This window comes from Bacteroides sp. AF29-11, assembly GCF_003602895.1.
Classification (GTDB): Bacteria; Bacteroidota; Bacteroidia; order Bacteroidales; family Bacteroidaceae; genus Bacteroides; species Bacteroides uniformis.
This window is the reverse complement of sequence record NZ_QTLY01000001.1, coordinates 231,277-288,947: the sequence shown is the minus strand read 5'-3', so window position 1 is coordinate 288,947 and position 57,671 is coordinate 231,277. Positions and strand designations below refer to the sequence as shown.

The 57,671-nt window shown below is 47.7% G+C and carries 31 protein-coding genes and 1 tRNA gene (2 of these 32 only partly in view); 8 read left to right on the top strand and 24 right to left on the bottom strand.

What is annotated here, in order from left to right:
• The 21 genes from DWZ03_RS01060 to DWZ03_RS00960 form a co-directional block, all read right to left on the bottom strand.
• On the bottom strand, positions 1–1,544 hold the 5' portion of the coding sequence (locus DWZ03_RS01060; RefSeq protein ID WP_120128506.1) for a family 43 glycosylhydrolase. 556 nt of this gene lie to the left of the window's left edge; 1,544 of the gene's 2,100 nt are visible here — the first part of the coding sequence; the start codon lies at positions 1,542–1,544; the stop codon falls past the left edge of the window.
• A 12-nt stretch (positions 1,545–1,556) separates the two neighbouring features.
• Entirely contained in the window at positions 1,557–3,107 is a 1,551-nt protein-coding gene (locus DWZ03_RS01055) for a RagB/SusD family nutrient uptake outer membrane protein (RefSeq protein WP_005830324.1), read from the bottom strand.
• An 18-nt stretch (positions 3,108–3,125) separates the two neighbouring features.
• On the bottom strand, positions 3,126–6,149 hold the full coding sequence (locus DWZ03_RS01050) for a SusC/RagA family TonB-linked outer membrane protein (protein ID WP_120128503.1): 3,024 nt from the start codon (positions 6,147–6,149) through the stop codon (positions 3,126–3,128).
• A 178-nt stretch (positions 6,150–6,327) separates the two neighbouring features.
• Positions 6,328–9,192: a hypothetical protein gene (locus tag DWZ03_RS01045; protein WP_005830320.1), complete on the bottom strand. Its 2,865-nt coding sequence runs from the start codon at positions 9,190–9,192 to the stop codon at positions 6,328–6,330.
• Positions 9,193–9,360: 168 nt separating this feature from the next.
• Positions 9,361–9,442, bottom strand: a tRNA-Leu gene (locus DWZ03_RS01040).
• A 76-nt stretch (positions 9,443–9,518) separates the two neighbouring features.
• Positions 9,519–10,535 (bottom strand): S41 family peptidase, encoded by a 1,017-nt coding sequence (locus tag DWZ03_RS01035; protein ID WP_016272465.1) that lies wholly within the window; start codon positions 10,533–10,535, stop codon positions 9,519–9,521.
• A gap of 44 nt (positions 10,536–10,579) precedes the next feature.
• Positions 10,580–11,434 carry a DUF3316 domain-containing protein gene (locus DWZ03_RS01030; RefSeq protein ID WP_005830316.1) on the bottom strand — a complete coding sequence of 285 codons (855 nt, stop codon included), beginning with the start codon at positions 11,432–11,434 and terminating at the stop codon, positions 10,580–10,582.
• Between the two features lie 61 nt (positions 11,435–11,495).
• Complete coding sequence (locus DWZ03_RS01025) at positions 11,496–14,177, bottom strand: DNA gyrase/topoisomerase IV subunit A (RefSeq protein WP_057086967.1); 2,682 nt, start codon at positions 14,175–14,177, stop codon at positions 11,496–11,498.
• 137 nt (positions 14,178–14,314) lie between these two features.
• The gene (locus tag DWZ03_RS20095; RefSeq protein ID WP_195391434.1) at positions 14,315–14,599 is read right to left on the bottom strand and encodes a hypothetical protein; all 285 of its coding nucleotides are present in this window, start codon (positions 14,597–14,599) and stop codon (positions 14,315–14,317) included.
• A complete protein-coding gene (locus tag DWZ03_RS01015) occupies positions 14,599–17,439 on the bottom strand; it encodes a family 43 glycosylhydrolase (protein ID WP_229068139.1) in 2,841 nt (946 codons plus the stop codon). Before DWZ03_RS01015 ends, DWZ03_RS20095 begins: the two co-directional genes overlap by 1 nt.
• A 49-nt stretch (positions 17,440–17,488) precedes the next feature.
• Entirely contained in the window at positions 17,489–19,879 is a 2,391-nt protein-coding gene (locus tag DWZ03_RS01010; protein WP_120128495.1) for a TIM-barrel domain-containing protein, read from the bottom strand.
• 14 nt (positions 19,880–19,893) lie between these two features.
• Complete coding sequence (locus tag DWZ03_RS01005; RefSeq protein WP_057281390.1) at positions 19,894–21,510, bottom strand: alpha-L-fucosidase; 1,617 nt, start codon at positions 21,508–21,510, stop codon at positions 19,894–19,896.
• Positions 21,511–21,567: 57 nt separating this feature from the next.
• Positions 21,568–24,675 (bottom strand): glycoside hydrolase family 2 TIM barrel-domain containing protein, encoded by a 3,108-nt coding sequence (locus DWZ03_RS01000; RefSeq protein WP_057086968.1) that lies wholly within the window; start codon positions 24,673–24,675, stop codon positions 21,568–21,570.
• Positions 24,676–24,697: 22 nt separating this feature from the next.
• The gene (locus DWZ03_RS00995; RefSeq protein WP_057281388.1) at positions 24,698–26,758 is read right to left on the bottom strand and encodes a beta-galactosidase; all 2,061 of its coding nucleotides are present in this window, start codon (positions 26,756–26,758) and stop codon (positions 24,698–24,700) included.
• Between the two features lie 26 nt (positions 26,759–26,784).
• On the bottom strand, positions 26,785–30,516 hold the full coding sequence (locus tag DWZ03_RS00990) for a glycoside hydrolase family 2 TIM barrel-domain containing protein (RefSeq protein WP_229122346.1): 3,732 nt from the start codon (positions 30,514–30,516) through the stop codon (positions 26,785–26,787).
• Complete coding sequence (locus DWZ03_RS00985) at positions 30,513–32,585, bottom strand: glycoside hydrolase family 97 protein (RefSeq protein ID WP_005834638.1); 2,073 nt, start codon at positions 32,583–32,585, stop codon at positions 30,513–30,515. Before DWZ03_RS00985 ends, DWZ03_RS00990 begins: the two co-directional genes overlap by 4 nt.
• Before the next feature lie 31 nt (positions 32,586–32,616).
• Positions 32,617–34,050 (bottom strand): cellulase family glycosylhydrolase, encoded by a 1,434-nt coding sequence (locus DWZ03_RS00980; protein WP_005830286.1) that lies wholly within the window; start codon positions 34,048–34,050, stop codon positions 32,617–32,619.
• Between the two features lie 130 nt (positions 34,051–34,180).
• Positions 34,181–35,638, bottom strand: a complete 1,458-nt coding sequence (locus DWZ03_RS00975; protein ID WP_120128490.1) for a glycan-binding surface protein — start codon at positions 35,636–35,638, stop codon at positions 34,181–34,183.
• A gap of 40 nt (positions 35,639–35,678) precedes the next feature.
• Positions 35,679–37,301 (bottom strand): RagB/SusD family nutrient uptake outer membrane protein, encoded by a 1,623-nt coding sequence (locus DWZ03_RS00970; RefSeq protein ID WP_005830278.1) that lies wholly within the window; start codon positions 37,299–37,301, stop codon positions 35,679–35,681.
• A 43-nt stretch (positions 37,302–37,344) separates the two neighbouring features.
• On the bottom strand, positions 37,345–40,521 hold the full coding sequence (locus DWZ03_RS00965) for a SusC/RagA family TonB-linked outer membrane protein (RefSeq protein WP_120128487.1): 3,177 nt from the start codon (positions 40,519–40,521) through the stop codon (positions 37,345–37,347).
• A 119-nt stretch (positions 40,522–40,640) separates the two neighbouring features.
• Entirely contained in the window at positions 40,641–44,651 is a 4,011-nt protein-coding gene (locus tag DWZ03_RS00960; protein WP_120128485.1) for a hybrid sensor histidine kinase/response regulator transcription factor, read from the bottom strand.
• A 244-nt stretch (positions 44,652–44,895) separates the two neighbouring features.
• Between DWZ03_RS00960 and DWZ03_RS00955 the strand changes: the two genes are divergently transcribed.
• On the top strand, positions 44,896–46,893 hold the full coding sequence (locus DWZ03_RS00955) for a glycoside hydrolase family 2 protein (RefSeq protein WP_120128483.1): 1,998 nt from the start codon (positions 44,896–44,898) through the stop codon (positions 46,891–46,893).
• Between the two features lie 81 nt (positions 46,894–46,974).
• Here the strand turns inward: DWZ03_RS00955 and DWZ03_RS00950 are convergent, their stop codons facing one another.
• Positions 46,975–48,078 (bottom strand): glycoside hydrolase family 43 protein, encoded by a 1,104-nt coding sequence (locus DWZ03_RS00950; protein WP_044467387.1) that lies wholly within the window; start codon positions 48,076–48,078, stop codon positions 46,975–46,977.
• A gap of 138 nt (positions 48,079–48,216) precedes the next feature.
• On the opposite strand from DWZ03_RS00950, the gene DWZ03_RS00945 reads away from it, so the two are divergent.
• Positions 48,217–49,743 (top strand): MutS-related protein, encoded by a 1,527-nt coding sequence (locus DWZ03_RS00945; RefSeq protein ID WP_120128480.1) that lies wholly within the window; start codon positions 48,217–48,219, stop codon positions 49,741–49,743.
• Positions 49,744–49,822: 79 nt separating this feature from the next.
• Here the strand turns inward: DWZ03_RS00945 and DWZ03_RS00940 are convergent, their stop codons facing one another.
• Positions 49,823–50,584 (bottom strand): DeoR/GlpR family DNA-binding transcription regulator, encoded by a 762-nt coding sequence (locus DWZ03_RS00940; protein WP_005830261.1) that lies wholly within the window; start codon positions 50,582–50,584, stop codon positions 49,823–49,825.
• 7 nt (positions 50,585–50,591) lie between these two features.
• A complete protein-coding gene (ribB, locus tag DWZ03_RS00935) occupies positions 50,592–51,206 on the bottom strand; it encodes a 3,4-dihydroxy-2-butanone-4-phosphate synthase (RefSeq protein WP_005830259.1) in 615 nt (204 codons plus the stop codon).
• 254 nt (positions 51,207–51,460) lie between these two features.
• Here ribB and DWZ03_RS00925 point away from each other — a divergent pair, with 254 nt between their 5' ends.
• The 6 genes from DWZ03_RS00925 to DWZ03_RS00900 form a co-directional block, all read left to right on the top strand.
• Positions 51,461–52,294, top strand: coding sequence for a transketolase (locus DWZ03_RS00925; protein ID WP_005830255.1), 834 nt, complete (start codon positions 51,461–51,463; stop codon positions 52,292–52,294).
• A 1-nt stretch (position 52,295) separates the two neighbouring features.
• A complete protein-coding gene (locus DWZ03_RS00920) occupies positions 52,296–53,219 on the top strand; it encodes a transketolase family protein (protein WP_005834658.1) in 924 nt (307 codons plus the stop codon).
• 48 nt (positions 53,220–53,267) lie between these two features.
• Entirely contained in the window at positions 53,268–54,746 is a 1,479-nt protein-coding gene (locus DWZ03_RS00915; RefSeq protein WP_120128477.1) for an FGGY-family carbohydrate kinase, read from the top strand.
• A 38-nt stretch (positions 54,747–54,784) separates the two neighbouring features.
• Positions 54,785–56,209, top strand: a complete 1,425-nt coding sequence (locus DWZ03_RS00910; protein WP_005830248.1) for an L-fucose/L-arabinose isomerase family protein — start codon at positions 54,785–54,787, stop codon at positions 56,207–56,209.
• 35 nt (positions 56,210–56,244) lie between these two features.
• On the top strand, positions 56,245–57,261 hold the full coding sequence (locus DWZ03_RS00905; protein ID WP_120128475.1) for a GRP family sugar transporter: 1,017 nt from the start codon (positions 56,245–56,247) through the stop codon (positions 57,259–57,261).
• Positions 57,262–57,335: 74 nt separating this feature from the next.
• A protein-coding gene (locus tag DWZ03_RS00900) for a SusC/RagA family TonB-linked outer membrane protein (protein WP_005834663.1) crosses the window boundary here: on the top strand, positions 57,336–57,671 show its beginning. It continues 2,721 nt past the right edge of the window; 336 of the gene's 3,057 nt are visible here — the first part of the coding sequence; it begins with the start codon at positions 57,336–57,338; the stop codon falls past the right edge of the window.

The window sequence follows — 57,671 nt, the reverse complement described above, 5'->3', positions numbered from 1 at the left end:
CCCAGGTCTATCCCGGCCCATTCGCCGGGGTTGCCGGAACGGGCTGCCCAGTAGGTGCGCATACTTTCGTCCGTCAGGTTGGAAGCTGCATGGATGCTATCCGTAGATGATACCTCCACCGGTTTGCCGTAGGACAGAAGCATCCATCCCGTGAAACGCTCTGCAGGGTTCTTTACGTCCATCGGTGCTGCCCAGTTGGGATAATCGCCGAAGGCAGTGGACGAATACATGACACCATCCTTGTCGAAAGCCACCGGATAAAGACCGATGCGGCGTTCGAACTTGTACTTCAGGGAGAGCATGCAGGTGGCCACGTGCCAGTAATTGCCTTTCACGTCGCAGAACGTGCCTCCATGACCGGCACCTTGCACATAACCGCCCGGCTTGTAGCACATCGGGTTATGCTTCTGGTAGACAAACGGGCCCAGCGGGGAATCCGAAACATATACGCCATCGGCATAGACTTTGAATTCAGTGCCCGGAGCACCATATTGGAAATAATATTTGCCATTGTGTTTGGTCATGTAAGCGCCCTCTGTGAATGGGCGGAGTGTCACTTCATCGTCATTGTTCATGCCGAAACGTTCCCAGCCGTGTTCTTCGGGGCGGAGCATCATCACGTCGTGAATCTTGCTGATGGGATAGAAATCATTCCGGTCCAGTTCCACCGCCTTTAGCGGATATTCATTGCTGGAGCCATAATACATATACAGTCTGCCGTCATCGTCCAGAAACATGCAGGGGTCCCATGTGGGAAGCACATTCTTTTCGATGGCACGTTTGAAACGTCCCGTTTTGGGGTGTGTGCTGTACCACACGGCAAGGCCTTCGTAGGTGGAGCCGGTATAGAACAGCGTGTCACCGCTTACATAGGCTGCCGGTGCGCACTGGTCGTCGTCCGTAGGCTTGCGTTGGAAGCCGGCAGGAACGAAATCCCAATCCACCAGGTTCTTGGAATAGTGAAAACCGCCCTGGTTGGTGGAGAACAGAAAGTATTCTCCCTTGTATTCCACCGCCATCGGGTCGGCAGAGGAACGGAACGAACCGTTGGGACGCACATTGTTGTTGAAAGGCTCGAAATTGTAACTGATGTTCATCGGATTGCAGAAGGTGCGCGACAGAGGCGCCTGTGGGTCATACCACCGGGTCGCCTGGGCGGGACGGCGGATTGCGGTTGCCTTGTGTACCTCTTCTTCCATCACTACCTCAATATCGGTTTCATCCAGTGCCAGGATTCTGTTCACTATCTTTTTCCCGGGATAGTAGACATACAGGTGCACGTCGTTCTTCGCTCCTTTGATGGCAAAGCTGCCGTCGTGGGCAGTGGTATTGTGCATGGGACTTGCGAAGAACATGACTGTGGCGCCTGCGAGTGGCTGGCGGTTGGTGTCCAGTACGTGTCCTTTTACGATACGGTCTTGGGTTACAGTGATGTAATAGTCACTGACTTGCCCCTTCACCACTTTGATGGAATCGTCAGGGGTTGCCTTTGCCGCCAGAGCGGCAAAGGCTATTCCACAACTGATTAGGAATCTTTTTACCATATTGGAACGGATTTATTCGGCAATTCCGTCAATGGGTTCCAGCTTCAAATCAGGAAGGTCGTCCAACTGGTTGGCCGGTATGGGCCAATAAGTCTTTTCTGCTGTCCATCCTTTGGGACCGAGTACGGTGGCGGCATCGCCGGTACGCACCAAGTCCACATAACGGGCACACCATTCGCCGCAAAGCTCCATCCGGCGTTCGTCCATCACGTCTTTCAGGGTAACACCGGTTTTGGTGCTCATGCCTGCACGCCGGCGCACTTCGTTGTAGCCTGCGTCTCCATCCTTGCCCAGTCTGACTTTGGCTTCGGAGTTCATCAGCAGTACTTCGGCATAGCGGATGATACGCACATTGTTGTTGGCTCCGTAGGTTGTACGTGGAAGAGTCATCTGATTGTAGGGAAGGTAACCTTTGCCGTTCCAACAGTCGGTCTTGGTGGCCGATGTGGGACCTACCTGCCAACCCTCGCGCGTCTTGCTCAGGGCTTTCAGGAAAGAAGTTTCGGCACGCACACCTTCGCCACGGGCTTCGGCCCATGCCACGAACTCGGGTTCATAGCCTATGAAATTCCAGCCGCCTATGGACTTGGTGCCTTCGGCTTGCTTGTAGCTGATGGTACCGTCTGCGTTCACTACTTCATCATACCTCTCTGCCATGTTCGGACCCTGGAAATTGAACCATTGGTCTACGCCCAGGTAATCGCCGGAACCATTGCCGTAGTCTGTTACCTGGCATTCGAACAAAGATTCGTCACACAACTTTCCGGGAATTTTGAACAGCTGGTAGAAGTCGTCGTAGAGACGGAATCCACCGTTCTTGATGATGTCATCGGTCAGTGTCTCCACTTGTGCATAGTCTCCTTTCAGCAGATAGATGCGGGCGGCCAATGCTTGGGCGGTGAAGGCTGTCACGGCTCCCTTGTGTTCCATCTGGTTGGGACGCATGCGGGGCAGTTTGTCGATGGCGTAGTTCAAATCTTCCAGCATATAATTATATACGGCCTCTACGGTAGAACGGCGAAAATCGGTCTGCAGGTTGTCACGGTAGATGACGGTGGGACCGAAATTGGTCACCAGACAATAGTAGGCCCATGCACGGATGGTACGTACTTCGCCGCAATAGGATTCGTAGGTTTTGTAATCTTCGCTTCCTGCAGCAAGATATTCGGCATAACCGTCGAGGCTTTGCAGGGCGGCATTGGTGATGCGGATGATGTCGTAGAAGTTCATCCATACCTGGTTCAGTGCCCAGAATGAGTTGTTGTAGTTGAACTTGCGTCCGAAGGCCACGGCATCGCCCTGGTCATCGGTACGGCCCGACCACACGTCACCGTCGCGGGTGAACATCAATAGTGCGTTGCACCAGTGCATGCCCTGTGTGCGTACTTTGGAGTAGGCACCCACTACGGGTTGGTACATATTGTTCTTGTTGGTAAAGTCCACGCCTTGTTCGGGAACTTTGTTCTCCGGATCGATTTCTATGAAATCGGTGCAAGCGGTAGCTCCTCCCAGTACCATCATGGCCGGAAGTATATATGCGAATGTTTTCTTTAAGAATTTCATTGTTTTACGTTTTAGGGTTTAGAAATCTATTTGCACTCCGAAAGTATAGGTTGAAGTCAGAGGGTATACTTCGGTATCCCAACCTTCGGCATCCGACACTTCAGGTGTGAAGCTGTTGGCCTTGAAGGTAGTGAAGGGGCGGTCGGCCGTCAATGAGAGGCGGAGTCCCGGCATCACGTAGCTGCCTATCTTCAAGTTCTTGAACGAGTAGCCCAGCGTGATGTTCTGGATGCGGAAGTAATCGGAGCTTTCTACGAAATAGGAAGCGTTGTTACTGTCTGATTTGTTCCAGGTTTTGAGAAGAGCCTTGGCCGACGGATGTTCGTTGGTAGAGCCTGCACCCGTCCAGCGGTTCTCATACTGTGCACGGTCAAAGTTATAGTAGTCGGCTGCATAGCGCAGGGCACGCTTACGGTTCCACAGTTCGCCGCCTGCTTGTCCGTAGGTAGTGAGGCTGAAGTCGAAGTTCTTATAAGAGAATCCGGCATAGAAGCCATAAGTAAAGCTGGGCACGTATGAGCCCAACACCTGCTTGTCGTTTCCGTCTATCACATGGTCGCCGTTCACGTCCTCGTAGATGAAGTCGCCGGGTTCCAGTCCGTTGGCCACGGCGATGGGGTCGGCAGCACATTGTTCAGGAGTCTGGTAGATGCCGATGACCTTGTAGCCATAGAATGAGTTCATCGTCTCGCCCACCATATTCACGGTCTTTCCGCCTTTGATGATTTTCATGTTTCCTTTTAGGCTTTTCACTTCGTTATGCAGATAAGAGAGATTGACGCCGATGTTGTAATTGAAGTCCTGGCCAATCTTGTCGTTCCAGTTCAAGGAGAGGTCGATACCGGTATTCAGAATCTGTCCGTTGTTGCCGGCCAGCAGCTCGCCACTCATCGGGAGCTTGGGTGAAATCACGGCGTTGTCAGTCAGACGGTAGTACCAGTCGATGTCGGCGTTCAAGCGGTTCTTCAGTGTACTGAAGTTGACGCCCACGTTGGTTTCGTTCACTACTTCCCAACCCAGCCAGCTGAAGTTGGTGGTGTTGATGAATCCGTCGATGGCGGTATTGGGACCGAATACGGACTGTACGTTCTGTATGCTTGCGAAGCCTGCACTGGCAGCAATCTTGTCGTTACCCAGCTTACCCCAGCTGGCACGCAGCTTCATGTAGTCGAAGATATTCTGGTTCTTCATAAACGGTTCTTGGGAGATGACCCATGCGGCACCGATGGAGGGGAAGTAGCCCCATTTGTCGTTGTACTTGGACGAGCCGTCGGCACGGAAGGTGAACATCAACATGTACTTGTCGTTGTAGTTGTAATTCAGTCGGGTGAAATAGGAGAGACCGCGGTATTTCCAGCCGTCGTCTTTCACCGTAGCGCCTTCCTTGTTGCCCAGTGCGATGTATTTCCACACGTCCTCACCTTCGGGCACGTTGGTGGCGGTACCTTCGAGCAGGCGGTATTGCTCTTGACGCATGGATGCACCCAGCATACCGGTAAAGGAGTGTTTGCCCCACTTGTCAGTATAAGTGGCCACGTTGTCCCATATATATTTGTAGTAGTTAGTGTTCTTTTTAGTGAGTTCGGTAACCTCTTTCTTCTGGTTGGTGCATACATAGTAGGTAGGAGTGAACTCAGAACCGCGAATCATTGAGTAGTCGTAGCTGTAGCTACTGCGTATATTCAGCTTGTCGGGGATGAGGTTGAGCTGTGCATAGAAGTTGGTCAGCACTTGGTAGGTCTCGTTCCGGTTGTCGTAATAGTTGGCAGTGGCTACCGGATTGTTGAAGTTGTTGGTCAGGCCCACCTGCTCGGGCGATGTGTACTTCTTAGGGAACACGGCATCGTCGCGGCGGTCATCATACACCGGGATGATAGACGGTGTGTTGTATGCCTGTTGCCATGCGGCATTCTTGGGAAGCTGCTGCTGCGAGTTGCTGAATACGCCGTTGAAGCCTACTTTCAGCCATTTGCGGGCTTCGTAGTCAAGGGCGGCACGGAAGTTCAAGCGGCGGTAGTAGTTTTCCACGTCCATGATACCGTCTTGTGCCAGATAGCTCATGCCGGCAGAGTAGGTCGCTTTTTCCGTACCACCGGAGATATTCAAGCTGTGATTGGTCATCATGGCTGTGCGCAACAGTTCGTCATACCAGTTGGTATCGGCATTGAATTGCAGGTTTTCCATATTGCCTCCGAATTCGGCTACTGACTTTTCGAAAATCGACCGGTAAGCTTCCGGGTTGGCTTCCAACATCATGGTGGCATACTCGTGAGAGTTACACATCTCCAGCAGGTTGGTGGCTTTCTGAATACCTACATAACCGTTATAGGTAATCTTGGCATCCTGGTTGCGGCTTCCTTTCTTGGTGGTGATGATTACAACACCGTTGGCGGCGCGTACACCGTAGATGGCAGATGCGGATGCGTCTTTCAAGATGGTCATGTCCTGAATGTCGGAATTGTTCAGGAAGTTGATGTTGTCGTAGAACATTCCGTCCACTACATAGAGAGGAGAAGTGTCACCGAAGGAACCCATACCACGGATGGTCACTTTAGGACCTTCGCCCGGCGTTCCCGAATTGATGATGTTAACACCCGGTACCTTTCCCTGCAATGCTGCCATCGGGGAGGAGGTAGGAACATTGATAAGTTCTTTCTCTTTGACAACGTCAATCGGGGCCGTCAGGTCTTTCGCCTTGGCCGAACCGTAACCGATAACAACAACTTCTTCCAGTAGTTGTGCATCTTCACGTAGCTTTACATTAATGACGGATTGTCCCGCAGCGCTTATTTCCTGCGGCAACATGCCCAAATAGTTGAATACGAGAGTTGCGTCTTCGGGGACGCCGTTCAGTACATAGTTACCGTCGAGGTCGGTAGCTGCTCCAATAGTAGAGCCTTTTACTACAACCGTGGCTCCAATAATCGGTTCGTTGTTCTGATCAACAACAGTTCCTTTAACTGTCTTTGTTCCTTGTGCCAAAACTGTCAGTGGCAATGAGAACAAAATCATGAATAGAAGAAATAAAGTTTGCCTTCTCATAAACTAAATTTAAGAGTTAATAATTCTGCCGGCAAAGGAAGTAATTACGGTAAGTAAGGCAAAAAAAAACACTACCACGATAATACGTTTAGGGTAAAAATGGGTACCGTTTTACTACGTTTTCGTGTTACTTGTTTCTAATAATCAGTTTGTTATGATTGAATGATTTGTAGCCGCTTTATTTCAAGTCGATGAGAAAATCCACTAATCCCGTTCCGTCGGGGATATCCAGTTTCTTGCGCAAACGGTAGCGTGCTGCCTCTACTCCCCGGATAGTGAGGTTGGTCATTTGCGCAATGTCTTTCGTAGAAAGATTCAGGCGCAGCAGCGCACAAAAACGGAGGTCGGTAGCGGTAAGACTGGGATAACGTTCGCGCAAATTACGGAAGAATTTCTCATGAATCAGGTCGAAATTGTTCTGGAATACATCCCAAAATTCCTGTGTCTCGATGTTTTCGTTGATGAGCTTCAGCAGAGATTCGAGGTTCTTGCGTCCATATTGCCCTTTCACCAGGGACTCTTGTACGACAGTACGAAGTTTCTCCAGGACCTCGTTCTTGGCAAATACACCCAGTGCCATGCTGGCAAGGTCTTTACTCTTTGCCGACAACTCGGCTTCCAGCAATTGCTGTTGCTGCAGAGTTATCAGATGCTCCTGCTCGCGCATCTTGATGTTCTGCTGCACCTGCTCTGCCTCATACTCCTTCCGTTTCTTTTCCATGGCACGGTTGGCGCGCCACTTGGAGAAAAAGTAGACAAGCGCTGTGAGAACTATGAGATAGAGCGCAAAGGCATAATAGGAGAGGTAGAAAGGGCGGGCTATGGCAAAATGATATTCCACCTCACCGATTTTCTGTCCCAAATCATTATAGGCTTCTGCCTGGAATGTGTATTCTCCGTAATCCAGGCTACCGTAGCGGATTTCGGGCTCTTTCAGGTCCGATGTCAGCGCCATGCCTTGTCCTCCTTGCAGGACATAATGGAAATGTACGGACAATTTATTGTAATGCGGCAGGCTTACTGAGAACAGCAAATCCCGGTAATTGCTTTCCAGTTCGACATTTCCAGACAGAGGCAGGCGTTTCTCCTTTTTATCGGAAGAGGAAGCAGTGACCGAGCTCAGTGAGAGGGCGGACTCCAGAGTAGGACTGAGGCTGTCTGTGTTTTTGCTGTAACTGGCGATTCCGTTGTTCAGATTAAAATAGACAACGTCATTGTCGACGAACACATTGTTGTAGTTCTCTATGCATGGAGAATCAAACAGTTCGATGAGGATGCGCTGCTTCACGATGTACTCTCCTTCTGCGTACTCTACCAGTACGTACTCATGTGAACCGGACAGCCAGAAGCGGTCGTTCGTGACGGATACCACAGAATGAGCATTCCTGATGTAAGGCAGAATGGCATTCAGCTTTTGGAAGGGGATAATCTGCCGGGTGATGTCGTCATAGGTATAGAAGCCGTTGGGACTGGAAAAGACGATACGTCCTCGCATTTTCATTACTTGGATAGGGCCGATGATATATTCCGAGCCTAAATGGGAGATGTGCCGTACGCTTTTTACAGCCGACAAGTCATCGCTCAAGACTATTTTATAGACTCCCTGATACATGTGTGAAGCCCAGATGACACCGCTTTGGTCCACCTCCAAGTGCATGACCGGTGCAATGAAGCCGTCTATGACATGCGAAAAGGTCCATTGCCCGTTCTTCTTTTTATAGATACGCAAATTGGCGTAGGATGATTCCAACAGTATCTCTTCGCCATAGAGGGTGCACTTTATCAGACACGTACTGCTGTTGGTATTGCTTATGACGGAAACATTCCCTTTTTCGCCTATTAATAAGGTATGGGCATTGTTGCCTGCAAAGAGTTGCCCGTCAATGTCCTTCACATACCAGTTCTGTCCTTCAGTATGGGGAAGCAGGCGCAGATTCTCGGTAACCTGGTGGTATTCGTACAAGCCCTGGTTGGTGGCCAGATAGAAACAGTCGCCCCGGTGGGCTATGTCGTACACCATGCCCAGTTTGGTTTCATGGTTGGCAGGAGTCAGCAGCATGACGGGTGAGTTGTGGTGGATGTATGCGATGCCGTCGTCCAATGCTGCCCATACGTTGTTGTCTTTGTCACAGAACAAGCCCAGGACTGTGTTGTTGTCCAGACGGTTATCCAGATTGAAGTGCCAGAGGCAATGTCCTTTGCGGTCGATGGCGTATATGCCATTCAAGACTGTACCTATCATGAATATGGAATCATTGGTCATGACGGCGCGGTTCACCCGCTGTTTCTTCAGCTCTGCATCAATGTCTGTTTTCCAGGGGGTGATGTCACCGTTGTAGCGGAACAATCCGTTATTCTCTGTGACCATCAGGAAGCTGTCGTCCCCGTCGGGCAGTAATGCCACTACATTGTCATCGTTCACTTGGCTGCGGGGGAAGAGATGAAGGAAATCCTTGCCGTCGAATTCATAGAAGTCCTCATCAATCATCTGTGTGTAGATATGTCCGTTTTGGGTGTAGAAGTAGAGCGGCTGTTGCTGTCTGTTGCGGAAAGCGTGTACCATCTTCCCGTCGTAGGAGAACCAGGCGCTGAACGACTGGAAGTAGATGCGACCGTCCAGCTCTACAATGTTCCATATCTCGTTGTTCTCCATGGGGAAATTTTTCAGGAATTTGCTCAAAGAATGGTACCGGAGAGTGCCTGCCTCCGAATACTTGAAATAGCCGAATTCCTCGAATGCCCCCACATAGATACGGTCTTCTTTCACATACACCGAACGGACAATATGGTTCCCCGGCACTTTGTGGAGAGTCCAGCGATAACCGTCATATACCAGGAGCCCCTGGCTGTTGCCGAAATACATTTCGCCGTTGCTGCCTTGCGCACATGCCCAGTTCTGATAACCGGCTTCATAGTCTTTGGCAAGATAGTTGGTGACGGCGGGCATGAAGGAAGAAGCCCTGGCCTGGATGAAGAGGATGAACAATAGAAGGCACACTACCCAATACTTGAAAAGCATCGGTCTTATCGTATTTTGTTTCATTTTTTCAGGTTAATCGAAGTGTTTCTTGGAAGCAAAGATACAATAAGTATTCTAAATATTGTGTTTTGATGAGATAAAAAAGGTACTTGAAGCGGTTAGGGAGGATGCTTCTTAATGAATATCCTCCCCTCTTAGTTGTTTGTCTTTTGAAATTTATTATAGGGATTGTGCGGATGATAGGACTCGAACCTACACGCCTCACGGCACCAGATCCTAAGTCTGGCGCGGCTGCCAATTACGCCACATCCGCGGAATAATTCCGATTAGCGGGAGCAAAGATAGAAAGAATTTTCGTTTTGGCAAATTGTTTTGTAGATAAAGTCGTTTTAGAAAGTCACTTTCAGTATTTTTCTTGCTTCCTCAATGATGGTGTCCAAGTCATTGTTCTCATCTTCTTTGCTCATATCCACTTTCTTGTCCGGGTCGATGCCGAACTCGATATGCTGTTTTTGGGCATCGAGGTGCGGGCTGGCAGAAAAGCGTACCCCCCATCCGTTGGGCAGTTCCGAAGAGAATGGCAGGCCCGACCCGCCGCCGGTTTTGTCACCAACCAGGGTGACATTGGGAAAACAGCGCATGGAGTTGACAAAATCATTGGTTGCACTATAGGAATGACGGTTGGTCAGGACAATTACCTTTTTTTGCCAGCGGATACTGTTGGAAGGTTCCACATAAATGGGAGTCGGATCTGAAAAATCGCTATGGCCTTTGCCGGTCTTGTGCTGAATATATCCCGTCAGTACTTTTTCATTCGTGAAGCGTTGTGCCATTCGGGTGGCGTTTGTCAGGTTGCCGCCACCATTGTTGCGCACGTCGATAATTAGGCCGTTACAAGCGGAAAGGTATAACAGAATCTCATCCAGGTTGCCGTTTCCGATGCCGCTGGAGAAATCACCGTAATAGATATATCCTATGTTGTCCTCCAATATGGTATATTTGGCGCCTCCAGCAATGCGGTAGTCTCTTCCCAGGTACTTTTCAATGATACTTTCGTTGAAGTTACGAGGATAATCCAGATACCAGTCCCAGTAGCGCGCCATGTTGGAAGAAGAGTACAAGTTGACATGTCCGTCTTTTAACTCGGCAAGCATGTTACCTAATATTTCAAATAGACCGTCGTAGCTCATTCCCGGGGTAATGAGTGGCTGGTACTTGTCATGGATGGCATCCCAGTCTATTTGCTTGTAGTCCAGGAAGCAGTACTGTTCGTCTATTATTTCCCACAAGGCTTCGAAATTGCCTTGTGGGGTATTGTCGAACTCTTCCTCACGAATACATCCGTTCAATAGGGGCAATAACGTGAGTAGGATACTCCAAATTATTAAAATATATCTTCTTTTCATGCACATTATCCTTATCATCTTATCGTTTATCACCTTGTCACTTTTTACTTTCTCTTGTTAGGAAACAGATAGAGTTCCTTTACGAACCCCACCATGAATACATGCGAGTAAGTATGTGTCTTTATTTCATTTACTTTGGACTGTTGTGCGTCCCATATGTAAGCGAAACGCATCCGGGCACGTCCCACCGGAAAGTCTGCGGTCAGCATTTGTCTCAGAGAGGGCTGGTTGTGCAGGGAGGTGAAGTTCACTACTCCGTCCCAATGTCCTAACGTAAATATCTCGTAGTAGGACTGTCCATAGTTGGGCATGAACATGATACCTGCCAAGGGAAGATTTACCTGATAGCGTAGTGTGATGGGACGGTTCTTGATGCGCAAGTCCCAAATAGCCATTCCCGATGCGGCAAGGTTGATATAGGCACGTGCTTGGGCGGGGTTGTTTCCGTTGCGCAGATTATAGACAAAGCCACCGTTGAAGTCGCCGACTCCTCCGGCAAGCAGTTTGAAATTGCCCGTGATTGGAAAATTATAATGCAGGCCGTAGTTCCAGTTGGCCAGTCCGGAGAATGTATTGTTATTGTCTACTTTGTTGTGTGTATATCCCAAGTCTGCCTGGAAGAAAGTTTGCAGAGACACGTTGCCGTCCATCAACCGTGTCATCCGCATGCTTTCGCGGGAGATACGGAAATCGATTCCCTTATACTCCTGAGGTGAAAGATAAGTGTCGAACACGTTGGTGAAGCCGACACCATACATGGTGGCACGGGTGATAATACGGTTACGGTTGGTGGAGTCAGCCCGTAGCTTCCGGTCGATGCTGCATTGTGCTTCTTGTGCTTTCAGTCCGACACTTCCCAAGAGCAGTCCGCATAGGATTATTATCTTGTATATGTACATATTAAATTATCAATTACAAATTAGTAATCGTTAGCCACTAATACTTCATTTCCGTCCTTCATCAAAAGAGTTTCATCTGTCCTGTCATCTCGTCCAGTATGTCCCCTTCGCTTTTACCGTGGTCGGGGTCCAGAATTTCCGGTTCTTCATCCGTTTCCTGCTCTTCGGTTTTCTGCGAGGGTTCAGGTTGGCGGGTAGGCTCTAATTCGTTGATGGTTTCTATAGTATAGGTGGTCAGGCGCTTACCTTTTGCTTTGAAGCCTTTCACGGCGATGAATTCGTCGGCTTCCACCACCATCGGCTCTCGGAAATTGTCGTGGCCGCCAAACACCACCTCTAAACGCGGGTAGCACTCGTCTGTCAGCAGAATGAGGCTGCTGTTCTTGTTTTCTCCCAAGTAGTTTTGCTTGCGGGCGGTTGCCTCGAAGCAGAAACGCTTGATGTAAGGATAGTTCTGCTGGTCGGCATCGTAGAGTACGGCGGTCCATACTTTGTTCGGATCGTATTTCTCCAATACGCGTATGCCATCGTCATAGTGATTGTTCAAGTCGAAGTTGGTGGCATAGAACTCTCCGCTGTTCTGTACGACAAGGATGGTGTCTTCGCTCTGGAATTCTCCGAGATATTCTCCGCGCCCGTCGTAGTTGAGACGTAGCACATCACGGTCGAACCAGACTTTCCGTCCACCCAGCGTGGAGCCTCCACGTTGTTTCAAGGCTATCTTGTGTACGGGGAGTTTCGTGAGTATATTTCCCATGGCCTGCCGTCCCTTGATATTGATGTTGCTGAAATCCTCCTCGAAGATAATACGGCGTACACGGGGATTGGGTTTCAGGGTTACCTTGATGATTTCAGCTTCTCCATTGGGATTGGCGGTGAAGTAGGTGATACGGGAGTCGGGAGTACCTTGCGTCACATCGTATTCGCGGTCACGCACCACGGAAGTGACGGCAAAACGCTTGATATAGCTTGTCCCCTCCTTGCCGTCACGGTAGCAGACATTGTAGATGGTACGTTTGTCGTTCTTCTTAAAAATGTTGGCATAAAGTATATTCTTGCCCACGAACTTCTTGTCGGCCACCGGTGTGATGATATATTTTCCATCGCGGAAGAAGATAATCACGTCATCTATGGGCGAGCAGTTGCCTATGAATTCGTCTTTCTTCAATCCAGTTCCGATGAAACCCTCTTCGCGGTTGATGTACAGCTTTTCGTTGGCTTCGATGACTTTGGTTGCTTCGATGGTGTCGAAGTTACGCAGTTCCGTGCGGCGGGGGAAGGCTTTGCCGTACTTGTCCTTCAACATACGGAACCAGTCGACGGTATATTCCACGATGTTTGCCAGATGGTGGTCTATCTCCTCTATGTCCTTTCGCATGCGTGCTATCAGTTCCTCTGCCTTGTCGGAGTTGAATTTGAGGATACGTGCCATCTTTATCTCCATCAGCCGGAGGATGTCTTCCTTGGTCACTTCGCGGATAAAAGTCGGGTAGTAGGGAGTCAGGCGCTCATCGATATGTTCGCAGGCGGCATCCATGTTTTTGGCTTGTTCAAACTCCTTATCCTTGTAAATACGTTCTTCAATGAATATCTTTTCGAGTGAAGCGAAATGCAGGCTTTCCAGTATCTCTCCCTTACGGATTTCCAGTTCCTGGCGTAGCAGTGCCAATGTGTTGTCGACTGATTTGCGCAATACATCACTCACGGTGAGGAAGTGGGGCTTTTGGTCGTCGATGACACAGCAGTTGGGAGAGATGCTCACTTCACAGTCGGTGAAGGCATAGAGGGCATCGATGGTCTTGTCGGATGATACACCCGGGGCTAGATGCACTAATATTTCCACACTGCCGGATGTTAGGTCCTCTACCTTACGTATCTTGATTTTTCCTTTTTCGCTGGCCTTTACGATGGAGTCGCATACACTGGCCACCGTTTTCCCGTAAGGAATTTCCTTAATGGCAAGTGTCTTGTTGTCTATCTTTTCTATTTTGGAGCGCACGCGTATCGCACCGCCACGTTCACCGTCGTTGTATTTGGATACATCGATACTGCCTCCCGTCTGGAAGTCGGGGTACAGCTTGAATTCTTCGTTGTGCAGATAGCTGATGGAAGCATCGCACAGCTCATTGAAGTTATGTGGTAATATTTTGGATGACAGGCCTACGGCAATACCTTCCACACCTTGTGCAAGCAGCAGTGGGAATTTTACCGGTAGTGTAACCGGTTCTTTGTTTCGCCCGTCATAAGAGAGTTTCCATTCGGTGGTCTTGGGGTTGAATACCACGTCCAGTGCGAACTTGGAGAGACGTGCTTCGATATAACGGGGGGCAGCGGCGCTGTCACCCGTCAGAATGTTACCCCAGTTTCCCTGGCAATCCACGAGCAAGTCCTTTTGTCCCAGTTGTACCAGAGCATCGCCGATAGAAGCATCACCGTGCGGATGGAACTGCATGGTATGTCCTACGATGTTCGCCACCTTGTTGTAGCGCCCGTCTTCCATGCGGCGCATGGAGTGGAGGATACGCCGCTGTACGGGTTTCAGACCATCCATGATATGGGGTACGGCACGTTCCAATATAACGTATGAGGCGTAGTCCAGAAACCAATTCTGGTACATGCCGCTCAGTTGGTGCTTTATATTGGCATCCTTTGCGTCCGCAGGTTTGTAATCCGAGTGTTCTTCGCTCCCGGCCGGGAGTTCCTTGTCCAAATCATCTTTCGGTGCTTCAAAATCTTCGCTCATATTTGTTCGGGAATTGTCTATTCTATGATATTACTGATTTTTCAGTCGCAGGCAAAAATACAATTTTTGTTCGATAAATGAGAATTTGCGCGGAACTATTGTGCCAAATCCTTCCCATTTTTTAAAACTTCTGCCCGTTAATGGAACCAATCTGTCTCTTTCCCGTTAGCGGAATTATATTGAGGACGTGCTTCCGCCTCTTTGCGGACAGCGATGTTGCTTTTGTCTTTCTTGCCGACAAGTTGGCAAGGTTTTGCCACCACACTGGCAAAGCTTTGCCAAAGGCATGGCAAAACTTTGCCAATATGGTGGCAAAACGCTGGCAAAGTAACTTGCTGGCTTGTTGTGTGTTGGCTCGAATTGTGCAGCGATATCATCACAAGGGTGAAGAGATACTGGGCAGATTCTGCCGACGGATTCATTATTTTGTGAATTTCCATTCGTCAAATAAGAACTTTCCGTTCCCGAATACGAAGTAAATGTCGTGTTTGCCTTTTATCCGTTTGTCCAACGGCTTTGTCAATGTTTGCCACGTATCGGTATCAAAGGTCAAGGTGGATAGGAGCGGACCGTCTGGACTGTCCATGTGTATTTCGATGGAGCCTTTCCCTTTTATCTTCATCTGTATGGCTTGAGGTGATTGCGGGAATTCCGCACCGCGGACACAGATGGCCTGTCCGCTCTTGTTTCCTACGGCAGACATGTTGCCTGTCTGTCCGGTCGGTTCAAAGGCAATGCCGCGTGTGGCGGCTGTGGTCTCGGCCTGTTGCTGCGCAAACGGGTCGAGAGGCTTGATTTGTGAAACGCCCTTGGCTGTGGCTGTGCCCATGTGGATAGTGAGGTCCTTTTCGTCCACCTCTATTTCTTCCACGCAGATACTGCGGACGCCCACTTTGAGGTCGCGGCTGTCCTGCAAGCCCAGTGAGTGGTAGAAGAGATAGTACTTCCCTTGAAATTTTACCAGATGTGTATGGTTGTTGCTGTCGGACATGCCATAGTCGCCGGGATTTTTGAAGTAGTTGTCCCGATAGGTCCAGCTGTCTGTCTCAAGTGGCGTGCGACTCGTCATGTAGCTCATGCAGCACCGGCTCGGCTTGTCTATATCCTTGTGGGGCCATGCATCCCGGTTCTTCCAGTTGGTGTTGTAGGTGTAAATCCAAGTGCCGTTCAGATAGTTCAGTTCGTTTGCTTCAAAGTGGTATGGCGCTTTTATTTCAACTATTTCGCTGTCCAGCGTCTTCATGTCATTTGCCAGCCGCACGATGCGTGCGTCTCCGGGAATGTAGTCGTCGCTGTCGCCCCCGCCAAAGGAGAGCCAGCCGATGCCCTTGTCGTCGATGACTACTCCCGGATCGAAGGGAGCTTTACACTTGCCGAGTCCTGGAGTATTGCCGTCTACCACGCATTTGCCCAATGGGTCTGTCCAGGGCCCCACGGGGGAAGTGGCGGTCAGCATACCTACACCGGAACCGCTGTTGGAGTAGTACAGATAGAAGTGGGTTTTGCCGTCGGCCTCCTTGCGCGAAGCGATGGAAGGTGCCCACGAAGCCATTCCCCAGGGAGCCAGAGCCTTTACATTGATTACTCCGTGATAAGTCCAGTTCACCATGTCGTCAGAAGAGACCATCGTCAGCGAATGGATGTGCTGATAGGTGTTTTTCCCGTTACGGCCCACTACATCATATTGCTGGTGGTCGTTAGTACCGTACACATAAATGCGGCCGTCGTGCACCACTGCTGTGGGGTCGGCCATGTATTGGAAGTCGAGAAGGGGATTGGCATTGCCGGTAGAGAACTTGGGCGAGAATTCAAAAGATTCTTCCAAAGCGCTGTCTGTAGAAACCGGAATGTTTTCAGAAGAGGCAATGCTGTCTGCCCGGAAGGGGGCTAAGGGGATGCCTTCCGTTGAAAAAAGGTTGCCTTGAGCAGCGTCACTGAAGCAGTAGCGAATGGAAACCGGGCTTTCGATTCCTTTTACCGGGACAATCAGCTTTCCCCCGTCTATCCTGGCCCGGGCCTCTTGCCATTCCTGGCCGGCTGCGGCCATCATCAGCCCCTCTATCCTTTTCCCGTGTACGGCCAGTCCGTTCTTTATGTCTTTGAAAGAGATTGTCACATGGTTGCCTTTGCGGCAGGCGCTTTCAAAGACCGGGCTTTTATAGGGGCCTGCATATATATGGTATGTATCGTCCAGTGCAAGATTGGCGAGACGTTTGCCTACGCTTCTTTTGTCACGTGGATGGATGTCCTGCACATTGTCCACCAAATCTGACACGGTAATCATCTTGACCTTGTCCAGCATTTCGGGCAACATGGCCTGCTGCTCGCGTAGCAGTGCCGGTCCGTTGTCTTTGGAGTGGTATTGGAAGGGGGCTATCTGGACCAGATAGAATGGGAATTCCTTGTTAAATCCGGTACGCCACGAGCCTATCAGCCGCTGCATCACCCGGGCGTAGGAGCTGGCACGGCCTTGGTTGGCTTCTCCCTGATACCAGATGCATCCGGCAATGCCGTAGGGCATCACGGGATAAATCATGCTGTTGTACAACGTGCCTGTTTCAGCCGGAAACCAAGGATTGGATTCATACGGATAGTCGCACAAGACCGGGTCGCTCATTACGCATTCGCGGGGCGTCCATGTCTCGGCGGTGGTTCCGCCCCATGCGGCTACGATGATTCCTACCGGCACGTCCAGCTCTTCCTGGATGTTGCGGCCGAAGAAGTAGGCCAGGGCACTCGTGCTGCGCATCGTTTCGGGCGTGCACTGTGTCCATTGCGAGAAACAGTTTTCTTGAGGGAACGGGGCGGCTATTCTGGCCACGTGAAAAATTCGGAGATTGGGACAATGGGCATTTGCCGTTTCCTCGTCTCCGTTCTTTATGCCGTGGTTGGCGCTCCATTCCATATTGGATTGTCCGCTGCACAGCCAAACTTCGCCTAGCATGACATCGGTCAAGGTTACTTCTGACGAGCCGCTGAAACGAATCTCATAAGGTCCGCCGGCTTCGCCGGAAGGTACACGGGCTGACCATTTCCCCGTATTATTGACTTGGGTTTTGATTATTTCTCCTTTCATCCATTCGGGGGCGATGGAAATTGTTTCTCCCGGAATACCCCATCCCCAGAAAGTAAGTTCTGAGTTACGTTGTAGCACCATATGGTTGGAAAATATGGCAGGGAGTTGTATCGCTGCTTGCAATTTCAGGATGCCGAGCAGCATAAATAAACTTAAAAGGGTAAGATAATGATGATATTTTTTCATACGAGTATTTATTTCCATAATGCAAATTAATAGCTGTTTTTAGAAACCATTACATTTTAACCGTTACTTTTTTCCCATTATAAGCCACTGCCTTTTTTGCGCCATCAGCAGTTACTATGTTGAATTTCCGTTCTTTCAACATACCGGAAAACTCTCCTTTCCGATTTTCAATAGTGAGCATGCGAGTACGGTCATTCCATTTCATCGTAATGGTGCTGTACATTCCTTTTTCATAATTGTAGTTGTCATTCTCGTCTTCGTAAAGTGTGAATTCGCCGTTACAACCGGGATACACTTTTATCTCCAAGTTGTCCCATGATTTTTCGGTGCTATACTGCACTTCGGGACCTATTGGCAGGATGGAACCTGCTTTCACATAAAGTGGTAAAATGTCAATAGGGGTATCTTTCACGATATATTGTCCGCCGGAGTGTTTCTGATTGGTCCAAAAATCATACCATTCCGTATTTTTAGGCAGATATATTCGCATAGACTTAACGGTACTGAAATCTTCTACACGGATGGTGTCCGAAACTGTTTGGGTATACATGGGTTGGGTTACAGGGCATACCAATAGGGATTTGCCAAACATATACTGATTGTGGATGTTCCACACGTTGCGATCGTGGGCAAAATCCATTGCCAAGGCACGCATGAAGCTGGACTGATTGGCAGTTACCTCCCAGGCAGTTGTGTAGATGTATGGTAACAAACTGTAGCGTAACCGAATGTATTTCTCAATCGCATCGTATATTGGCTCGCCTTTTTTGCCGAATTGATAGATTTCTCTGGGAGCACCTTCCCCATGTGATCGCATCATGGGACAGAATGTACCGAACTGTATCCAACGGGCATAAAGCTCGCGATAATCCGGGTCATCCAGCATCAAGGGATATTGCCATAGGAAGAATCCGCCGATATCGCTGTTCCAATGGGGAATGCCGCATAGTGAGAAGTTTAATCCCGCAGGTATTTGCTTCTCCAAAACTTCCCATGATGCTGTGATATCTCCTGTCCATGTATTGGCACCATAACGTTGCTGGCCGGCAAAGGCTGAGCGGGTAAGGATAAATACGCGTTTATCCGAAGTTACGGCACGCTGGTGGTCGTACACTCCACCTACACTCATTAAAGGGTAGGCATTGCGTACTTTACGGAATGACCCCAAATAGGTGGGCGTGTCAAAATCTTCAGGAATGGGGTGAAAATGGTCGGGTTCGGTAGAGTCCATCCACCAGCCGTCTATACCCACAGAACGTAGGTTCTCGTTCAGGTACTTCCAATAGATGTCGCGTGCTTGCGGATGGTAGGCATCGTACACGCGGGCACCGGATGGATAGTCCATATTGGGAGGCCACTTCTCGGAACCGGATTCGGGCCATGTGCGGAAGTTGAAGAGCATGTTCCCTTTATCCAACTCGTGATAGGGTTTGGTATGTGGTCCGAAAGCTGACCAAATGGAGATGATAATGTGGGCATTCATTCCGTGTATGTCTTCCATCATTTTTTTGGGGTCGGAGAATTCTTCGTTCAAAAAATCCATTGCGTTCCACAGGTAGTTGCTTCCCCAGTATCTCCAATCCTGGATAATTCCATCGAGGGGCACACCCAGTTCGCGGTATTTTTGCACTACGCCAACAATCTCTTTTTGGCTTTTGTAGCGTTCACGGCTTTGCCAGAATCCATATGTCCATAATGGAAACATGGGCACTTGTCCTGTGAGGTAGCGCATCTGGGCAACTACTCCATCGGCATTTTCGCCGTACATGAAATAGTAGTCAATGCAGTCGCCGACTTCAGAAAGGAAGGATGTCTCTTCTTGATTGTCTTTGAAGATGGTTGGCGAATAGTTGTCCCAAAAGAGACCGTAGCCTTTGACGGACTGGAAGAAGGGAATCACATCCTCAAGATTGTCTTGGATAAGGCGTTTGGTCTGGTTACGTTGCGACATTTTGCCGTTTTGCAATTGTCCCAATCCATAAATAGCTTCGTCTTTCTCTAAGGTGAACGATTGATAAACGCTGAAGGTTTTTGTGCCGGCATCGTTGAAATCATCAAAACGTGCGCCTTTATTTTGTTCCTGCAACAGCGATTTTCCATCGGAAGAGGCAAAAGTTATTTGTCCGGTCTCTTCGTTGAGATGGACTGTAAGCTGATGGCTTTTGATAGTCAATATGCCCCCTTTCGAAGAGACGGATAGTTTTACTTTTTCCGGTTGCCCGATGACCGACAAACTTTCTTTGGTATACTTCCAGCCGTCAGGCGATTTTAAGATTCTCACTGTGACAGGAGAGAAGAAGCTAATATCTATACTTATACCTTGCACAGTGCTTTTTATGCCTTGTGAGGTGCGTTGGTAGGTTTGTGCTCTGCCTTGTTCTGCTATGAAAAATGTCAGCATCAGCAGGACAAATAGTCTTAAAAAAAATCCCTTTTTCATACAATATCAGCAGTTTAACGGTTAGTGATTTTCAGTACCAAAGAAATTGGATTGGGTGTCTTGTCTTTGGGAAGGTCAATAAGCAAGCCTTTGGAAGTTCTTCTGAACTTTGCCTTTCCACCTCCTAATAATTCTACCTTTTCGATTTCTCCTTTGCAGTAGGGACTGCCGATAGCCAGTGATTTTATCTGTATTTTTCCGTCTGAGGGCCATTTCATGATATGGGCATACAAGTATTTCCCTTTTTTCACAAACCGGATGTCGGCAGAAGTGTAGGGTGCGTTCTTGCCTTCGTTGAATCCTGCTCCGTCCAAAGGTATTGCTGTTTCTGTGGAGGGACCTTCACCATAAATACACCAGGGACGTGTGTCGAATATTCCTTCTCCGTTCACCTCCATCCAGGCGGCTATGTCTTCCAGAATTTTTTCTTCCTTGTCGTCGATGGTGCCGTTTCCTTTCATTGGTACGCTTAGTAATAGGTTGCCATTTTTACTGACGATGTCAATGAGCATGTGGATGACGGTCTCGGCTGATTTATACCAGTTGTCTTCGTAAGCAGAGCGGTTATAGTGCCAAGTACCGAGGCAACTACAGGTTTGCCACGCCTTGTCCTGGCATTCCGATGGAACCCCTTTTTCTACATCCCATACGATGGCCTCTTTATGTTTAGCTTCCAGCTTCTTTCCGAAGACTACGGCATTGAGATTGCCCTTGTGAAGCTTCATGTTTTGGTTATAGTAGTGCGACACGACTTTCAGCCCCGTATCGTTGATGGGCCAGAAGGGGAGTACGCTGTCGTCGAAATAGACCAGGTCGGGATGATACTTGTTTATCATGTCCACTGTGCGGTCGAAGAAGTTGTCGTAGTAGCTCTGTGGGGGGACAGAGGTTCCTTCGGGCCAGTCCCATGCAGCCCAAGCATGTCCGCTCAGGGCATGATTCTGTACGTATAGCTCTTGCGGGTCGTAGCCTTCCCACCATTTTCCCTTGCCGTCTTCCTTAGTCACTACGCGGGCATCGTAGGAGATTCCTGCGTATGGGCCTTTCTTGTCGGCTCCTTGTGCAGTTTCATACCATGTCCAAGCATGGGAGGAGTGGATGCTGACACCGAAGGGAAGTTTGTTTTTGCGGGCCGCTTTCTCCCATTCGCCCAGTACGTTTCGCTTGGGGCCCATGTTGACGGAGTTCCATGATTGGTATTTACTGTCCCACAAGTCCATGTTGTCGTGATGGTTGCCCATAGCAAAGAAATATCGGGCACCGGTTTTCTTGAAAAGGGCTACCAGCCTCTCCGGATTCCATTTTTCGGCTTTCCATTCGTTGATTACATCCTTGAAGCCGAATTCCGAAGGATGTCCGTAATGCTCCAAGTGCCACTTGTAGGCAGCACCGCCCTCTTCGTACATGCCACGACCGTACCAGTCGCCGGCTTCGGGTTGGCATTGCGGACCCCAGTGTGCCCATATGCCGAATTTGGCGTTGCGGAACCATTCGGGCACTTCGTATTGGGACAATGACTCCCAGGTAGGTGAGAACTTGCCCGGTTCTGCTTTCTCTTGTTGTGCCAATGCACTGCCCCCTTGCAGGATGCAGGCGGATAGGAGAATTGTTTTAAAGATGTTTCTTTTCATACCTTTATTGTTGTTTACAAAATGTTTATTCCCTTTTTGAATGCATTGATGAACGGATTATTCTGTTTTGTCCATATACTCCATGATAAACCCATACCGGTAAGAGCGATTGCCGTCAATGGTGTATGGCTTCATGGTCTGTGCGCCCCATCCGTCGTTTCCACCTACTCCGTGTATGTTGGAGTCGATATTCAGGTTGATGAAGTCGCGTTCGGGCAGTTCGTGCGCATGCTCTTTCCCTTCCAGGTCTTCTTCCCCGTAGGGCCATATACGGAAACATAGGGGTTGCAGGCCTTTGACTTGTATTTTCCATCGCTCACTGTCTCCCAGCATGAACCAGCGTGTATCGCACCGGTTGGCATTGTCTTGCGGTACGATGTAGTTCGTGATAAATTCGTGTATGCCACACTCGTAGACTCCCAGGAAAGCAGCGCTCTTGCGGTCGGGATAGTTCTCGAACTTGCCGCGTCCGTACCAGGCTATCCGGTTCAGCGCCGAGGGCATTCTCATGCGCATACCGAATTTGGGCATCAGCGGAATATCTTCCTTTTCAGGCTGATAGGTTGCTTCTACTTGTATGCGGCCTTTGCCGTCCACAGTGTAGCGGAGATGGTAACCGGCTCCTATCCGGGGGAGGGAGAGACTGGCATCCACTATCACCATACCATCGTTTACGGTTGCTTGGTATGCCTTTACGATACGTTTTTGCTCTGCATTTTTCCAAGCGCTCAAACGTTCATTGTAGCCGTTGCGGACCTGAATGTCATTTGCCGGTTTCCAAAAATAGGGTTCCAAGGCACTGTGCAACAACTCTTCTCCCTTGACTCGCCAACTCACCAAAGCACCGGTACCTTTTTCTATGGTGAACAAGGCATCGGCGGCTATAATTTCCACCGCTTCGGGTGTCTCCTTAAACGTGGCCTTCCCGCCGTCATCCTTCAATTGTGGGAATTCATAGTCATGATACGTAAGTTGTTCCTTGGCAACTTTGAAGCCCTTCTCTGCCCACGTCGTGGATTCCTTCAACGTGGCATATACATTGAGGCAAAGTTCCCCACACTTATCCGGTCTTGAAGGTACCTCCAGCAGATTCCCTTCGGACAAGTGGAGGTCGCCGTTGCGTACAGCCTTTCCGTTGCATATCCACTCATAGCTGTAATCGAATTCATCCAAATCGGAAAACGCATACCCGTTGGTCAATTTGATTTGCTGTGTTCCCTTCTTTTCAAACTTGATGTATTGATATACTTTTTGTACTTCATAGTAATGGGGGTGAGGCACCCGGTCGGGAGATACCAGCCCGTTAATGCCGGTGGGACCGTCGTTGGGATAGTCCCCGAAATCTCCTCCATACGCCCAGAATTCATCGGGCAGTAATGGGAGTGACGAGGGGCTCTCGCCGAAACTTAACGGTGCACCGTTAAGCTTTTTAGGAATGCCTTGGTCTACCCAGCACCAAATGGCAGCTCCGATAATACTTTCGTCCTTTTCAATCACATCCCAATACTCCTTGAGGTTGCCGATGGAATTTCCCATGGCGTAGGCATACTCTCTCATGAATACGGGGCGGTCGGTTATTTTCTCGCCAAGTTCCTTCAAAGCGTTGGGATGCAGATAAGCTTCGTCATAGACATCGGATACGGTGCGGTCTGTATCGTCGTATATCGGTCTGGTGGGGTCTAAGGCACGGATTGTGTCTGCCATAGCTCGCAAATTGGCACCGCTTCCACCCTCGTTGCCCAATGACCAGAATAGGATGCACGGATGGTTCTTGTCCCTTTCCACCACGGCTACTGCCCGGTCCACATGGGCCAGTGTCCATTGAGGGTTGTCTCCTAATACTTTGTTCCCCAAACCGTAGGCATGACTTTCGTGGTTCGCTTCGTCCATTACGTAGATTCCATACTTGTCACATAGCTCGTACAGCAATGGCAGATGTGGATAGTGGGACGTGCGTATCATGTTGATGTTGGCTTGTTTAATCAGCCGGATATCTCTCTCCATCGTCCGGCTGTCGACAAAGAATCCCATACGGGGATGGAAGTCGTGACGGTTCACTCCTTTCAGCTTGACGGCTTTCCCGTTGACTTTGAAGACGTCTCCCGCGATTTCTATTTTCCGTATGCCCCAATGGTATTCGAATGATTCCAAAAGTTCATTCTTCCTGCGAAGCTTGATGTGGATGTCATATAGATGCGGTTTCTCGGCAGACCATAGTTGAGGCTCCCGGAGCATTTCGGACAGCGTGACGCTCGTTTCAGAAAAGGCCTGAATAGTACCTACGGGAGTCACCATTTTTTTGTCGAGTTTATTTCCTCTGTTGTCTTTCCCCACCAGGTTTATTTCTACGGTCAGGTCTTTTACTTTGCGGTCGGTCTGATTTCTTATCCAAATTTCGGTTCCGAATGTAGCTGAACGCATGTCGTCCGACAAGTCGCTGCTGAACCTATAGTCCCGGATATTTGTCCGGGGGCGTATCCATAGCTCTACCGGTCTGAGTATTCCACTAAGCCGCCACATGTCCTGGTCTTCCAGATAACTGCCGTCCGACCACCGATACACTTCCACTGCCAGACGATTGGTTCCATTCTTCACAAATCCGGTTATGTCAAACTCGGCAGGTGACATCGAATTCTGGCTGTAGCCTACCTGCTGTCCGTTTACCCAGACATACATGGCCGATTTTACTCCTTCAAAGTGAAGGTATAGGCACTTGTCTTTCATATCGGGCGTCACCTCGAACGTGGTGACATAAGAGCCTGTCGGATTTCTGTGCCCGTAACTGTAATATTCGGCGGGAGGTTCGCTTGTTACTCTGGGTGCATCCTTCTGGAAAGGATAGTTTACGTTGGAATAGATAGGTTTGCCATAACCTTGCAATTGCCATGCTCCCGGCACTGTGATGGTATCCCATGTGTCGGTATTGAAATCATTCTTGTAGAAGTCGGCCGGGCGCTTTCCCGGGTCGGCAGACCATTGGAATCGCCACTTGCCGTTCAGGGATATGATTTCTTTGCAATCGGCTTTTTGCGAAGGCAATGTCAGTGTGGCATGATACGGCTCTTTGTTGATGCCGACTACAATAGGATTCTCCCAGTCCGGAACTTCTTGGGCGCCGGCATATAGGGCACTTAGCAATAGAAAGGCAAATATCTTTTTTCTCATTTTTTCTCATGTTTTCTGATGGTCAATAAACTTCCATGATGAGAATTCCCCAGGGGGGCAATGTTACATGGTCTCCTTCTTTTACAGTCTTGCCGGAAATCAGCTCTTTGGACGTCGGATAGTTATGAGTGATTTCTTTGCTCTCGCTGCTGTAATTGAAGAAGTAACGGATGGCTTTTCCGGCTTTGTTTATTCCCGAACGCTGTATGATGGGGAACACGTCGCTCTCTGAAGAGATGATACCGGCATGGATGGCTGCCTTTCGCACGATGGCATTCAGCAATTCCTGCGAAGGGTAGGCTCCTATGTAGGTCAGTTTGCCTTTGCCATACTTGTTTTCGGTGACAACGGGCCATTTGCCGAAGAATGGATGCTCTGCATAAGCCAACGGGGTGGCTGTCTCGGGAATCAGGAATTCATACCAGTCGCTTATCTGGTTCTTTCCCTCTAATTGAAAGGGGTTATCCTTTAATGATAAGTCACCGATAGTGGAGAATTCTTGGTAATGGAAGCCGCAGGCTTTGCGTAGCGGCCCGGGAGCCAAGGTGGCCCGAACTGCGGAGTGCTCATTGCAGTAACCGCTTTTGTGCATCATTACCACGTGTCCGCCGGACTGTACGAATTCATCAATGGCTAATAGTAATTGGTCGGTAGCCACATACAAAGGGGGAATGACAAGCATGTCATATCCGCTGAAATCGGTTGTCTTGTCACAAGGGATGATGTCCGTTTCTATGTTTTGGAAATAGAGGGCTTTATGCACCATATCAATGGGATAATTGCTCTTGTAAGTGTAGGGCATGAAGCCGAGAGCATGATAAGAATCATGACTGTAGAGGATAGCTGCTCGGTTTTTCTTTTTCAAGTTCACGATGTGGCTGCCTATTCTTTCCAACTCTTTGGCGGTGGTGGTGAATTCCTTGTATATGCGGTTGGGTTGGATGTCATGGCCCAGCACGCCGCGCCAGTATGTCTCCTGCCCATAGTGCAGGGTAGACCAGTGCCAGTATTCCACCATATTGGCTCCGGAAGCATAATGTGCGTACACATTCTGCCGCAACTGGTTGTCGTATGGAGGAAACTGGGTGCGGGCATCCCAGCCGATGCCTTGTGCGTTGGTTTCCATGACGATGTAATTGTTGTCGGCTACGGTGCGCACGAAGTCACCGGCATAAGCGATGCGCTGGCCGTCTTGTTTATCCTGTACATCGTGATAGACATTGATGGCAGGATATTGCATTTGCCTGAAACTTTCCACTTGGTCTATATTATGGAAGTCGGGCATAAAGCAGTGAGTAACAAATTGGTCTTTACGCTTGTATTCATTTACAAGGTCGCACTGCCAATTCAGGAAATCGGCCACTTCCTTCCGGTTATAGCGCTCCCATTCATTCTTGTACGAAGGGCTTGTCACTCCATCGCGCGGATAGAACTCTTCCCAGGTGTTGATGTTCATTCCCCAGTAGTTCATTCCCCATTCCTTGGCAAGCAGGTTCAGGTCATTGTTGAATTTCTGTTTGATGTAGTTCCTGAATCCGAAGAAATAGTCTCTGTTGTTTACTCCGCGCGCTTCTGTTTCGTTGTCCACTTGATACCCGATGACTGCCGGATGCTGTGCATATCTTTCCAGCATCTTGCGGATAATCCGTTCGCAATAGAATTGGTAGGTCGGGTTTGTAAAATCCATGTTCTGTCTGATTCCATAATAGGCTTTGTTCCCTTTAGCGTGTTCTGCCAGCACTTCCGGGTGTTTGTATGCCAGCCATGCAGGAATGGAATAGGTGGGAGTTCCCAAGATGACTTTGATTCCTGCTGCATGCATCTTGTCCAGAATGCGGTCCATCCATTCAAATTCAAAGGTTCCGTCTTGCGGCTCAAATACTCCCCAGGCAGATTCTCCAACGCGCACTACTGTCAGGCCGGCTCTTTTCATCAGCCGGATATCTTCATCCAGTCGCTCATAGGGCATATACTCATGATAATAGGCTGCGCCATAAAGCACGTTGTCGAATGAATACTGCGCTTTTATTTGTAGAGCGCTTAAAAACAACACTAATAGAATAAAGTAATTTTTGTTTTTCATAATCTTACCAGTCCGATACAATGTTTTTATTTCATCATAGGTTTTATGCTGATGGTTCTCCGATATTCCTGCGGCATCGCTTTGTAAGCACCGAATACACCGCGGGCTGTACAACCGACCCCGGTAGTGGCATAATCAAGATTCAGGGTCATGCCTTTCTGCTTCTGCAATTGGTAGGTATACATCGCTTTCGTCAGGTTATCCGTGCTGTACGGATAAATGTTGAAGTTAAACCATTCGTTCATCTTGAATTGAAGGCCGATGCCTTTGTCCGTAGTCAGTTGCAACCAGCGTACATCTGTCCGCAATCCGTAATCTTGTGGCATTAGATAGGGCTCGTACATAGCTTGTACGGTAGAGGCATATATCCCCGTCGGATAGCCGGTTTTCCGGTCCGGATAGTTCTCTTGCGGTCCTCGGCCGTACCATTTCACTTGGTCGAGCGCATCGCTTACGGTCAGCGTAAGTCCTATACGAGGAAACCAAAGCGGCATTTTCCCTTCAGGCTTCAATACATGGCGTATCTCTATCGTCCCTTCACTATTGATAATATACTCATAGTGGTTGATGATGCCGTTGTTCTGTACTCCTTCGATGTAGAGGTCTTTTTTCTCTTTTTCTCCTTTGCCCATCAATTCCGCATCAATGATGTGTATATGTACGCCTTCGGTGGTTTCGGACACCGAAAAAGAGAGGGGCTGATGTGTCAGGCGGTCAATCCCTGCAGAATACATTTCTGTGGCTACCGTGTATCCGTAACCTTCTTTCCAGTTGGAGGAGCGGGCACTGGAAGCATTCCAGTTGTCCAGCTCATTGGCCAGCGGGGCACGCCAAAGATTCAGCCGGAGCGGTGACTCCAGCAGTTCCATATCTTGAACAACCATCGACGTCAGTTGTCCGTCAGTACGGTTGAAAACATATTTGAAGCCCTCTCCGGAGACAATCAATTCTTTCTCCGAAAGTGAATAGGAAGGTATGCCTTGAACCTTTTCTTCCGAAGAGCATGGCAGGCTCCAAGGCAGTTCAAGTTCTTCCCATGCCACCTCATGTCCGGCTTTTGCCCACAATTCATCTTTTTTCAGGACGGCATGAAGCATCAGGCGGTATTCTTTGCCGGGAATCAGGGCAGGCTTCTTATAAGGTATGTGCACCAGTTCACGACTAAGCGGTGCTGTTGAGAGTGCCAAGTCGCCCGATTGAATAACCTTGTCATCTTCTTTCAATTCCCATCGTATGGCATATCGGGAAGCATTCGTATAGTGATTGCGATTCCATAACTCAACGACTCCCTCTGTCACATCCGACATGGAAAAAGAAAGAGGCTGTCCGGTTTTCTTCATTTGCCACATTTCGGGCTGTACGCTACGGTCGGGCCAGATGCTGCCGTACGTACGTGCACCAATGCCGTAACTGTAGAATGTACCATTTTCCGTCTCTTGCTCAAAGTTCAGCCAAAGGGCGGCTTCTTCCGGGTGAAAAGAAGAAGTCAGTGCCTTGGCGAAAATGCCGACTTCGTCCATTTGGGCATCGCAGATGTAGACCGAAGTCTCTTGGCCGTGTGTTTCTGCGTTCCGACCGATGTTGACGGGGTAGGGTAAGTTCCGGATATTGCCCGATGCTTGTGTGGAGGCCTTTTCTGCTCCGTCTATATAGATGGACATTTTCTGTCCGTCGTAGACACACGTCACTTGATGCCAGTTGTATTCCCAGTCAGTAGGCAAGGAGGCGCATACGGAATGCTTTTTATCAGTATAGATATAAAATTCCAGTTTGTCTTTACCGCGTTGTTGCAGCCCGAACTGATAATTGCCTTTTGTGATGAATGAGCCGCAACTGCTTACCAGTTTCCGGGGGTAGATTCTGCAAGTGAGTGTCAGTTCATTATTGTTCATCTCTACATTGTCTGCACGATAGACCTCTACCCATTGGTCGTGACCGTTCAAGTCCAGCACCGTGTTCTTTCCTTCCTTCACCAAGCGGGCATTTCCCATCAGATGGGCGGGAGTATGGAAGGGCGAAAGGTCGTCCACTTGCCTTATCCGTTCGGTCAGTCCCGGACTGACAAAATCCCAGATGGCCCCTCCCATCAGGCGGGGGTGCCGGTAGATGGCTTCCCAATAATCGTCCAGGGCACCGCCGGCATTGCCTGCAACCGATAAGTATTCATCCATAAACGATGGTCGGGAATCCTCTCCCATTCCTATGCCTACTTGCATTTCCAGTTCCATAGGAGTAGGGTAACGGGGTCCGATAATATCTTCTGCCGGATGGGAGAATGCATTTCCGCCATACATCCAGAAGCGGGTGGGGTCTAGTGATTTCCCTTCTTCAATGGTGTGGGTAATGTTGATACCTTCACCGCTTTCGTTTCCTGCGCTCCAGAACAAGACGCAGGGATGGTTTCTGTCCCGTAACACCATTCTGCGGCATCGCTCGCGATACATCTCTTCGTATTCCGGGAGGTTTGAAATCCATTCCGAGGCATGGGCTTCGTCGCCCACCTCGTCTATGATATAAAGCCCGTATTCATTGGCCAGTTCCAAATACTTATTCACCGGAGGATAGTGGGAGGTGCGTACGGCATTGAAATTAAACTGTTTCAGCAATTCAAAATCCTTGCGTATGGTGGCTTCGTCCATGATATGTCCCTCTTCGGGATGCTGCATGTGCGAATTTTGTGCATTGACTTTCAGTGGGATACCGTTAAGATAAAAAACACCGTCTTTGATTTCTGTCTTTTTGAATCCGATGACCGTTTCTATCTTGTCTTTCAGCAGACCGGTCGGATTGGATAATTCCAGACCGAGCGTATAAAGCTCGGGTGTCTCGGCTGTCCATTTCTGGGGTTCTTGTACTAAGGTATGCAACTGTATTGTCTTTTCCGCAGCGTCCATTTCAAATGGAGTTGCGGAAAAGTTACAGATAATCTTGCCGTTTTTATCCTTTAAGTAAGCTTTCAATCCATAATTCTCGCTTGGCTTCTTTTGGTAGTCCTTGATTTTTACCTGAATACTTAACTGCGAATCGGTATACGTATTATCAAACTCTGTGATTACTTGCCAGTCGAATATCCTGACAGCAGGTGTGGCGTACAACCATACGTCGTCAAAGATTCCGGCCAGTCGCCAATAATCTTGTCCTTCCAGGTAATAGCCGTCCGAATACTTTAGTACACAGACAGCCAGCGTGTTTTCGCCCGGCTTCAAATAAGGAGTGATGTTGTATTCGGCAGGTTCTTGTGCTCCTTCATTGTAGCCCACTTCATGACCGTTGACCCATACAAAAGAAGCGGATGCCACTTTCTCGAACCTTAAAAATATCTGGTCTTTTGCTGCCCAACTTGCAGGTACCTTGAATGTTCGCCGGTATAGTCCGGTAGGGTTATACTCTTTGGGAGCATGTGGTGGATTCACCCCGAAGGGAGCAGATACATTTCTGAACAGCTTGTCACCATAACCTTGCATTTCCCAGTTTGAGGGAACTTTGATGTCGCCCCATTGCTTATCCGGGAATTCGGGGTTAAAAAAGTGTGCAGGTATCCCTTCCGGTGTATCGCACCAGAAAAACTTCCATGTCCCATTCAGTAGCATGCTCTTTTCGGGCATATGCCAAGCGTGTCCTTCCTCTTGTCCTTTTTCAAATACAGAAGGGTTGTCTATATACCAGAGCATATCCTTAAGGAAGGATTTGTTTTGTGCATAGGATTGCAGGCACAAGGCTACTGAACACAATGGCAGAAACAGTTTTCTCAGATTCATTTTTTTGTAATTCGTGCTGTCCATCCACCGCCGGGTGCCAGTTGTACATTGAGTTTGTCTTTGGCAGTGACGATGCGTACTTCTTTTTTATAGTCGGTAGCTTCACGGTCGGCATTGATGCCGTCGGCAAAGATTTCGGCTTCGTAGTTGCCTTCGCTGAGGAAGGAGAGGTCGATGGTGCAGCTACGCGGAGTCCAGTTGGTCATGCTGCCTACAAACCAAGTGTTTCCTTTGCGGCGTGCTATCGTGATGTATTCGGCTATTTTACCATCAAGAGCAATGGTTTCGTCAAAGGTAGTGGGAACCTTGGCGATGAAGTCGGTGCATTCCTGTTCCTTCATGTATTTGCTGGGACTGTCGGCAAGCATCTGCAAGGGTGCTTCGAAGACGGTGTACATAGCCATCTGGTGTACACGTGTACCTTGACTCATGGGGTGGTCGTTGACGGAGCGGAACAGGGAACGGGTGGCATTTACCATAGCTCCCGGCGTATAGTCCATCGGACCGGCGAGTTGGCGCAGATAGGGGGCGGTAACGTCGTAGCGCGGGAAGTCATGCAAGGGTGCACCGTTCACGATGGGCTCCCACTTGCTGTTTTCCAGTCCTTTCACACCTTCAAAGTTGAGGATGTTGGGATAGGCGCGCTGGATGCCGAAGGGTTTCAGTCCGTGTAGGTCAAGCAACATGTGATGCTTGGCGGCACATGCTGCGAGTTGTTCGGTAGAAGAGATGGCGAGTTGGTCGTCGCGGTCGAAGAAGTCAATTTTGAAACCTTTGATTCCCATTTGTGCGTAGTGGCTGATAACTTGTTCCACGGCAGGGGAGATGTCGCCTCCTCCCGTAAGATTGCGCCAGCTTGCCCAGAGGATGATGCCTATGCCCTTTTGGTTGCCGTATGCCACCAGTTCTTCGAGATTGATTTCGGGACTGATGTCTTCCATTAATGATTCCTTTCCGCTCCAACCTTCGTCGATGATGATATACTCCAGCTGGTTTTCGGCGGCAAAGTCGATGTATTTCTTATAGGTGGGCGTATTCATGCCTGCCTTGAAGTCCACGCCGGTCAGGTTACAAGTATTCCACCAGTCCCATGCCACTTTTCCGGGTTTAATCCAGGATGTGTCAGCGATGCGGCATTCGGGTGCGAGGCGTTGCATCATGTCGTTGTTGGCGAGTTGTGTGTCGTGGGTAACAACAAGCACGGCACGCCAAGGATAGGTCTGTTTCCCTGTGGGACGCCCGTTGGGGCAGAAGTAGGGGGCATTGTTGGGCTTGCTGATAACGTCGGCACGTTTGGTAGGGACGAGGTTCAAGCGGTCATAGCCTCCGATGACTGTTTCCAGTGGATAGGGGGCGAATTCTGCCTTCACTCCGTGGGGCATCTGTGGGTTGGCAGTGAGGAACATGCCGGGATAGTTGGACAATCCGGCTTCCATAATGACGGCTTTCTTTCCGTTCTCCAGTTCTACCATCAGCGGAGTAATGGCAAGCGAGTCTTTGTACATGCGAGAGAGGGGGGCCTCATCGTAGTAGGACTCGAAGGAGTAGCAGTAACGCTCGCCGGCGCGATTGTCGTTAATATAGGGCACGAAAGCGTGGTAATCGCGGTCGAAGTTGAACTCGGCAATCTCGTCCTTCACGCAGAAAGGTTTGCGCAGTTCGGAAACAAAACGATAGGCGGCTCCGTCGTCGTAGGCGCGGAACTGTATGCTATAGCCGTTACGGCATTTCAGCGTGAGTTGGTTATAAGTGTCCTTCACACTCGCCTTTTTGTAGAAAGGAGTGGGGAAGGAAGTGTCGACGGAAGTGCGGGTAGCTTTGGTCACCTTCACATCTTTGCCGAAGGTGAAAGCAATGGGCTTTCCCTCAGATTCAGTGCATTGCATGGCAATGTCTGAAGGCAAAAGAACGGTGGTACCGTCGTGGGCAATCGCCCAGTTGAGGGCTTGTCCGGCTTCGATGTTGACAATTAGTTTTCCGTCCGGTGAATTCAGTTGATATTGCTGTGCTTGTGCCGTCAATGCACAAGAAAGCAATAGGCTGGCGAAACAAGTGCTGATTCTGTTCATTTTTATTTGATTATTGATTATGAATATTTGTTTAATTCCGTGGATATTTAACCGGAATAGCCATCATTTCTTCTAAGAAGAGAGGGTCGTCGAACTGGCAAGTCTGTCGGTTGTATTGTCCCCCCGGAGTGTCCCATAGCATTGGGCACATGCCGCGCGAGTAGATGGCTTCGGTTACGGAAACACAGAAGAGTCTTATCACTTCCTTTGTTCTGTTTCTGGAGTCGGCGCAATATTCGCCTATGATGACGGGGATTCCTTTGTCTACGCAATTCTTCTTCAGTAGGTCCATATTGTCGTTCAGTTCCTTGAAGTCAGCTTCCGTTCCCCAGCTTTCCCGGCCTACACCCCAATCGACAACCTCGCCTCCACCCAGTATGGCAAAGTTTGCGGGAGTATAGTAATGCACTGTAAGAGCAAGTCGGTTTGCGGGATCATTCGGCATCTTGAACAAGGGGTCGTAAGCATACTCCAAGTTGGTGTTGTAGATTTCCACCAACAGATGACGTTTGGCGTTGTTGCCGCCACTGTTTCTTACTATGTCGACAAAGAGCTGGTTGAGGTCGTTCACGTATCCCAGTGCCTTTGCCTTGTCGGCTTCACTACCGCCCCACGGAGTCCAAATCTCATCGTATCCGATTTCATTCATTGGCTCGAACAGTAAGTGGTCACCGTACTTTTCGAAGCGTTCACATATCTGTTTCCAGATGGAAGTGAATTTTTCTTTTGCTTTGCTGTCGGTGGGTACTTGTTTAATCCATTCGTTTTCGTGGTGGATATTGATGATAGCCACCATGCCACAGTCGAGGGTCCAGTTTAGGATTTTCTCTACGCGGTCCATCAGGTCAGGATGCACTTTGAAGTCGTCGGACAGCAGATTGCCCCAGCTGACCGGTATGCGCAGAGATGAGTAGCCCGCTTTGGCATATCCTTCAATGATTTCTTGTGTGATAATAGGGCTTCCCCATGCTTGTTCGTAATTGAGAATGTTGCTTGGGTCTATCCAGTCGCCCACGGCATCCAGCGTGTTGCCTAGGTTGATGCCCAGTCCCATTTCGTTAATCAGTTGGTGGGTTGTGAGATTCTCGCGTACAGTGTATTTTTCCGGTTCATCGCTTTGGATATAGGCCGCCTGCTCCACGTTGATTTCTTGTATATGCTCCTTTACGCTGACGGTGATGATGGCGTTGCGCACGTCGGGCGTAGTGTTGGGTTCTACGGTTATGTTATAGATTGCCTGTACGGGAGTGCTGCTTTCCGAGGTTACTTTGCACCATGCTTCCGAACTTTGGAAAGTGGCTGGTTCATTGGGGGTGATACCGAATTTCTTGCTACCACCCGTTTGTTCAAAATGGAAAGAAGTAGGCTCTACGATGATTTTCAGCTCCTTTTTATCGTCAGAGCAAGCTGTCATCAGAAATAGAACCAGGCTGGTTAATAAGGTTTTCTTGAAGATTTGTGTCATGGTATCGGTAAAATTTCGTTTTAATAATTTCGGTGTATTTATTTTTAGACGCTGATTCAATTGAATCAGCGTCTAAGAGTTTAAAAGAAGGTGTCACTTTGTGTAATCCTGTGCCAGAATTTAATTCAAATTATTGTATCTTGACAACTCGGAAATTATCAAAATACATTTCGATGTTGTATGGACCGTTTTCGCTGGGATTTGTCATCTGGAGTGCCAACTCGTCACCGTCACGTTTTTGGAACTCGCCCCAAGTGGTTTCGTCTACCAGTTCGGAGAGCGGAATGCTGCACTGCATCCATTGGCCTACTTCGGTTTTTCCGGTGAAGTCGCTCACCGGACGATAGTTCGTGTAGTTGTGAGCCTCATTCCCTTTGAGGTAGATGCGGAATACAGGACCTCCGCCATATTCCACTGCCACGAAGCATTCGAACTGCAAAGCCAGTTCGGAAGTCGGTGTATCGGTAGGCAGGAAGGCTGTGTCAATGCCCCATACGGCACCGTTCTGCAATTGGCCCCACCAGTAATTCCATGCTGAAAGTTCCCCTGATATGCTGTAGCATTTACCATCCGAGAAGAAAGGAGCTGCTGTACCGTCGGCAGTGACGGGTACAGCTTGCCCGCCCCAGGAGAACCAACCGATGTTGTCATAGTTCAATACTATATTCTCCAAAGGATAGAAGCCCGGAACTTCGGCAGTACCGCCCATTGTGGTAATGGCGAGTGAGCAAGTGCCTTGCGGTGCACGCGGCATGGTAAAGGTAAGCATATCGTTAGCTTCGCTTACGGTAACAGTAGAGAGATCTACCGAGCGATTGCCCATTGTGATGGAGGCGATATCCATAAAATTCTGTCCCAGTACGGTAACTGTGGTACCCGTGATAGGCATCATGGAGCTTACCTTGCTGATACTTGGTGGGAGGGCTGTGCGACGGAAGGGAGTAAATGCGGATGCGGTATAGCACTCCACTACCAGACTGCCTTCATCAATCAGGCCTGCGGGAGCATTGAATGATATTTCGTCAAAGTTCTTGTTTACCGTGTAGTCCGTTACTTCTACCGAAACAGGTGCATTGGTGATGTCGTCCACGGCAGTGGTGAAATAAACGCGCTGAATTTCGTAGAAGTTACCGCCCACGATGCGCAGAGGCGTGCCCGTCTCCACGGGGAAGGTTGTGGCTACACGGGTGATGTAGGGTGCGGGCGAGAGTACATGCATGGAGTACGTGGCAATGCCGTGCGAGGTCTCGATACGCAGTTCGCCTTTCAGTTCGGGGTTGGCACCCGTCAGTTGCAATTCGCCGGGGATAGTGAGGATGAGACTGGTGGAAGTGCCGTAGTTGCTATTGAACGAAACTTCTTGTTCGTTGATGAACACTTTCCGCACATCATTCAGATTTTCGCCGATGACTACAATCATGGTGCCCGGATTTACATCGGTGAACGTACTGTCGGCCTTCTCTGGGTCGACAAGACGGATGTGGTGGATTACGGGAACACCGCCGCCCTCGTCATCGTTGCAGGCGGTGAAAAGGTTGCATGCCAACAGGATGGTGAGCAACACAAAAGGAAAATGTATATATTTCATATTAAAGTCGTTATTTGAGATAATGAATGTATAACTTGGTTTATTCACTGAATTCGTATGCTACCGGTTCTTCGTTCAGTAGCGGATTCTGGATGACATCGCTTTCCGGATAAGGCATCAGGATGTTGCCGTGGTGGATTTCGATGTTCTCGCCCGGTTCCTGCCAATTTTCTATGCCTTCGAGGAAAGTGTCGCCTTCTTTCTTGCCGAAGTGGAGGTAACCGTCTTCGTCTTTCACGATGAGGTCTACTGTGTAGCCGCGGTGTTGGTTCTGGAAGTAATTCAGCATGTAGTCGGGTTTCCAGTGATACCACGATACCATGTCATACCAGTTACAATACTCCATCGAGAACTCTACGCGGCGTTCGCGAATGATGTCTTCGAAGGTTACGCGTTCCTTGCGGGGGATACGTGCACGGTCGCGCACCTGGTTCAATGCTTCCAGGCCGGGACCACCGGCCAGTTCTTCGCTGTTGCCCAGACAAGCTTCGGCATAGGTCAGGTAAACATCGGCAAGGCGTAGGATGTAGGTGTTGAGCGGAGAGTTCATGGACTGGATATAACCGTCGTTGTCGTCGTCCGGACCGCCCGGTACACCTTTTTTAATGCAAGAGGTGGCGCCGTCGTAAGTATAACCACCGTCGGCAATGCAGATGTATGAATAGTATGTACCCGGTGTGCAAAAGGTGGCGTTGCGGCGGATAGTGTCGCCCAACTCATATTGCTGGAGCATATCTATACTTGCCTGATAGCTGCTCCATACGTTTACACCGCCGGTCATCTTGCTGTTGCCGGCGAGGTCGGCAAGCAGAGTGTTGCATACGCCCCAATCACCCAGTGGCACCCACTGCATGGCAATGAGCGATTCGGGATTGTTGTTGTGCTTATACTTGAAGAGGTCTTCATAGTTTTCGTAAAGGCTGATGCCGCTGTTGTTTATCACGTCGGCGGCCAGTTCCTTGGCTTTCTCCAGGTCGGCGTTGTCGCGTGTGCCTCCTTTCCAGCCTGAGCGGGCGAGGTAGACTTTGGCAAGCATGCCTTTTGCACCCCATGCGTTGACACGTCCTTTGGCGGTTGCCACTTCAGGAAGATTCTCGACTGCATAAGTGAGGTCACGAATAACGAGTTCCAGCACATCTTCTTCGCGGTGGAGCGGTTGCATGGGATTGGCAACCACTTTGTCGTTGTCTTCGATGATGATAACCGGTCCCCAGAGGCGAACCATGTAGAAGTAGGCACAAGCACGCATCAGGCGGGCTTCGGCAATGGCTGTGCGCTTGGCACGTTCGCTTACGCTGTTGCTACATTTGGTCTGCACATCACTGATAACTGCATTGGCCATTGTAATGACCGAGTAGAAACCTGTCCATGCATTGGCAAGGTTTTCGCTCAGGGCTGTCACCTTGAAGTTGGTGAACTCGGGAGCTCCCCAGCGACTGAAGTTATCGTTGGCACGGTTACTGCCCAGCGGCACGATGGCGCGGGAGTTGAGGTCGAACCATGCACGGTTGTAAAGCGGTGCAGTGGCTTGTTCGAGTGCATCGTCGGAAGTGTAGTATGTCACATCTACGTAGTTTCCTTCGGGAGCACGTTCCAAAAATGAGTCGCTGCATGCCGTAAGCAGAAGGAGCGATGATATAAGGGTTAGAAATCTGTGTTTCATAACTATATTGAGATTTTAAATGATAAATGATTTGTCTGGCTCATTAGAAATTGAAGTTAAGGCCAAATGTATAGATACGTTGCGAAGGATAGCGCGCATCGTCCACACCACGTAGCAATACATTGTAGTTCAAAGCGCCTATTTCGGGATCGTAGCCTTTGTAGCCTGTGATGGTACAGAGGTTCTGGATGTTGACGTAGAGGCGCAGATGGTCTATCTGCAAACGGCGCAACCATTTCTGTGGGAAGGTGTACCCCAGCGAGATGTTTTTTATGCGGAGGTAGGAAGCGTCTTCAACAAAGCGGTCGGAGATACGGTTGTTGTCGTTGGCGCTACTGGTAGTGATGCGTTGTACTTTGGCTGCATCGGCGTTGGCCACGTAAACATTGGAAAGTACCTCGTCGCCCACTTCGGGGTCGTGCATGGCGATTTGGGCAATGCCGGTAGCTTCTTTCAGCAGGTTGCTGTTACGCATGGGATCGGTGAAGGTGCGGCGAATCAGGTTGATAGCCTTGTTGCCCACCGAGCCGTTCAGGAAGATGTTGAGGTCAAATCCTTTATAAGAAAGGTAGTTGTTGAAGCCGAACGTGAATTTGGGTGCCGGATTGCCGAGGAACGTGCGGTCTTTCTCATCAATTACACCGTTGTTGTCGCGGTCTTCATAGATGTAGTCACCTACCCAGATGCCCGATTTGCCGATGGTCTGGTCTTTCGGGATGGCTACTTGGATGCGGTTGCCCGTTTCGTCGAGCAGGAAGTTGCCGTCGGCACCTTTCTTGTAGAAATCTCCTTCTTCCTTGAACATACCGATTACTTTATAGCCGTAGAACTGCCCGACCGGTTCGCCCACCATGGTGTAGGTCAGTGTTTCCGAACCGTTGATTCCCGAAATAGCGGATGATTCGGAGTAGAGCTTCGTCACTTCGTTGTGGTTGATGGAGAAGGTGAGTCCTGAGGTCCAGGTGAAATCACGTGTCTGGATGTTGTGCGTGTTCAGGGTAAATTCTACACCTTTGTTGGTCATGGCACCGGCATTGACCCACGGTGCACGAATCAGACCGCTTACGTAGGTAGGAAGAGAAGCTTGCATCAGCAGATTGTCCGTTTTCTTGTAATAAGCATCGGCGATGAACTCTATGCGGTTGTTGAAGAGGGCGAGGTCGAGTCCTACATTGAAGGAGTTTGTTTCTTCCCACTTCAGTTCACGATTAGGATAGTTGCCTGCATAGAAACCAGTACCCCAGATGGAGGCTGCCGAAGCCATGGTGACGCCGTAGGCATAGGAACCCGCCCATTGGTTACCTACTACACCCCAACCCAGGCGGAGTTTCAGTGAGTTGATGGCTTCCACATCTTTGAGGAAAGCTTCGTTGTTGACTTTCCAAGCCAATGCTACCGAAGGGAACCAACCCCAACGACTTTCTTTGGCAAACGAAGACGAACCGTCGGCACGGAGCGTAGCGGTCAGCAAGTAGCGGTCGTCGTAGTTGTAGTTCAGACGGCCGAAGTATGATTCGATGGCGGATGAACCACGGGAACTGTTGGCTTTTGCTGTTGTGGCATCACCCGCATTCAGTTCGTGTACGGAGTTGAAGAGGAAGTTGGTACGGCTGCCGCTCAGCGACTCGTACTTGTTTTCTTGCGCTTCGTGTCCCAGCATGGCAGAGAGGCCGTGTTTGCCGAAGGTATTATTATAAGTAAAGTAAGTTTTCAATGTCCAGTTGCTTCCGTTGCCGGCTCCACGGCTTGCTGACGACTGCTGCTTGAAGTGCTCGTAGTCGTAGGAGGGGGTAAACTTATAGTCGTTGCTGTAATTGAAGTTGGCGGCATATTCCGTGCGGAATACGAGTCCTTTCCACAGCTTGATGTCGGCAAAGGCGTTGACATAGACTTGTGTGTTGCGACTATAGTTTTCATTTTGGATAAGGTCGGAGAGGGGGTTGGAGAAGTAAGTTCCATACATGTTCTCCGTCTGCATGCCGAAACTGCCGTCCGGGTTGCGGGCTGGCACTTCGGGGAGCTGGTTCAGGGCATTGTAGATGGCACCCGAACCGTCTACGTTGTTGGTCTGCTGTGTACGGGCTACGGAGGCGCGCAAGCCGGTGGTGAGCCACTTGTTGATGTCGTTGTCCATGTTGACGCGGAAAGAGAAACGCTCAAAGTCCGAACCGAATACAATACCGTCTTGCTGCATGTAGCCGCCGGAGAGCGAGTATTTCATGCTCTTCGAACCTCCGGAGATGTTTATCTGATGGTTGTGCATCGGGGCAGTGCGGAAGATTTCATTCTGCCAGTCGGTACCGCGGCTGAGGAGTGAGGGGTCTTTGAACTCTTCGCGTGCACCGAAGCCGATGGTGGCGGCGCGGAGGTTCTGGTAAACTGCATATTCGGGGAGTGTCAGTGTTTCCAGTTTCTTGGGAAGCTGTTGCAAGGCATAGTAACCTTCGTAGGAGACCTTCGTTTTGCCCTCTTCGCCCTGACGGGTGGTGATGAGTACTACACCGTTGGAGGCGCGGCTACCATAGATGGCTGTGGCCGATGCATCTTTCAATACTTCCATGGAAACGATGTCTGCAGGGTTGATGGAACTGAGCACGCTGCTGTTGCTGGTGTTGTTGCCTGAGATGGCTACACCGTCGATAACGTAGAGCGGTTCGTTGCCGTTCAAGGAGTTGATACCACGGATGCTGACCGAGATACCGCCACCCGGAGTTCCGGAATTCTGGGTCACCTGCACACCGGCGGCACGTCCTTGCAAAGCTTGGTCGAGCGAGGTGACTACGGACTTTTTCAGTTCGTCACCCGTCACGCTGACTACGGAACCGGTCAGGTCACTGCGTTTCATCGTACCGTATCCCACTACTACTACTTCGTCCAGCATCTCATTGTCTTCTTGCAGCAGTATGTCGATGCGGGTGGTGCGCTCTACTTTCACCTCTTTGGTGCGGTAGCCGATGTAAGAGACTATCAATGTTTGTCCCAGATTTGCCTGGATGGTGTAACGGCCGTCGATGTCGGTAATGCCGCCCGTATTGGTTTCTTTCACTTTGACGGTGGCTCCTACAAGTGGCTCACCGCCCGATTCTGATTTAACGATACCGGATACTGTTTTGGTTTGTCCATACGTGGAAACAATACCCAAACCTAGTAACACGATAACAAGCAATTGTCTCAATTTTGTCCATTCCCATTGAGAGCATACATTTGCGTGTAACTTCATAATACTTTAATTTAAGATTTAAAAATAACTGTTATTAAAAGCTACTGCAAATATGGAAAGTTATCATAATAGCATAGGTCTATCATGTCTCAAATAACATACCTTTATGTTTCAAGTTATCATTTTAGACTGCGGATGTAATCAGATGGTGATATTCCAAATTCATTTTTGAAGTTTACAGTGAACCTTTTTGGAGAACTGAATCCCACCTCATAGGCAATTTCTGCAATTTGTTTCTGGCTTTCCTTTAGAAGTTGCTTACTGCGCTTCAAACGGATAATCCGGATGAATTCTGCCGGACCTTTACCGGTGATACACATCAGCTTTTTGTAGAGATGGCTACGACTCAACCCCAATTCTGCTCCTAACATTTCCACAGAGAAGTCGGAATCACTCATGCGCTCTTCTACTATTTTGATAGCTTTTTCAATAAATTGTTCGTCTAGTGGAGTGATTGTTATTTCATTAGGTGTCACTTCTATTTTCTGACTGAATTTACGATGGCTTTTTTCTGTCCATTCAATAAATTTCCTGATGCGCAGCTTTAGTAATTTGAAGTCAAAAGGCTTTACGATATAGTCATCGGCTCCTTGCTCAAATCCTTCACTTTTGTATTCTTCTGCCATACGGGCTGTAAGCAATATAACGGGAATGTGGGACCATTGCATGTTTGTTTTGATTTGCCGACATAGCTCTGTTCCATTCATCACTGGCATCATGATGTCGCTTATTACAATATTGACACTGTTTTTTTCTAATATCTTCAATGCCTCTGCTCCATTGTAGGCAACCTGTATGGCGTATTCATCGGACAGGTATTCAGACATGAAACTACAGAAATCCTTGTTGTCGTCCACCAACAAGATGGTATACCGCAATTCTTCCGCATTTGGAACGGGAAGCTCATTCGGAGCTTTGTCATTGTTTAGCAGTTCCGGAAGTAATTCCTCCTTTTCACTGGCATATGTGACGATAGGCAATTTAACGGTAAATACGGAACCTTTAGGAAAATTGTCTGTAACGGAGATTGTTCCTTTGTGTAGATGTACATACTCGTTTGCAATATGCAGGCCGATTCCACTGCCGGTTTTTTCCGAAGTTTGTTGCACTTGATAAAAACGTTCGAAGATATGTTTCTTGTCTTTGTCTATGATACCTTGTCCGTTGTCTGCCACACAGATACATACATTGTCATCTTCGCGATAAAGATGTACATTGATTTCTCCTTTATCAGGAGTGTATTTGAAGGCATTGGACAACAAGTTGTTCATTACTTTTTTTATTTTAACCGGATCGAAGGACATGTTCAGGTTTTCTACTTCGCACATGAAACAGAAGTTGATGGTATGGTCAAGAGCATACTCTTGAAAAGTACTGCAAATCTCGCGGATAAAGTTGACAATATCTCCCGATTTGTAATGGGCTGTCTCGGCTCCTACATCCAGTTTCCGGAAATCAAGCAGAGAATTTATTGATGTAAGTAATAGCTGTGCATTTTTATTGATTGTATTTAGTTTTTTGCGTATTCCGTCATCCAGGGTTTCTGATAATAACATTTGTAACGGGCTAATGATAAGCGTCAGTGGTGTACGTAAGTCATGACTTATATTTGTAAAGAACTTTAGCTTCATCTCATTCAGGAGCAACTTTTGTTCTTGCTCCAGTTTTGCTCGTTGTTGCTCCAGTCTTATGTAGTGATGCTTTTTGAATCGGTATATTACATAGGATATCATACCAATGGCAAACAATATGTATAAGATGATAGCAACATTACTTAAATATATTGGAGATGAAACGGTTATATTCAACTCACTAGCTTCGTCATTCCATATACCGTCACTGTTACAAGCTTTAATCAATAGTTTGTAATTGCCAGGAGGAAGGGTGGTGAAAGCCACTTTGTTTTCGTTTGTATAGTACCATTGGGTATTTAATCCTTTCAGTTTATAGGCATATCTTATTTTATCAGCATTCAGCAAATCGCCTGCGGCAAATTCGATGGAGATTAAATAATCGTCATATCTGACAGACAATGATGGGGCTCTGCCAAGTACAGTTGTTAATAGTTTACGCCCTTCATATATTGAGTCTACTTCTATATGTTGATTGCCAATGGTCAGATTTGTAAAATACACCTTTGCCAGCGGTCGGCTCTTTTCGGTCAGCTTGTTCGGATTTATAGATGTATAGCCACTGGTGCCTCCCAGCAGTAAATCTCCGCTGGACAATTTACAAGCGGAATGGGAGTTGAAATGATTTTCTGGCAATCCGTCTCTGGTAGAAAGATTCTTGAAAGAAAAGTCTACTCCTTCCTGGGTGTCTGGGGTTACTTCCAATATAGACAATCCGTTACTTGTTGCAAGCCACATGTTACCATGATTGTCTTGGGTTATACTGTTAATGAGATTGTCACACAATCCGTTGTTTACGTCGAACCAGTGTAGTGAATCATTTTTTAAGTCCCAGGCAGTCAATCCTTGTTTATGGGCTAACCACAATATATCTCTGTCGTCCTTGAATACAGTGGAAATGAAGAGCTGCTTGAATGGCTGTGTCTCTTTTCGATTGGCATAAATCATTTCGGGTTTTCTCGTCACGATGTCCATTACACAGAGTCCGTATGTAGTCCCGATATACATTTTGTCTCCATAGTCATAACAGATATTGAGTACATTGATATTATTCCCATCAGGTAGTAGATAACTTGTCGCAGTATTTGCGTCCGGATTAAAACAAACCAAAGTTTCCAGTACATAACCTATCCATAAGTTTCCATATCGGTCTTCCTTCATACTCCATACGCCACTGTATGGCAGTTGGCTGTTCTCTGGAGTAAAATGGCGAATACTGTTGTTCTCATAGCAGAACAATCCGTCTTGATAACTTCCTGCCCAAATCCGTCCTTTATGGTCTTCGAGAAGACTGATGATGGCTATGTCGGGGATGGATAGTTTGCGAATGGCAAATCCTTTTTGCTTTTCTTTTACATAAAGTCCGTTCCCATCTGTTCCCAGCCAAATGTTTCCGGCCTTATCCTCTAAAATGGAGGCTATATCACCGCATTCTTTATGCTGGGTATCAATAAATTCATGGAAGCTTTCGTGATAATAAGAAACTCCTTTTTTGAAATTTCCTAACCAAATGACGCCTGAATCATCACGGTAGATTGTATTTATTCTGTTGGAAGCAAGGGATGTGGAAGACATAGGGGTATTCAGGAGGTTGACAAGGTTATCATTTACGTAGTCATAAATGAATACTCCTTTATGGTCCGTTCCTATCCAGACATGTCCGTTCGAGTCATCCAGTATGCTCCTTACCGCATTACTTTTTGTCTCTATTTTGGAATGGAGATTGATTTGGTTCCATTCCGATTTTATGTTTTTCTTATAGAATATTTGTTCATCGGTATATGAATATAGCCAGATGCCTCCATGATAATCAGTGTATATGTGCTTTTCGATAATAGAGTTGGAGGGTAAGCTGATGTTATCTACCCGTTTACATTTCTTTGCGTTGTTCTCTAGTTTCAATAAGGTCGAATTCCAAAGAAGATATAGGTTTTCACCATCATCGCTGATACTCAGTTCCGGAGTTTCTTCTGGAAAGTTTTCTATTTTGAATGTTTTAAGGGTTTTATGAGAAAAATTGAAGTAAAAAACATTTTGGCCTTGCAGTACCCATAAATTGTGTCTTTTGTCAACATGTACTTTGTAGGTACCATTTATCTGGATGCCTATTTTAAGGAGGTATGAGGGAATATCGGTAATGAAGTTGTCTTTGTCTCGGTCGTATATACAATATCTTGCCTCGCTTCCAATCCACAAATTGCCCAAACCGTCTTCCTGTAAGTTCCAGATGTCGTTAGACAATAAAGAATGGATGTCTTTTTCTTTGGGTTGATACACTTTAAAGCTATATCCGTCGTATCGGTTCAATCCATTGGCGGTCCCTATCCATAAAAAGCCTTCACAGTCTTTCAATATGGTTTTTACGTTATTGTTTGAAAGCCCGTTTTCTACTTTCAGATGGCGAAATACATACGGAGTTTGTCCTGCTAACGGCAGATAAGCCAGTAACAGAATAATGAGGGGGAACACTAATTTGTGTAAATAGTTTGTAAAAGACATACTATATAATCTGAAATTGAATTCTCAAAGATAGCAATATCTTATTTAAATAAACGTAAATATGTTGCATTAATAGGTCTGTAATGTTGCATCGCGGTCGTATAAGTCTTAAACATGCCATCCGTTTGTTGTCTTGCGTGTCTTGAAGTGTTTTTCTCATTTATTATTCAACATTTATTTCATACCTTTGCAGGGAAGGACTGGTTCCTGCCAATATGATTAACCTTCTAATACTTTATCGAAAATGAACAGATTCATCATTTTATTTTTATTCTCTTTGGGAATATTGTCAACATGTGTATTTGCCGTAGAGGTGATTCCACTGAATGAAGGATGGAATTTCCACCGGGGTTTTCAGGCACCTGCTTCGGAAATAGTGAAGGTTACTTTGCCTCACACTTGGAATGCGGGCGATGGCATGTTTGGCAATGCCGATTATTATAGGGGATTATGCAATTACAGTCGTAAGTTGTCTGTTCCTGCCCATTATCGGGGCAAACGTTTTTTCTTGAAAGTGATGGCTGCACAGACGGTTGCCGACATTTTTATCGACCATCATTTTGTGATGCAACATAAGGGTGGTTATACGGCATTTGTGGCAGAATTGACTGATTTCCTGGTCCCGGGAACAGAAAGTGTATTGGAAATTCGTGTCAGCAATGCTCAGACTATGGATGTCGCTCCCATTTGCGGCGACTTCAATATGTTTGGTGGGTTGTATCGGGGGGTGGAACTGCTGGTGACGGAGGATGTCTGCATAGAACCTGCTTATTATGCCTCTTCAGGTGTATTCTTCACTCAGTCCGATGTATCGGAGAAAAAGGCCCATTTGAAAATTGAAGCACTGCTTTCGGCAAGGGAAACTACTGTGACCGGTTGCGAGGTGGAGTTTCGACTATATGACAAGGAAAAGTTGCTTTGCCGTGTTGCCAGTGCAGAGGTGGGTGAGGATAAAAAGGTGATGATGGACATAGTGCTTGAAAGGCCTCATTTGTGGGATGGAGTGAAGAATCCCTATTTATATAAAGGAGTGGTGATATTGCGTAAGGATGGAAAAGAGATAGACCGCCGCGAAGAAGAGATAGGTTTCCGCTACTTTCATGCCGATGCGGAGAAAGGTTTCTTCCTGAATGGAAAGCCTTATCGCTTGAATGGCGTGAACCGGCATCAGGATAGGGCAGAACGCGCTTCGGTATTTTATCCGCAAGACCATGATGAAGATTTGGACTTGATGCAGGAAATGGGATGCAATGCCGTGCGTCTTTGTCACTATCCGCAAGCCAAATACATGCATCAACAGATGGACAAGCGGGGACTGGTGGCATGGGCTGAGATTCCTTTTGTCAATGTTTATGTGAATAATCCTGCTTATGATGAAAACTTGCGCCTGCAATTGAAGGAACTGATTTTACAGAACTACAATCACCCCTGCATTTTGTTCTGGGGGCTGTTCAATGAGATAAATTCCGGTTGGCTGGACCGTCCTTCGCGTATGGCGGCAGAGCTTCATGCTTTGGCCCGTCAGTTGGACCCGAGCCGTCCCACTATGGGAGCCAGTAATCAGGATGACGACTTCAACGGATTCACCGACCTGATTGCTTTCAACAAGTATTTCGGCTGGTATGGCGACAACATGGATGACATGGGGCGCTGGATAGACCGCGAGCATGCAGCACATCCGGAGCGGAAGATGGGCATCAGCGAGTATGGTGCCGGGGCATGCGTATTCCAGCAGGAGGACTCGCTGAGGCATCCGGAACCGTGGGGGCAATGGCATCCCGAAAACTGGCAGACTTATTATCATGTGGAGAATTGGAAACAGCTTCAGGAACGCGAATTCTTGTGGTGCAACTTCATCTGGTGCATGTTCGACTTTTCGGCGGCAGGCCGTAGGGAGGGATCCATTATGGGACGCAACGATAAGGGGCTGGTGACTTACGACCGGAAAATAAAGAAAGATGCCTTTTACTTTTATAAGGCAAACTGGAATCAAGAAGATAAGTTTGTATATATCGCAGGAAAACGATTGGTAAACAGAACCCGCAAAACCGTTGATGTGCAAGTATTCAGCAATAGCGGAGCTGCCAAATTGTATATCAATGGCAAAGCATATGGGACTGCAAAACCTGATTCCGTAAATGTACTGGAATGGAAAGGCATTGTATTGGATACCGGTGAAAATAGAATTGAAGTCAGGAACAAATATGGAGCGGATTGTTGTGTATGGATATGTCCTTTTTAATTTTCATCAGGCGCGGAATGTATAGGAGAGCCACGGGGAATAATGAACCGTGAAATGCTGTACAGTCTGCGCCTGATAGCTTTAATATGTGATTTTCTGTAAATCCGTATTCGGTCCGTGGACTACCAGTTTCCCGTCTGGTTGGATGTCTATGAGGTCGATGAATACCATTCGTTCGTCACCGGTGGTTTCGGTGCGTCCATGGTAGACACAGTAGAGCCGATTGTGAATGTCGATGAGCATACAATGCCCGGTTCCGGTCACGATGCCGCCTTGCTCTGTGTTCTTTTGCAGCACCGGATTGTTGGCAGCCTTTGTGAATGGGCCTAAAGGACTTTGGGAGGTTGCATAGCCCACCGCATAATTCTTTCCTCCGAAGAAGTTTGCAGAGTAAAGCATGTAATAGAGATTCCCGTGTTTCACCATATACGAACCTTCTGTCCAGCGTCTGTTGACCTCATGTGTAGTCACCGAACGGTTCTCCCATTTCGCTTGAGGGTCGTCCATCGTTTTGGGCGGGCAAAGCAATGCTACCGGCTCTCCGATGACACCGGAGAAATCCGGTTTCAGCTCCACGCCGTAAATCCAGCTCTCCTCAATCTCGTCAAACCAGCCCTTTGTTTTGGCCCATGCTGAGACTTCGCTCTCGACGGCATGTTTGTAGCAGCAGCGGGAGTAGTAGAGGTAGGTCTTTCCGGATGCATCGTCAAAGAGTATGTTTGCGTCGATGATAGGATAGCCGGGGTCGAATACCGGGCGGTCGGACAAATCTTTGAAAGGCCCGGTGGGTTTATCGGCTACGGCTACGCCGATACGGAAGTTCTCTTGCTCCTGAGTGGGGTTTTCCTTCCAGTTGGCGCTGAACCATAAGTAGTATTTGCCGTCGCGCTCATACACTTCGGGCGCCCAGAAACAGTCGGTGGCCCATGAGTCGGATGTGCCGCCTTGATAGACGGGACCCTCATCTTTCCATGTCACCAGGTCATCGGAGGAATATACTTTGAAGCCGTTCTGTACTCCCCCCGTCCCGTACATATAGAATTTCCCGTCGGAAGCTTTCAGGAGGAACGGGTCTCCGAAGGCCATGGGAAGTGGGTTCTGATATACTACTTTTTTCTTATCTCCGCATGATGCTGACAGCAGAGCCAATAAGACCAGTGCCAATGTGAAAAGGGTGTGCTTCATCTTGTTAGAATTTAAATGTTGAAGTAACGAAAAGTGTTTGTATCTGCAAAGTAAACACAATATAGGGAAAGCTGCAAGGAAATTAGATAGAATGCAAGCTTTTCATTATTTTTGTGCATCATTCTAAATAATTCTTTGATGGGACAGTCATTTTCGGATATATCGCTATACCACGAGTACCGGTCGGTGAAGGAGAAAGAACATTTGGTGTCACAGAAAACCTGGGACGACCTCAATCTGGATGACTTTTTCGAATGGGCCGACCGTACCTCTTCTTGTGTGGGCCGACAGTACCTCTACGACTTGTTGCATTACAACCGCCTTTCGGAGATTTCGGAACAGGAGGAAGTGATTCGCGAACTCTCTGCCGACAAGGAGTTGCGTGCAGAAATCCGGTCGGAGTTGCAGAAACTGGATACGCCGGATGCTTGCGCCATTGCATCGTTGTTTTCCATTTCCCATCCCATATATTCCCACCGCTTTTACCGTTTGCTAAGTATATTGCAGTTCGTGCCTTTTGTTTTGTCAGGGATGGTTTATGTTACATCTTCGCTTTACGTTCTGGGGTTATTGTGTATATCGGTATTGGTGAACATGGTATTGCACTATCGCAGCAAGGCACGGATTCAGGGCTATTTCTTTTCCATCCCTCAGTTATGGCTGCTGCTCAGGCAAGCGGAGAGGCTGGCACAGATTCCGTTGTGTGTATCGGTGCATCGGGATATCCAAAAGACTTTGCAGGCGCTGCGTCCGTTACGAAAGCAACTTTCCACTTTCCGTTTCAGTATCAAGCTGGAGAGCGACATCGCCATTCTTGCTTATTTCTTCATCGAGATGGTGAATGTGTTTTTCCTGCGGGAGGTTATTCCGGTTTCCAAGGCTTTCTTTCTATTGCAGGGCAGGCAAGAACAGATTGAAGAGGTTTTCCGCTATTTTGGATTGGTGGATGCGCTTTGCTCTGTTTCCGAGCTTCGGGATGGGCTGCCCTATTATACTCTTCCGGAAGCTTGTGACGAGGGTGAAACGCTTCATGCAGAGGGCCTTTATCATCCGCTTATAGAGCATTGTATCCCCAATGACATTACGCTTTGTGGCAGTTCTGTCCTTGTTACCGGCTCCAATATGTCTGGTAAGACAACCTTTATCCGTGCTATCGGACTTAACCTGCTTTCCGCACAAGTGTTCCATACTTGTTTCGCCCGCAGTTTTCGTTTTCCCATGGATACCGCATTGTTTTCTGCTATCCATCTGGAGGATAGTCTGATGGAAGGAAAAAGTTTCTTTCTGCAGGAGGTACAGATTGTTCGAGAGATGCTGGAGGTCGGAAAGGGACGTAGGCAGCTTTTCCTGCTGGATGAGTTGTTCAAAGGGACGAACACGGTGGAACGGATAGCTATAGCCAAAGCTGTGCTATCTGCTTTGGCACACAAGAACAGTATCGTGTTTGCTTCCACTCACGACGTTGAACTGGCTTCCTTACTTGAGAACGAATATGAATCGTTTCATTTTTGTGAATGTGTTGCCGACAATACCTTGTCTTTTGATTATAAGCTGAAACCGGGACCGGCGACGGAACGTAATGCCATCCGGATTATCGAGATGTGCGGTTATCCGAAGGAAGTGGTCGGGGAAGCGTATCGGCTGGCTAAAAAACATGTTTTATAGTTTTACTTCTAATTGTTCCTTATTCCAATCGTTACTATATTGTCTGTTCAATATCTTCTGGAAGGGGTAATCTTTTAAGTTATCCAATTAGAAGGTTTATGTTCTTTTCTTTCATCTTTTCGATATTCTCTTCCGAGATATTGCTGTCTGTGATGAAAGAATTTACCATAGATATTGAACCTAAACTGGCAAATGCACTAATTCCTATCTTGGAGGAATCAGCTACCAGAATGACTTCCTCGGCGGCTTTTATCATGGCCGATTTAACCATCAGATCGCTGAGGCTCGGATAGGTCAGACTCATGTCTGGGGATATTCCTGCTGTGGCAAGGAATAGTTTGTTGGCATGGAAACCTTTGAGTGAATCGGCTGCCATCTTTCCTGTCAATGAAAGGGTGGGTGCTTTGAATTCTCCTCCTGTCACAATGAGGTTGATGCCTGGATTTTCGCCCAATATAAGTGCTATGTTCAGAGCATTGGTAATGACGGTCAGCTCTTTGTATTGTGTAAGTAGTTTGGCTATTTCTGTGGTAGTAGAACCGGAGTCGAGAATGATACATTCACCTTCACTGATAAACGACGCTGCTTTTTGGGCTATTTCTCTTTTTTCCTCAATATGGGTCTGATTGAAAACCTTTCCGGTTTTTGCAAATGAGCCCACATCCTTCAGGAAGGCTCCGCCGTGTTCTCTTTGGATATACCCTAATTTTTCAAGGGCTTCCAGGTCTTGTCTGATTGTTACATCCGTTACATTGAAAATCCTGCTTAATTCTTGAACTTTTGCATGCCCGTCTTCGCGGATAAGGTCCAGAATCTTGACTCTTCTTTGGTTTAGTGCCATATCTACTTTATATATTGTTGTTTCTACGATAATCCTGTATATCTTTGATCGCTATAATCTTCAGTCGGAACTTTTTTGCCATTTCAAGTAGTTGTGGCAAGCGGGCCATTGTCCCATCCTGGTTCAGTATTTCAATGAGAGCGCCGCCGGGTGTCAATCCTGCCATTCTTGTCAGGTCGAGTAATGCTTCTGTATGTCCGTCACGTCCCAATACTCCGTCCTCATGTCCGTAAAGGGGGAAAATGTGTCCGGGACGTGCCAGTTCCGAGGGCTTTATATTACCGGTAACCAAAGCACGTATGGTAGCGGAGCGGTCATAGGCGGAAACTCCCGTTGTGCAGCCATAGCCCTTCAGATCGACGGACATGGTGAACGGCGTGCCTAAAAGGGAAGTGTTGTCTTCCGACATTGGGGGCAGTTGGAGTTCTTTGCAACGTGAACGCGGTAGCGGTACACAAAGAAGCCCTCTTCCGTGTGTAATCATGAAGTTAACAATGTCAGGAGTTATTTTTTCACCGGATACAATAAAATCGCCTTCGTTTTCTCTATTTTCATCATCGACAACTATCACTATTTTCCCTTGTCGAACCGCTTCTATTCCTTCGTCTACAGTATTGAGCATTGTATAATCATTTAATTTTTCCGCAAAGGTAGTCAGAAAAAGTCAAATGAAAGTCTATTCTTGCTGTTTTTCTTCTTTTTTATTCTATATATTATCTTTTGCACTGTAGTTCCTTTCTCTTTTTTATTTATTTGTTTCGTTTTTCGCCCTGGTCTAATTATAAAACATGTTAATAAACAATGGAAAACTTTCGTTTTCTTTCGTTTTGTGGTTTTTGTTTGTTTTCTTTGCAAAGAAATGAAAGCAAATAAGCTATGAAAACAAAAGAATTGACTCTTCAATCAGAAAGGAATCGAAAAAGATTAATTGAAATTATCTATAAGGCAAAAGCCGGTCATATCGGCGGAGATTTGTCTTGCCTCAATGTTCTTACGGCTCTTTACTTTGATGTGATGAATGTGAATGCGGACAGTCCTAAAGATGATTTGCGTGACCGTTTCATTTTGAGCAAGGGGCATTGTGTGGAGGCTTTGTATGTGACGCTGGAATCCAAAGGGTTTATAACAGAAGGCATTTTGGATACATTGGGACAATATGGCTCTATCCTTTCGGGACATCCCACTATCGGAGTTCCGGGTATTGAAGTGAATACCGGAGCCTTGGGACATGGTTTGTCTGTTGGGGTAGGTATAGCGATAGCTGCCAAAATGGACAACAGGGATTATAAAACCTATGTGTTGATGGGGGATGGTGAACAGGGTGAAGGTTCCATCTACGAAGCAGCAATGGCTGCCCGGCAGTATAGATTAGATAATTTGGTGGCTATAATAGACCGTAATCATTTGCAGATTAGCGGAAATACGGAAGATGTGATGGGAATTGATGATATCCATGATCGCTGGACGGCATTCGGCTGGGAGGTAAAGGATATGAATGGTGACGACATGGAAGATATTATCCGGACTTTCCGTTCCATTGATTATGCAAACCGTCACCCTCATTTGCTGGTGGCTCATACGACAAAAGGGAAAGGAGTATCTTTCATGGAAGGGGTAGCTAAATGGCATCATGGGGTTCCGAGTAACGAACAGTATGAACAGGCCATTCAAGAAATATCAGAAAGAATTAAGGATTTAGAATATAATTGATATGATAGCTTGCAGAAAAAGTTTCACCGACACTTTGTTGTCATTGGCTCGGATGGACAAGGACATCATTGCTGTGACGACGGATGCCCGTGGCTCGGTGACGTTAAATGATTTTGCCAAAGAATTGCCGCAGCAATTCGTGGAGTGTGGTATTGCGGAGCAGGATGCTGTGGGTATTTCAGCCGGGTTGGCTCATAGCGGAAAGAAAGTGTTTGTATGTGGTCCGGCTTGTTTTTATGTGGCTCGTAGCTTGGAACAGGTAAAGGTGGACTTGGCTTATAGCCAGAACAACGTAAAAATATTGGGAGTAAGTGGAGGAGTAGCTTACGGAGCTTTGGGGGCTACCCATCATAGCTTACACGACATTGCCGTGCTGCGTACTTTTCCCGGAATGAATATCGTGTTACCTTGCGATGCCCGACAGACTAAAAAACTGGTTGAGCTTTTGGTTGATTATCCCGAACCGGTTTATGTACGTGTAGGTCGTGCAGCAGTTCCCGATGTCTATGAAAATGATGATTTTGATTTTGCCATAGGTAAGGCCAACATGTTGCTGGACGGAACAGATCTGACTATTATCGGAACCGGTGAAACCGTATACCACACACGTCAGGCGGCTTTGAAGTTACGCGAATATGGTATTTCGGCCCGGGTATTGGATATGTCCTCTATTAAACCTTGTGATGAGGAAGCTGTTTTGAAAGCCGCTTCCGAAACCGGGCGAATCATCACGGTTGAGGAGCATAGCCAGTATGGAGGTCTTGGGGCGATGGTGACTGAAATCATATCCGAGCATCCCGTACCGGTGAAAATCCTGGGTATCCCTGATGAGAATGTGGTGCATGGGAACTCCCTGGAAATTTTTGCCCATTATGGACTCGACTCATCCGGTATCGTGAAAACTGCCCTTGACTTCCTTAAGTAACTCCGATTCGATAAATTTGAAATCAATTAGCCTTTAATAATACCTGAAATGGAAAACCTGATAATTGCAATAGACCAAAGCACCTCGGCTACCAAAGCCATGCTATTCAATGAGAGGTGTGAAATGCTGAGGCGCGTCAATGTCACCCATGAACAATATTATCCCAAATCCGGATGGGTGGAGCATGATGCTGAAGAAATTTATCGGAATGTACAGAAAAGTATAGCCGAACTGATAAAGGAGGAAGTGGCAGACAATATGTATTCGTTGGCCATCACCAATCAACGTGAAACAGTGGTTGTATGGAATAAGCATACGGGCAAACCGATATGCAATGCTGTGGTATGGCAATGCATGCGTGGTGCTGATATCTGTAATGAGTTGAAAGCCAGTGGGTACAGCGAAATAGTACAGGCGAAAAGCGGTTTGCTATTGGATCCTTATTTCTCAGCCAGTGGTGTGAAGTGGATACTTGACAATGTGGAAGGAGCCCGTCAGGCTGCTGATAACGGTGACTTATTGATGGGAACCATTGATACGTGGCTGATTTGGAAATTGACTGATGGTAAACGCCATGTGACAGATTATACCAATGCTTCCAGGACTCTTTTGTTTAATATTCATACGATGCAATGGGACAGTGACCTGCTGGAGCTATTTACCATCCCCGAAACTATGATACCTGAATTACTGCCATGTGATGCTGTTTTTGGAGAAACTACGGTGGGAGGATTATTTAAGAATCCTATTGTCATAGCCGGTGTATTGGGGGATTCACACGGTGCACTGGCCGGTCAGATGTGCTTTGAAGAAGGGCTGGGCAAGGTCACTTATGGAACCGGCTCATCAGTGATGGTGAATATTGGTGAAAAAGCTGCCGTTGCTCCCCGTGGATTGGTCACTTCCATCGGTTTTGCCGCACTTGGAAAAATATTCTATGCTTTTGAAGGCAATATCCATTGTACTGGTGCTACCATCAAGTGGCTAGAACAGAGATTGCAGATGATTAGTTCGCCAGACGAAGCGGAAGAGTTGGCGGCTACAGTAAAAGACAATGGAGGTGTGTATGTCGTACCGGCTTTTGCCGGGTTGGGAGCTCCTTGGTGGCAAGGGGATGTAAAGGCTGCCATTTTAGGGATGACCTTAGGTACCGGGAAACCGCATGTTCTCAGGGCAGCACTTGAATCCATAGCCTATCAAGTGAATGATTTGGTCAGAGCGATGACCAGTCAGGCAGGTATAAAGCTGAAAGAAGTCAGAGCCGATGGAGGACCTACAAAAAATAAATTCCTGATGCAGTTCCAGGCCGACTGCTTACGTGTACCGATCAATTGTTCGGATGTTGAAGAAGCTTCGGCCTTGGGAGCCGTTGTAATGAACGGAATGGCTCGCAAGATATGGACGAGCTTTGAGCAGGTGTCCGTATTACGCCGGAGCCGCTACCGCATAGAGCCGCAAAGTAACCTATCACAGGTAGAAAAATGGTGTGAAGGCTGGTTGAAAGCGGTAAACCAATTAATCAGATAAATATTTTCAAAGTATAATTTAAATACCCACTATCTACAATGAAAAACAAGGAAAGAATGTGTTTCGGTATAATTATCGGCACTCGTGCTTATTTTAATTCAGAATTGGCTAAAGATGTTCGCAAACAATTGTTGAAAACACTTGCCGACGAAGGCTATGATTATGTGATCTTACCTGAAGACGCTACTCCTACCGGCAGTAGCAGTATTGAAACCCGCGAAGACGGATTGAAGTGTGCGGAACTGTTCCGACAGAATCGTGACCGCATTGACGGTATCATAGTTTCCCTGCCCAACTTTGGCTTTGAGATTGGAATCATCAATGCTATCAGCGTGGCCGATTTGAATGTCCCCGTTTTGGTACAGGCTTGTGACGACGAGAACGACAAGGTGGATCTGGACAGCCGCCGTGATGCTTTTTGCGGTAAGATTTCTGTTTGTAACAATCTGTATCAATATGGCATACCTTTTACAGATACCACGCTACACACCTATTCTATATACTCCGAATTACTGGCCAAGGATATCAATAAGTTTGCTGGTATCTGTCGTGTAGTCAATGGCTTGCGCCATGCACGTATCGGTGCTATCGGTGCTCGTCCGGCTGGTTTCCAGACTGTACGTGCAAGTGAGAAACTGTTACAGAAGAGTGGCATTACAGTCGTTCCGGTCGACCTTTCTGAAATACTCGGTGCTGCCCGTAAGATTGAGGATACGGATGCGGAGTTGCTGAAGAAGCTTGAAGAAATTAAGTGCTATGCGGCAGTTCCCAAGGAATATAGTGACAAGCTGGTGCTTCAGGCAAAATTCGGTGTGGCTGTAGAACGTTGGATCGAAGCCAATCAGATTGATGCTGTTGCTGTTCAGTGTTGGGACTCTTTGGAACAAAATTATGGTTGTGCAGCATGTGTGACAATGAGTATGCTGGGTGAAAAATTACTTCCTGCCGCTTGTGAGGTAGATATTGCCGGCGCTGTGTCCATGTATGCTTTGACATTGGCAGCGCAAGGTCAATCGGCATTGCTTGACTGGAATAACAATTTTGCAGAAGACCGGAACAAATGTGTATGTACCCATTGCGGTAACTTCCCGAAATCGTTTGTCAGAAATGACTTGAAGCTTGGTACACTGGGCGTTTTGGGACGTACGCTGGGCAAGGTCAATACATTCGGTGCCGTATATGGTAAAGTGACCAAAGGTGATTTCACATTCTTCCGTATTTCCACAGATGATACAAAAGGCGCTATCAAGGCTTATTTGGGTACTGGTGAAATCACGGATGACCCGTATGGAATGGATGGATGCATAGCTGTCACCAAGGTGAATAACTTGCAGACTCTGATGAAGTATATTTGTAAAAATGGTTTTGAACATCATGTGGCTATGGTTCGCAATGATGTGAAGGAAATTCTGAACGAAGCCATCGAGGACTATTTGGGCTGGAATCTATATGTGCATGAATGAAAAGTAAACACACGGTAAACAACAGAAGATAAATTATGATACTTGTTGACAACTATATTTTGGCCATTCTGTGTTGTGTCTATTGCTGCCTCTGTTGGGGCTCTTGGGCGAATACGCAGAAGATGGTGACCTCGAAAAGCTGGAGTTTCGAGCTTTTCTATTGGGACTTGGCTTTCGGTTTGTTTTTCGCGGCTCTGTTGGGGGCTCTGACATTGGGAAGCTTGGGAAGTGAAGGCCGTACTTTCTTTGAGGACTTGGCGGCAATGGACTGGAACAGTATGAAGTATGCACTGTTGGGTGGTATTGTCTGGAATTTCGGTAATATCTTTCTGACGGCAGCCATCGCTGTGGCCGGTATGTCGATAGGGTTTCCCATTGGCGGAGGCTTAGCCTGGATAGGCGGTATAATTTTTAATTATCTGCTGATAACTTTGGCCGGTGAAGTATACCCCGGAAACCAGGCATTGCTTTGGATAGGGGTAGTTGTTATCATTGTAGCCATCTGCATTTGCGGGAAGGCTTATGGAAAGATGTCGGCGAGTCAGGCATCCACCCCTAAAAAAGGTATCTTATTGGCTATTGTGGCAGGATTGGCCATCATGTTTTTCTATGGATTGGTTGTAAAATCACTCGATCCCCAGTATGTTGCGGGTGGTACGGGAACACTGACTCCCTATACCGGCGTATTTTGCTTTGCCGCCGGTGTCCTTATCACTACTCCCATTTTCAATACGTTTGCCATGAGTCATCCGGCTCAAGGAAACAAGGTCACAATGAAGGACTATCTGAAAGGTGATACCCGTACACACCTGATCGGTATGTTGGGCGGCTTTATCTGGATGAGCGGTATGGTGGTCAGCTTTATGGGAGCCGGATCAGCCAATCCGGCCATAGCTTATGCGCTGAGCAATGCCGCACCGGTGGTAGCCATGATTTGGGGATTCTTTGTATGGAAAGAGTTCAAAGGAGCTCCCAAAGGAACTGTACCTATGATTGCGACTATGTTTGTACTCTTTGTTGTGGGGCTGGTACTGATTACGCTTTCAAACTGATATTTTAATTCATTGTTAACCCAAAATAATAATAAATGAAAACGATTGTAAGACAAATTAAACAGAAAAGGTTAATGGTCTTGGTGCTGTTCCTTTTGGTAGGTATGACATCTGTTTTTGCACAGAAACATGTAAGTGTATCTGGCAGAATCACCGATGAACTTAATGAACCGATGATTGGTGTAAGTGTATTGGAAAAAGGTACGACAAATGGTGTCATAACTGATTTGGATGGTAATTATACCTTGTCGGTGAATGAGGGCGCCACTATCGTCTTTTCGTATATAGGTTATGTGACCCAGGAAAAGAAAGCCGCTGCGGGTACTATGAATATAGTACTGAAAGAAGATAACAAGACCTTGGATGAAGTGGTTGTAGTGGGATATGGTGTACAGAAGAAAAGCTCCGTA

Excerpts from the sequence above, each read along its gene's own strand:
- DWZ03_RS01055 (WP_005830324.1), bottom strand. The coding sequence starts at position 3,107 with ATGAAATTCTTAAAGAAAACATTCGCATATATACTTCCGGCCATGATG.
- DWZ03_RS01050 (WP_120128503.1), bottom strand. The coding sequence starts at position 6,149 with ATGAGAAGGCAAACTTTATTTCTTCTATTCATGATTTTGTTCTCATTG.
- DWZ03_RS01045 (WP_005830320.1), bottom strand. The coding sequence starts at position 9,192 with ATGAAACAAAATACGATAAGACCGATGCTTTTCAAGTATTGGGTAGTG.
- DWZ03_RS01035 (WP_016272465.1), bottom strand. The coding sequence starts at position 10,535 with ATGAAAAGAAGATATATTTTAATAATTTGGAGTATCCTACTCACGTTA.
- DWZ03_RS01030 (WP_005830316.1), bottom strand. The coding sequence starts at position 11,434 with ATGTACATATACAAGATAATAATCCTATGCGGACTGCTCTTGGGAAGT.
- DWZ03_RS01025 (WP_057086967.1), bottom strand. The coding sequence starts at position 14,177 with ATGAGCGAAGATTTTGAAGCACCGAAAGATGATTTGGACAAGGAACTC.
- DWZ03_RS20095 (WP_195391434.1), bottom strand. The coding sequence starts at position 14,599 with ATGAATCCGTCGGCAGAATCTGCCCAGTATCTCTTCACCCTTGTGATG.
- DWZ03_RS01015 (WP_229068139.1), bottom strand. The coding sequence starts at position 17,439 with ATGAAAAAATATCATCATTATCTTACCCTTTTAAGTTTATTTATGCTG.
- DWZ03_RS01010 (WP_120128495.1), bottom strand. The coding sequence starts at position 19,879 with ATGAAAAAGGGATTTTTTTTAAGACTATTTGTCCTGCTGATGCTGACA.
- DWZ03_RS01005 (WP_057281390.1), bottom strand. The coding sequence starts at position 21,510 with ATGAAAAGAAACATCTTTAAAACAATTCTCCTATCCGCCTGCATCCTG.
- DWZ03_RS01000 (WP_057086968.1), bottom strand. The coding sequence starts at position 24,675 with ATGAGAAAAAAGATATTTGCCTTTCTATTGCTAAGTGCCCTATATGCC.
- DWZ03_RS00995 (WP_057281388.1), bottom strand. The coding sequence starts at position 26,758 with ATGAAAAACAAAAATTACTTTATTCTATTAGTGTTGTTTTTAAGCGCT.
- DWZ03_RS00990 (WP_229122346.1), bottom strand. The coding sequence starts at position 30,516 with ATGAATCTGAGAAAACTGTTTCTGCCATTGTGTTCAGTAGCCTTGTGC.
- DWZ03_RS00985 (WP_005834638.1), bottom strand. The coding sequence starts at position 32,585 with ATGAACAGAATCAGCACTTGTTTCGCCAGCCTATTGCTTTCTTGTGCA.
- DWZ03_RS00980 (WP_005830286.1), bottom strand. The coding sequence starts at position 34,050 with ATGACACAAATCTTCAAGAAAACCTTATTAACCAGCCTGGTTCTATTT.
- DWZ03_RS00975 (WP_120128490.1), bottom strand. The coding sequence starts at position 35,638 with ATGAAATATATACATTTTCCTTTTGTGTTGCTCACCATCCTGTTGGCA.
- DWZ03_RS00970 (WP_005830278.1), bottom strand. The coding sequence starts at position 37,301 with ATGAAACACAGATTTCTAACCCTTATATCATCGCTCCTTCTGCTTACG.
- DWZ03_RS00965 (WP_120128487.1), bottom strand. The coding sequence starts at position 40,521 with ATGAAGTTACACGCAAATGTATGCTCTCAATGGGAATGGACAAAATTG.
- DWZ03_RS00960 (WP_120128485.1), bottom strand. The coding sequence starts at position 44,651 with ATGTCTTTTACAAACTATTTACACAAATTAGTGTTCCCCCTCATTATT.
- DWZ03_RS00955 (WP_120128483.1), top strand. The coding sequence starts at position 44,896 with ATGAACAGATTCATCATTTTATTTTTATTCTCTTTGGGAATATTGTCA.
- DWZ03_RS00950 (WP_044467387.1), bottom strand. The coding sequence starts at position 48,078 with ATGAAGCACACCCTTTTCACATTGGCACTGGTCTTATTGGCTCTGCTG.
- DWZ03_RS00945 (WP_120128480.1), top strand. The coding sequence starts at position 48,217 with ATGGGACAGTCATTTTCGGATATATCGCTATACCACGAGTACCGGTCG.
- DWZ03_RS00940 (WP_005830261.1), bottom strand. The coding sequence starts at position 50,584 with ATGGCACTAAACCAAAGAAGAGTCAAGATTCTGGACCTTATCCGCGAA.
- ribB (WP_005830259.1), bottom strand. The coding sequence starts at position 51,206 with ATGCTCAATACTGTAGACGAAGGAATAGAAGCGGTTCGACAAGGGAAA.
- DWZ03_RS00925 (WP_005830255.1), top strand. The coding sequence starts at position 51,461 with ATGAAAACAAAAGAATTGACTCTTCAATCAGAAAGGAATCGAAAAAGA.
- DWZ03_RS00920 (WP_005834658.1), top strand. The coding sequence starts at position 52,296 with ATGATAGCTTGCAGAAAAAGTTTCACCGACACTTTGTTGTCATTGGCT.
- DWZ03_RS00915 (WP_120128477.1), top strand. The coding sequence starts at position 53,268 with ATGGAAAACCTGATAATTGCAATAGACCAAAGCACCTCGGCTACCAAA.
- DWZ03_RS00910 (WP_005830248.1), top strand. The coding sequence starts at position 54,785 with ATGAAAAACAAGGAAAGAATGTGTTTCGGTATAATTATCGGCACTCGT.
- DWZ03_RS00905 (WP_120128475.1), top strand. The coding sequence starts at position 56,245 with ATGATACTTGTTGACAACTATATTTTGGCCATTCTGTGTTGTGTCTAT.